Origin of the sequence: Actinomadura sp. BRA 177, from assembly GCF_013372625.1 — a bacterium.
Classification (GTDB): domain Bacteria; phylum Actinomycetota; class Actinomycetes; order Streptosporangiales; family Streptosporangiaceae; genus Spirillospora.
Genome location: NZ_JABXFD010000355.1, coordinates 1 through 55,908, shown reverse-complemented (window position 1 = coordinate 55,908; position 55,908 = coordinate 1). Strand labels below are relative to the sequence as shown.

Annotated in this window: 57 protein-coding genes (1 of these 57 only partly in view); 34 read left to right on the top strand and 23 right to left on the bottom strand. The window is 71.6% G+C overall.

What is annotated here, in order from left to right; genetic code table 11:
* Positions 1-100 carry the final stretch of a cytidine deaminase gene (locus HUX53_RS19900; protein WP_176404715.1) on the top strand. Its footprint begins 305 nt before the window's first position, so the window shows 100 of its 405 coding nt (coding positions 306-405); its start codon lies off the left edge, out of view; the stop codon is at positions 98-100.
* A 3-nt stretch (positions 101-103) separates the two neighbouring features.
* The gene (locus tag HUX53_RS19895; RefSeq protein WP_176404714.1) at positions 104-1,375 is read left to right on the top strand and encodes a thymidine phosphorylase; all 1,272 of its coding nucleotides are present in this window, start codon (positions 104-106) and stop codon (positions 1,373-1,375) included.
* A 16-nt stretch (positions 1,376-1,391) separates the two neighbouring features.
* On the opposite strand, the gene HUX53_RS19890 is transcribed toward HUX53_RS19895, so the two are convergent.
* The 3 genes from HUX53_RS19890 to HUX53_RS19880 all read right to left on the bottom strand — a co-directional run bounded on the left by HUX53_RS19890 (position 1,392) and on the right by HUX53_RS19880 (position 3,896).
* On the bottom strand, positions 1,392-2,414 hold the full coding sequence (locus HUX53_RS19890) for a zinc-dependent alcohol dehydrogenase family protein (RefSeq protein ID WP_176404713.1): 1,023 nt from the start codon (positions 2,412-2,414) through the stop codon (positions 1,392-1,394).
* A 164-nt stretch (positions 2,415-2,578) separates the two neighbouring features.
* Positions 2,579-3,082 (bottom strand): hypothetical protein, encoded by a 504-nt coding sequence (locus tag HUX53_RS19885; RefSeq protein WP_176404712.1) that lies wholly within the window; start codon positions 3,080-3,082, stop codon positions 2,579-2,581.
* Between the two features lie 10 nt (positions 3,083-3,092).
* The gene (locus HUX53_RS19880; RefSeq protein ID WP_309237326.1) at positions 3,093-3,896 is read right to left on the bottom strand and encodes a metalloregulator ArsR/SmtB family transcription factor; all 804 of its coding nucleotides are present in this window, start codon (positions 3,894-3,896) and stop codon (positions 3,093-3,095) included.
* A gap of 245 nt (positions 3,897-4,141) precedes the next feature.
* On the opposite strand from HUX53_RS19880, the gene HUX53_RS19875 reads away from it, so the two are divergent.
* The 3 genes from HUX53_RS19875 to HUX53_RS19865 all read left to right on the top strand — a co-directional run bounded on the left by HUX53_RS19875 (position 4,142) and on the right by HUX53_RS19865 (position 7,542).
* A complete protein-coding gene (locus HUX53_RS19875) occupies positions 4,142-4,726 on the top strand; it encodes a TetR/AcrR family transcriptional regulator (RefSeq protein ID WP_176404711.1) in 585 nt (194 codons plus the stop codon).
* A gap of 4 nt (positions 4,727-4,730) precedes the next feature.
* Entirely contained in the window at positions 4,731-5,186 is a 456-nt protein-coding gene (locus HUX53_RS19870) for a TIGR03618 family F420-dependent PPOX class oxidoreductase (protein ID WP_176404710.1), read from the top strand.
* Positions 5,187-6,030: 844 nt separating this feature from the next.
* Entirely contained in the window at positions 6,031-7,542 is a 1,512-nt protein-coding gene (locus HUX53_RS19865) for an acyl-CoA dehydrogenase family protein (RefSeq protein ID WP_176404709.1), read from the top strand.
* A 6-nt stretch (positions 7,543-7,548) separates the two neighbouring features.
* Here HUX53_RS19865 and HUX53_RS19860 read toward each other — a convergent pair whose 3' ends face one another.
* The 6 genes from HUX53_RS19860 to HUX53_RS19835 form a co-directional block, all read right to left on the bottom strand.
* On the bottom strand, positions 7,549-8,130 hold the full coding sequence (locus HUX53_RS19860; RefSeq protein WP_309237325.1) for a GAF domain-containing protein: 582 nt from the start codon (positions 8,128-8,130) through the stop codon (positions 7,549-7,551).
* A gap of 26 nt (positions 8,131-8,156) precedes the next feature.
* The gene (locus HUX53_RS19855) at positions 8,157-8,741 is read right to left on the bottom strand and encodes an ATP/GTP-binding protein (protein ID WP_176404708.1); all 585 of its coding nucleotides are present in this window, start codon (positions 8,739-8,741) and stop codon (positions 8,157-8,159) included.
* Positions 8,722-9,087 (bottom strand): DUF742 domain-containing protein, encoded by a 366-nt coding sequence (locus HUX53_RS19850; protein WP_176404707.1) that lies wholly within the window; start codon positions 9,085-9,087, stop codon positions 8,722-8,724. The genes HUX53_RS19855 and HUX53_RS19850 overlap by 20 nt, the downstream gene beginning before the upstream one ends.
* Positions 9,084-9,518 carry a roadblock/LC7 domain-containing protein gene (locus HUX53_RS19845; protein WP_176404706.1) on the bottom strand — a complete coding sequence of 145 codons (435 nt, stop codon included), beginning with the start codon at positions 9,516-9,518 and terminating at the stop codon, positions 9,084-9,086. The genes HUX53_RS19850 and HUX53_RS19845 overlap by 4 nt, the downstream gene beginning before the upstream one ends.
* A gap of 30 nt (positions 9,519-9,548) precedes the next feature.
* Entirely contained in the window at positions 9,549-11,114 is a 1,566-nt protein-coding gene (locus HUX53_RS42580) for a sensor histidine kinase KdpD (RefSeq protein WP_176404705.1), read from the bottom strand.
* A 495-nt stretch (positions 11,115-11,609) separates the two neighbouring features.
* Positions 11,610-12,377 (bottom strand): TetR/AcrR family transcriptional regulator, encoded by a 768-nt coding sequence (locus tag HUX53_RS19835; RefSeq protein WP_176404704.1) that lies wholly within the window; start codon positions 12,375-12,377, stop codon positions 11,610-11,612.
* A gap of 131 nt (positions 12,378-12,508) precedes the next feature.
* Here HUX53_RS19835 and HUX53_RS19830 point away from each other — a divergent pair, with 131 nt between their 5' ends.
* From HUX53_RS19830 to HUX53_RS19790, 8 genes are all read left to right on the top strand, one after another.
* On the top strand, positions 12,509-13,474 hold the full coding sequence (locus HUX53_RS19830; protein ID WP_176404703.1) for an ATP-binding cassette domain-containing protein: 966 nt from the start codon (positions 12,509-12,511) through the stop codon (positions 13,472-13,474).
* Entirely contained in the window at positions 13,471-14,265 is a 795-nt protein-coding gene (locus tag HUX53_RS19825) for an ABC transporter permease (protein WP_176404702.1), read from the top strand. The genes HUX53_RS19830 and HUX53_RS19825 overlap by 4 nt, the downstream gene beginning before the upstream one ends.
* A 186-nt stretch (positions 14,266-14,451) precedes the next feature.
* Positions 14,452-15,024: a hypothetical protein gene (locus tag HUX53_RS19820; protein ID WP_176404701.1), complete on the top strand. Its 573-nt coding sequence runs from the start codon at positions 14,452-14,454 to the stop codon at positions 15,022-15,024.
* Between the two features lie 57 nt (positions 15,025-15,081).
* Positions 15,082-15,696, top strand: a complete 615-nt coding sequence (locus HUX53_RS19815; protein WP_176404700.1) for a class F sortase — start codon at positions 15,082-15,084, stop codon at positions 15,694-15,696.
* A gap of 80 nt (positions 15,697-15,776) precedes the next feature.
* On the top strand, positions 15,777-16,922 hold the full coding sequence (locus HUX53_RS19805) for an SAM-dependent methyltransferase (protein ID WP_255205429.1): 1,146 nt from the start codon (positions 15,777-15,779) through the stop codon (positions 16,920-16,922).
* 77 nt (positions 16,923-16,999) lie between these two features.
* On the top strand, positions 17,000-17,356 hold the full coding sequence (locus HUX53_RS19800; RefSeq protein WP_176404699.1) for a cupin domain-containing protein: 357 nt from the start codon (positions 17,000-17,002) through the stop codon (positions 17,354-17,356).
* A gap of 99 nt (positions 17,357-17,455) precedes the next feature.
* Positions 17,456-18,547, top strand: a complete 1,092-nt coding sequence (locus HUX53_RS19795; RefSeq protein WP_176404698.1) for an adenosine deaminase — start codon at positions 17,456-17,458, stop codon at positions 18,545-18,547.
* A 7-nt stretch (positions 18,548-18,554) separates the two neighbouring features.
* Positions 18,555-19,199: a PH domain-containing protein gene (locus HUX53_RS19790; protein ID WP_176404697.1), complete on the top strand. Its 645-nt coding sequence runs from the start codon at positions 18,555-18,557 to the stop codon at positions 19,197-19,199.
* A gap of 255 nt (positions 19,200-19,454) precedes the next feature.
* Here the strand turns inward: HUX53_RS19790 and HUX53_RS19785 are convergent, their stop codons facing one another.
* From HUX53_RS19785 to HUX53_RS19775, 3 genes are all read right to left on the bottom strand, one after another.
* Positions 19,455-21,077, bottom strand: a complete 1,623-nt coding sequence (locus HUX53_RS19785; RefSeq protein WP_176404696.1) for a phospho-sugar mutase — start codon at positions 21,075-21,077, stop codon at positions 19,455-19,457.
* Positions 21,078-21,138: 61 nt separating this feature from the next.
* The gene (locus tag HUX53_RS19780; RefSeq protein WP_176404695.1) at positions 21,139-21,939 is read right to left on the bottom strand and encodes a purine-nucleoside phosphorylase; all 801 of its coding nucleotides are present in this window, start codon (positions 21,937-21,939) and stop codon (positions 21,139-21,141) included.
* Between the two features lie 36 nt (positions 21,940-21,975).
* Positions 21,976-22,428, bottom strand: coding sequence for a gamma-glutamylcyclotransferase (locus HUX53_RS19775; RefSeq protein WP_176404694.1), 453 nt, complete (start codon positions 22,426-22,428; stop codon positions 21,976-21,978).
* Positions 22,429-22,509: 81 nt separating this feature from the next.
* Here HUX53_RS19775 and HUX53_RS19770 point away from each other — a divergent pair, with 81 nt between their 5' ends.
* A complete protein-coding gene (locus HUX53_RS19770; RefSeq protein WP_176404724.1) occupies positions 22,510-23,895 on the top strand; it encodes an NAD(P)H-quinone dehydrogenase in 1,386 nt (461 codons plus the stop codon).
* Positions 23,896-23,919: 24 nt separating this feature from the next.
* Here the strand turns inward: HUX53_RS19770 and HUX53_RS19765 are convergent, their stop codons facing one another.
* Together HUX53_RS19765 and HUX53_RS19760 are read right to left on the bottom strand one after the other, a co-directional pair.
* Positions 23,920-25,203 carry an SLC13 family permease gene (locus HUX53_RS19765; RefSeq protein ID WP_176404693.1) on the bottom strand — a complete coding sequence of 428 codons (1,284 nt, stop codon included), beginning with the start codon at positions 25,201-25,203 and terminating at the stop codon, positions 23,920-23,922.
* Positions 25,204-25,270: 67 nt separating this feature from the next.
* Positions 25,271-25,729 carry a CBS domain-containing protein gene (locus tag HUX53_RS19760; protein WP_176404692.1) on the bottom strand — a complete coding sequence of 153 codons (459 nt, stop codon included), beginning with the start codon at positions 25,727-25,729 and terminating at the stop codon, positions 25,271-25,273.
* Between the two features lie 305 nt (positions 25,730-26,034).
* Between HUX53_RS19760 and HUX53_RS19755 the strand changes: the two genes are divergently transcribed.
* Positions 26,035-26,694: a response regulator transcription factor gene (locus HUX53_RS19755; RefSeq protein WP_176404691.1), complete on the top strand. Its 660-nt coding sequence runs from the start codon at positions 26,035-26,037 to the stop codon at positions 26,692-26,694.
* Here HUX53_RS19755 and HUX53_RS19750 read toward each other — a convergent pair.
* On the bottom strand, positions 26,669-27,709 hold the full coding sequence (locus tag HUX53_RS19750) for a sensor histidine kinase (RefSeq protein ID WP_176404690.1): 1,041 nt from the start codon (positions 27,707-27,709) through the stop codon (positions 26,669-26,671). The two genes, HUX53_RS19755 and HUX53_RS19750, sit on opposite strands and share 26 nt — an antisense overlap.
* Positions 27,710-27,864: 155 nt before the next feature.
* Here HUX53_RS19750 and HUX53_RS19745 point away from each other — a divergent pair, with 155 nt between their 5' ends.
* Positions 27,865-28,527 (top strand): SPFH domain-containing protein, encoded by a 663-nt coding sequence (locus HUX53_RS19745; protein WP_176404689.1) that lies wholly within the window; start codon positions 27,865-27,867, stop codon positions 28,525-28,527.
* Here the strand turns inward: HUX53_RS19745 and HUX53_RS19740 are convergent.
* Positions 28,419-29,801 carry a hypothetical protein gene (locus tag HUX53_RS19740; protein WP_176404688.1) on the bottom strand — a complete coding sequence of 461 codons (1,383 nt, stop codon included), beginning with the start codon at positions 29,799-29,801 and terminating at the stop codon, positions 28,419-28,421. The genes HUX53_RS19745 and HUX53_RS19740 overlap by 109 nt on opposite strands.
* Before the next feature lie 129 nt (positions 29,802-29,930).
* Positions 29,931-31,694, bottom strand: coding sequence for a biotin carboxylase N-terminal domain-containing protein (locus tag HUX53_RS19735; protein WP_176404687.1), 1,764 nt, complete (start codon positions 31,692-31,694; stop codon positions 29,931-29,933).
* A gap of 207 nt (positions 31,695-31,901) precedes the next feature.
* On the opposite strand from HUX53_RS19735, the gene HUX53_RS19730 reads away from it, so the two are divergent.
* From HUX53_RS19730 to HUX53_RS19705, 6 genes are all read left to right on the top strand, one after another.
* Positions 31,902-32,957 (top strand): SPFH domain-containing protein, encoded by a 1,056-nt coding sequence (locus tag HUX53_RS19730; protein WP_309237324.1) that lies wholly within the window; start codon positions 31,902-31,904, stop codon positions 32,955-32,957.
* A gap of 12 nt (positions 32,958-32,969) precedes the next feature.
* A complete protein-coding gene (locus HUX53_RS19725; protein ID WP_176404686.1) occupies positions 32,970-33,296 on the top strand; it encodes a hypothetical protein in 327 nt (108 codons plus the stop codon).
* 135 nt (positions 33,297-33,431) lie between these two features.
* A complete protein-coding gene (locus HUX53_RS19720; RefSeq protein WP_176404685.1) occupies positions 33,432-33,974 on the top strand; it encodes a hypothetical protein in 543 nt (180 codons plus the stop codon).
* 207 nt (positions 33,975-34,181) lie between these two features.
* The gene (locus HUX53_RS19715) at positions 34,182-34,451 is read left to right on the top strand and encodes a WXG100 family type VII secretion target (protein ID WP_176404684.1); all 270 of its coding nucleotides are present in this window, start codon (positions 34,182-34,184) and stop codon (positions 34,449-34,451) included.
* Positions 34,452-34,554: 103 nt separating this feature from the next.
* Entirely contained in the window at positions 34,555-34,803 is a 249-nt protein-coding gene (locus HUX53_RS19710) for a hypothetical protein (protein ID WP_176404683.1), read from the top strand.
* Positions 34,790-35,167: a hypothetical protein gene (locus HUX53_RS19705; protein ID WP_176404682.1), complete on the top strand. Its 378-nt coding sequence runs from the start codon at positions 34,790-34,792 to the stop codon at positions 35,165-35,167. Before HUX53_RS19710 ends, HUX53_RS19705 begins: the two co-directional genes overlap by 14 nt.
* On the opposite strand, the gene HUX53_RS19700 is transcribed toward HUX53_RS19705, so the two are convergent.
* A complete protein-coding gene (locus tag HUX53_RS19700) occupies positions 35,164-36,321 on the bottom strand; it encodes a transposase (protein WP_309237323.1) in 1,158 nt (385 codons plus the stop codon). The two genes, HUX53_RS19705 and HUX53_RS19700, sit on opposite strands and share 4 nt — an antisense overlap.
* Positions 36,322-36,371: 50 nt before the next feature.
* Here HUX53_RS19700 and HUX53_RS19695 point away from each other — a divergent pair, with 50 nt between their 5' ends.
* On the top strand, positions 36,372-36,611 hold the full coding sequence (locus HUX53_RS19695) for a hypothetical protein (RefSeq protein WP_176404681.1): 240 nt from the start codon (positions 36,372-36,374) through the stop codon (positions 36,609-36,611).
* Here HUX53_RS19695 and HUX53_RS19690 read toward each other — a convergent pair whose 3' ends face one another.
* The 3 genes from HUX53_RS19690 to HUX53_RS19680 all read right to left on the bottom strand — a co-directional run bounded on the left by HUX53_RS19690 (position 36,612) and on the right by HUX53_RS19680 (position 42,691).
* Entirely contained in the window at positions 36,612-41,072 is a 4,461-nt protein-coding gene (locus HUX53_RS19690) for an FtsK/SpoIIIE domain-containing protein (RefSeq protein ID WP_176404680.1), read from the bottom strand.
* A 35-nt stretch (positions 41,073-41,107) separates the two neighbouring features.
* Positions 41,108-42,049: an NAD-dependent epimerase/dehydratase family protein gene (locus tag HUX53_RS19685; protein WP_176404679.1), complete on the bottom strand. Its 942-nt coding sequence runs from the start codon at positions 42,047-42,049 to the stop codon at positions 41,108-41,110.
* 168 nt (positions 42,050-42,217) lie between these two features.
* A complete protein-coding gene (locus HUX53_RS19680; protein ID WP_176404678.1) occupies positions 42,218-42,691 on the bottom strand; it encodes an SRPBCC family protein in 474 nt (157 codons plus the stop codon).
* Between the two features lie 112 nt (positions 42,692-42,803).
* Between HUX53_RS19680 and HUX53_RS19675 the strand changes: the two genes are divergently transcribed.
* The 11 genes from HUX53_RS19675 (at position 42,804) to HUX53_RS19625 (ending at position 53,316) form a co-directional block, all read left to right on the top strand.
* On the top strand, positions 42,804-43,505 hold the full coding sequence (locus tag HUX53_RS19675; RefSeq protein ID WP_176404677.1) for a TetR/AcrR family transcriptional regulator: 702 nt from the start codon (positions 42,804-42,806) through the stop codon (positions 43,503-43,505).
* A 227-nt stretch (positions 43,506-43,732) separates the two neighbouring features.
* Positions 43,733-44,578 carry a hypothetical protein gene (locus HUX53_RS19670; RefSeq protein ID WP_309237322.1) on the top strand — a complete coding sequence of 282 codons (846 nt, stop codon included), beginning with the start codon at positions 43,733-43,735 and terminating at the stop codon, positions 44,576-44,578.
* A 2-nt stretch (positions 44,579-44,580) separates the two neighbouring features.
* Positions 44,581-45,486 carry a hypothetical protein gene (locus tag HUX53_RS19665; RefSeq protein WP_255205427.1) on the top strand — a complete coding sequence of 302 codons (906 nt, stop codon included), beginning with the start codon at positions 44,581-44,583 and terminating at the stop codon, positions 45,484-45,486.
* Positions 45,487-46,788 carry a CpaF family protein gene (locus tag HUX53_RS19660; protein WP_176404676.1) on the top strand — a complete coding sequence of 434 codons (1,302 nt, stop codon included), beginning with the start codon at positions 45,487-45,489 and terminating at the stop codon, positions 46,786-46,788. It begins immediately after the preceding gene.
* Entirely contained in the window at positions 46,788-47,756 is a 969-nt protein-coding gene (locus HUX53_RS19655; RefSeq protein WP_176404675.1) for a type II secretion system F family protein, read from the top strand. The genes HUX53_RS19660 and HUX53_RS19655 overlap by 1 nt, the downstream gene beginning before the upstream one ends.
* Positions 47,753-48,670 carry a type II secretion system F family protein gene (locus HUX53_RS19650; RefSeq protein WP_176404674.1) on the top strand — a complete coding sequence of 306 codons (918 nt, stop codon included), beginning with the start codon at positions 47,753-47,755 and terminating at the stop codon, positions 48,668-48,670. The genes HUX53_RS19655 and HUX53_RS19650 overlap by 4 nt, the downstream gene beginning before the upstream one ends.
* 38 nt (positions 48,671-48,708) lie before the next feature.
* On the top strand, positions 48,709-48,930 hold the full coding sequence (locus HUX53_RS19645) for a Flp family type IVb pilin (RefSeq protein WP_176404673.1): 222 nt from the start codon (positions 48,709-48,711) through the stop codon (positions 48,928-48,930).
* Between the two features lie 7 nt (positions 48,931-48,937).
* Complete coding sequence (locus HUX53_RS19640; RefSeq protein ID WP_176404672.1) at positions 48,938-49,375, top strand: TadE family protein; 438 nt, start codon at positions 48,938-48,940, stop codon at positions 49,373-49,375.
* The gene (locus HUX53_RS19635; RefSeq protein ID WP_309237321.1) at positions 49,372-49,797 is read left to right on the top strand and encodes a pilus assembly protein; all 426 of its coding nucleotides are present in this window, start codon (positions 49,372-49,374) and stop codon (positions 49,795-49,797) included. The genes HUX53_RS19640 and HUX53_RS19635 overlap by 4 nt, the downstream gene beginning before the upstream one ends.
* Positions 49,794-50,216: a pilus assembly protein TadG-related protein gene (locus HUX53_RS19630; protein WP_255205426.1), complete on the top strand. Its 423-nt coding sequence runs from the start codon at positions 49,794-49,796 to the stop codon at positions 50,214-50,216. Before HUX53_RS19635 ends, HUX53_RS19630 begins: the two co-directional genes overlap by 4 nt.
* Positions 50,206-53,316 carry a BTAD domain-containing putative transcriptional regulator gene (locus tag HUX53_RS19625; RefSeq protein ID WP_255205425.1) on the top strand — a complete coding sequence of 1,037 codons (3,111 nt, stop codon included), beginning with the start codon at positions 50,206-50,208 and terminating at the stop codon, positions 53,314-53,316. The genes HUX53_RS19630 and HUX53_RS19625 overlap by 11 nt, the downstream gene beginning before the upstream one ends.
* A 37-nt stretch (positions 53,317-53,353) precedes the next feature.
* On the opposite strand, the gene HUX53_RS19620 is transcribed toward HUX53_RS19625, so the two are convergent.
* Both HUX53_RS19620 and HUX53_RS19615 read right to left on the bottom strand, forming a co-directional pair.
* Positions 53,354-54,574 carry a YncE family protein gene (locus HUX53_RS19620; RefSeq protein WP_176404671.1) on the bottom strand — a complete coding sequence of 407 codons (1,221 nt, stop codon included), beginning with the start codon at positions 54,572-54,574 and terminating at the stop codon, positions 53,354-53,356.
* 54 nt (positions 54,575-54,628) lie between these two features.
* The gene (locus HUX53_RS19615) at positions 54,629-55,678 is read right to left on the bottom strand and encodes an NYN domain-containing protein (protein ID WP_176404670.1); all 1,050 of its coding nucleotides are present in this window, start codon (positions 55,676-55,678) and stop codon (positions 54,629-54,631) included.
* Positions 55,679-55,908 lie beyond the last annotated feature (230 nt).

The window sequence follows — 55,908 nt, the reverse complement described above, 5'->3', positions numbered from 1 at the left end:
CGGCGCCCCGATGCTGCTGGAGACCGTCCGCGGCATCCTGCCCATGTCGGACGTCCTGCCGGACGCGTTCGGCCCCGACGACCTGATCGAGAGAGCGTGATCCGTGGACGCCATCGACGTCATCCGCGCCAAGCGCGACGGGGGCGAGCTGACCCCCGCGCAGATCGACTGGGCCGTGGACGCCTACACGCGGGGCGCGATTGCCGAGGAGCAGATGTCGGCGCTGGCCATGGCGATCCTGCTGAACGGCATGACCCGTCCCGAGGTGGCGCGGTGGACGGAGGCGATGATCCGCTCGGGTGAGCGGATGGACTGGTCGGCCCTGGACCGTCCGACGACCGACAAGCACTCGACGGGCGGCGTGGGCGACAAGATCACCCTGCCGCTGGCGCCCTTGGTGGCGGCATGCGGCGCGGCCGTCCCCCAGCTGTCGGGCCGTGGCCTGGGCCACACGGGCGGCACCCTGGACAAACTGGAATCGATCCCGGGCTGGAAGGCGTCCCTCTCCAACGCGGAGATGCTGGACGTCCTGCGTTCCGCCGGCGCGGTGATCTGCGCGGCGGGCAGCGGCCTGGCCCCCGCCGACCGCAAGCTGTACGCCCTCCGCGACGTGACGGGCACGGTGGAGTCGATCCCGTTGATCGCCTCCTCGATCATGTCGAAGAAGATCGCCGAGGGCACCGGCGCACTCGTCCTGGACGTGAAGGTCGGCTCCGGCGCCTTCATGAAGACCGTGGACAACGCCCGCGAACTGGCCGAAACCATGGTCGCGATAGGCACCGACCACGGCCTGCGCACGATCGCCCTGTTGACCGCCATGGATCGCCCATTGGGCAACGCGGTGGGCAACGCCGTCGAAGTAGCGGAGTCGGTCGAGGTCCTGTCCGGCGGCGGCCCGTCCGACGTGGTCGAACTGACCCTGACCCTGGCCCGCGAAATGCTGGCCGCCGCCGGCCTCACGTCGAAGGACCCGGCCGACGCCCTGAAGGACGGCTCCGCCATGGACGTCTGGCGCCGCATGATCACCGCCCAGGGCGGCGACCCCGACGCGGCTTTGCCGTCCGCCCGCGAAACCCACACGATCAAGGCCCCGTCCTCCGGCGTCCTGACGACCTTGGACGCCTACGGAGTCGGCGTGGCGGCCTGGCGCCTGGGCGCCGGCCGAGCCCGCAAGGAAGACCCGGTCTCCTTCGGCGCCGGCGTGATCTGCCACGCCAAGCCGGGCGACCCGGTGCAGGAGGGCCAGCCCCTCCTGACCCTCCACACCGACGACGAATCCCGCTTCCCCCGCGCCCTGGAGTCTCTGGACGGCGCCTACGAGATCGCGGAGTCCGGCCCTTCCCTCCACCCCTTGATCATCGACCGCATCTCCTGACGCCTCGGCTCGCGGCTCAGGGGCGCAGGAGGGCCTTGATGGAGCGGCGTTCGTCCATGGCCTTGTAAGCCTCGGCGGCGTCCGCCAGCGGGAGTTCGAGGTCGAAGACCCTGCCCGGATTGATCTCGCGCCGCCAGATCAGGTCGATCAGTTCGGGCAGGAACCGGCGCACCGGAGCGGGTCCGCCGTGCAGGTGGACCTGGGAGTTGAACAGCGCGCCGCCGCTGAGCTTGACGCCGTGGGCGACCCCCACGAAGCCGACGTGGCCGCCCGGACGGGTGGACCGGATGGCCTGCCGCATCGACTCGTCCGTGCCGACCGCCTCGATGACCGAGTGCGCGCCCAGTCCGCCGGCGAGGTCCTTGAGCGCCGCGACGCCGTCGTCACCGCGCTCGGCGATGATGTCGGTGGCGCCGAACTCGGTGGCCAGCTTCTGCCGGTCGGCGTGCCGGCTGAAGATCACGATCCGTTCGGCGCCGAGCCGCCGGGCGGCCAGCACGCCGAGCAGGCCGACCGCGCCGTCACCGACGACCGCGACGGTCTTCCCGGGACCGGCCTCGGCGGCGACCGCGGCGAACCAGCCGGTGCCCAGCACGTCCGAAGCGGCCAGCAGGTCGGGGATCAGGTCGGCGTCCGGATCGCCCGGCGTGGCCACCAGCGTGCCGTCCGCCCAAGGGATCCGGGCCCGCTCCGACTGGGTGCCGACCTGAGACATGAACACCCGGTGGACGCAGGACGAGGGATAGCCGGAGCGGCAGATCTCGCAGGTGCCGTCAGAGGCCACGAACGAGCCCACGACGAACTGGCCGGGCCTGACGGTCTTCACCTCGCTGCCGACCTCCTCGACCACGCCGACGTACTCGTGCCCCATCGGCATGGGCCGATCGACGGGCTCGGCGCCGCGGTAGGGCCACAGGTCCGACCCGCACACACAGGCCGCCGTCAGCCGGATGACCGCATCGGTCGGCTCGATGACCTCGGCGTCGGCGATCTCCTCAACCCGAACGTCCCCCGGAGCGTGCAGCACAGCAGCGCGCATGAAAATCCTTCTCCCTCGCCATCACAGTCACCCAGGTAAGCACTACCCATCAAACCGCCCCAGCCGACCGGCCCCTATGCCGGTCCCCGTTCGGGATGTGCGCCCCGACCGCGTGAGCGGGCCAGGGCAGCTGCACTGGCTTGCGTCGGTGGACGCCGGAGAGGTCACATCGCGGGTTCGGTCGGGGTGTGTGCTGGTAGGAGGGCCAGGAGTTGTTGGGTGTGGCCGGGGAGTTCCAGTTCTGCGATGCCGTTGAGGATGTCGCGGAGCGACGTGGGCTGGTCGAGTCCGACTTTGCCGTTCGACAGCAGCAGGGTGGGCAGCGATGTGTTGAGTTCGGTTTCGCTGAGCATTGCTCCCAAGGCGCACAAGGCTTCTGCTTGAAGGGTGATGCGCTCCCGGAGCCCCGTGTTGCCGCCGGCGAGCGTGATGACTCGGTCGAGGGTCCAGGGGTCCTGCGCCAGGCGGTTGTCGTAGGTGGTGACCATGCTCGTGGCGGCGGAGGAGACGGCCGCGATGGTGGCGGTGTTGATGAGGACGACGTGCGCCAGGTTCTGGTCGGCGTTCCATTCGCCGGGCGGCGGGACGGGGTCGCCGGAGTCGGCCACGGTGGCGGCGGCGTCCAGTAACGTCCCGTAGGCGTTCCGGAGTGGTGTGGTGTCCAGCATGACTTCCTCCTCAGGTGTGCGCTTCGGACATTTCCCAGGGCGCCTGCGGAAGGACGTCGCCGGTCTCCAGCAGCGACTTGAGGTTCGCCAGAACGGCCGGCCAGCCCTGCGAGATGCCGTTGAGCATCTCCTGGTTGGCGAGCTTCTCGTGCGTCACCGTGAGCCGGACGATGTCCTGGTGCGGCTCCACGAGGAAGGTGACGACCGACGGCTCGCGCGGCGGGTCGAGGTCGAGGCTGTCCTCGAAGGTGATGACGAGGCTGGTCGGGGGCTCGGCCTTGAGCACCCGGCCGACGACGTCGACGGCGCCTGACCCGTCGACGCGCTGGTGCTCCCAGGTCGAGCCCGGCTGCCAGTCCGAGACGTTGGCGTGGCCCCAGAAGCGGGCGGTCAGGTCCGCGTCCGTCAGGGCGTGCCACACCTGCTCCGCGCTCGCGCGGATGTAGGTGACGTAGACGTAGGTCGGCACGGATGTGGATTCGCTGGTCATGGCGTACTCCTCTGCCTGGTGCTTGATGGCGCTGAGCGCTTGCAGGCGGGGCTTGTCGAACACGGAGATCCAGCGCTCCTCGATCTCGTGGATCGGCGCCGGATTCAGGTAGTGCAGTCGTTCTCGTCCACGCCGCACGACGGTCACGAGGCCGGCCCGCACGAGGATGTCGAGATGCTGCGTCGCCGACTGGCGCGCCATGTCCAGGCGTTCGCACAGTTCGCGCAGCGTCTGTCCGTTGTGCTCGCGCAAGCGGTCGAGCAGCAGGCGCCGCGTGGGATCCGCCAGCGCCTTGAAGACCGAGTCCATCGCTTCACCGCTCACCCGCCCATTATGCAGGCATCTGCCTGCCTATTGTCAATGCCGAGCCCCCGGCCCGGCCAGGCCGGCGTCTTAGCGGGACGTCCGGACGGTGGCGAAGGAGGCCCGTGCCTCGCCTCCAGGCGCCTGCCAGGTGCAGGTGACCTGGTCGGCCGGCGCCGCATGCGAGCCCGGACGCAGGACGTGCGCACGTCCCTGCAGGAGGGCCCCTCTGGCAGGCCTGGAGGTGGGCGGCTAGAGTTAGTTAGGTGTCCAACTTAGTGCGGCGGGGCAAGCGGGAGCGGCTGGTGGGGGCCGCGGCCGAGCTGGTGTACCGCAAAGGGGTGCAGCGGACCACGCTGGCGGACATCGCGCAGGCGGCGGACGTCCCGTTGGGCAACGTCTACTACTACTTCAAGACAAAAGACGAGATCATCGCCGCCGTCGTCCAGGCGCGCGTTGACGACCTTGAGGCCGCCTTCGCCGCGCTGGAGCGTGCGCATCGCGGCCCGGCGTCCCGGCTGAAGGCGCTCGCCGGGGTCGTGGCCGGGCAGGGCGACTCGATCGCCCGGTCCGGCTGCCCGTACGGGACGTTGTGCTCCGACCTCGTCAAGCGGGCCGAAGGTGTGGAACCGCTGGCGGCCCGGCTCATGCGGGTACTGCTCGGCTGGGCCGAACAGCAGTTCCGCTCCATGGGACGCCCCGACGCGCACGACCTGGCGGTGGATTTCGTCGCGGCCTACCAGGGCGGCGCCGTGCTCGCCAGCGCGCTGGGCGAACCGGAGCTCATCGCCCGCCAGGCCGGACGGCTCGAACGATGGATCGACGCGCTCGCAACACCAGAGGAAGGCTGAACCAATGGTGACCGATCTTGCCGGCTTCGCGGAGTTGGTACCGCTCGACCACGGCCTGTGCGTGGTCAGCACGCTGCGGGGCGATGGCGGCGTCCAGTCGTCGGTGGTCAACGCCGGGGTCCTGGACCATCCGCTGCGGGACGGACGGGTCGTCGGGCTCGTCGCCACCGGCGGCTCGCGGAAGCTGCACCATCTGCGGGCCGACCCGCGGGCCACGATCGTCGTCCGGGCCGGCTGGCGATGGGCGACCGTCGAGGGGGACGCCGAGATCATCGGCCCGGACGACCCGCACCCCGACGTCGACGGCGAAGCGCTGCGGCTGCTGCTGCGGGACATCTTCCGTGCCGCCGGCGGTACGCATGACGACTGGGACACCTACGACCGGGTGATGGCGGACGAGCGACGGGCCGCCGTGCTCATCGTTCCGCGCCGCGCCTACACCAACCAGCAGACTTCATGACCCGTCCCTGAAGCCACGGGACGGCGACCGTCCCGGAAGTCTGCAGTGCGAACGGCAGTGACAGGCGCGATATTGGACGATTTTGTTGGTGGGAGCGGATTTTGCTTTGGTAACGGGGGGCGGCGCTACCGGTCACTTGCTTCTGGAAGCAGAGCCGGAGAGGCTGACCGGGTTCCTTACCGGGCCGCCGAAAACCGTTACTCGGTGGGTATGAATCTCGGGAAGATGTCCGCAATAACGGTGCGGCTAGGGATTTGTATCGGGTGAGGGAGCCCTGCGTCCGGCTCGGTGGCGGGGGCTCTCCTAGATCGAATCATTCGTGATCCAGCATTCCGGACAGGAACTTTGCGCGGGTGGTCGCGTTGCTGTCAAGTACCCGTGCCGGAGGGGCGCCGGTGAGCTGGGTGCCGGTGAGGTTGGCGGGGCTGAGCTGCACATTCGTTGTGCTGCGGGTGCGGCCTCGGGGGCGGTTCGCCCGGCGTGCGGCGGCGGGCGGGCAAGCGGGGAGGGTATCCGCATGGGGGAGAGATCGTTTCCCACATGTCACACGCATAGCTAGTTGCACATTAAACTCTTCAATCCCAAGCCGATCATCACGGCACTGCGGGCACGGCCGGAACATGGCTTCCAGTCCCGAATCGTCTGTGGCTGATTACGGTCAGGCAGAGACGCCTTGCGTCTGGTGATCGTTCGTTTCAGTATGGCGTGAGAGTTTCACGCGAGCGATCGACGAGGAGGTTCGCGCGGTCGGCTTAGGTCGATCGGGCAGCAGCGTGTTTTCTGATCACCCGGAATCTCGCGACTTCCCCCTGCACCGACATGCCCACCCGTGAGAGCGGACACCATGACGAATGCCCAGCTGTACCTGTCGACCAACGATTTCATCGCCGGTATCAAGGCCGTCGCCTCCCGGTTCGACACCGCGAGCTACCCCCAGCAGAACCTTCCGGCGGACGACTGGACGCTGCTGACCCGGGCCGGCGTGCTGCTCCCGACGCTGCCGCGGGAGTACGGCGGCCGTGACAGCCATGTCGAGATGTGCCGGGTCGTGGAGGCGATCTCCGAGTACAACCTGCCGCTCGGCATGTACGTCACGGTCATCACGGGGGTCGCGCTGCGGCCCATCGCGCTGTGGGCGAGTGACGAGGCGAAGCGCGAGGTCCTGCCGCAGTACGCGGGCGGCGATCCCATGGTCGCCGGGTTCGCCTCGACCGAGCCCGGCTGCGGCTCGGCCATGTCCGGCATGACCACCACGTTCGAGGAGGCCGGGGACGGCTTCCGGATCCGCGGCCGCAAGCACTGGCAGGCGTTCAGCTCCAGCGCGCACTGGTGGCTGGTCAGCGCGAAGAACGACGACCGCGGCCGCGAGTACGGCTATTTCATCGTCAAGCGCAGTGAGGGCTTCCGCACCCTGCAGCCGTACGAGCCGCTCGGCCTGAAGGTGATCGACTACGGGCTCAACGAGATCGACGCGGTCGTCCCCCGGCACCGGCGCATCCAGGCGGACGGGCGCAACCTGAAGCCCATGGTCGAGATGCTCATGGCGTCCCGGGCGATGATGGCGGCGATGGGCTGCGGGTTCCTGCGCCGCCTCAGCCGCGAGGCGCACGCCTACGCCGACCGGCGCCGGATCGGCCCGGGGCCGCAGTCGGCGATCCGGTTCGTCCGGTACCGGCTGGCGGCGATCGACACGTCCTACACGATCTGCGCGGCGCTCAACGACTTCCTGCAGACCGAGCTGGACATGAAGTCCGACATGCTCGGCGCGTTCCCCGCCGTCCAGGCGATCAAGACGGTCGCCACCGAGCGGATGCTCAGCGCGGCGCACCACTACCAGCAACTCGCCGGCGGCGAGGGCTACCGCTGCGGGTCGCCGACCAACATCTCCGCCCAGGCGTTCCTGGACGCCCGCGTCTACACCATCTTCGACGGCACCAACGACCTGCTCAGCCAGCAGCTCACCGAGTACTGCCTCGCCCGGACGGACGGCCTGCCGCTCAGCAAGTTCCTGGCCGAGTGGCCGCTCACCGCGTCCGCGATCACCGCGCAGGGGCTCGACCTGGGCTTCCTCGACCGCGATCTCCGGCAGGAGCACCTCGTCCTCGCGGGCCGCGCCATCGGGTACGCGTTCGCGATCGGCCAGGTCATGCGGTGGGCGGGCCGGCCGGGCGCCGACGCCGGGCGGGCCCGGGCGGCGATCGAGTTCCTCAAGGCCGACATCGCCGGTGTCGCCACGGAGTTCGGGCTACTGTCGTCCGGGGTGCTCGGCATCGAGGACGGCGCCGTCCCGCCCCCGGCCGGGGCGCGGTTCTCGCGGTCCGTGCCGGTGCCCGCGACCGCCCCGGCCGAGGCGTGACCGGCGTCAGCCCAGCCGTTCCTCGCGCCGCCGGATCAGCTGGACGAGTTCCGCGGCCCGCTCCTTGATGAGGTTCAGCCCCGGGTGACCCCACGGGCGCGGCTCCTGGTCGATGATGCAGATCGTGCCGAGGGCCGTGCCCGTGCGGTCGATGAGCGGGGCCCCGACGTACGTCCGGATGCCGAGCTTGTCGACGACCGGGTTGCCGGCGAAGCGCGGGTAGTCGCACACGTCGTCCAGGACGAGGGCCTTGCGCCGGACGACGACGTGCGGGCAGTAGCCGTGGTCGAGCGGCACCTCCCGGCCCAGCTGGACGGCGCCTCCCGCACCGGCGCCCGGGTCTTCCGGGGCGTACAGCCCGGCGAGGAACTGGTGGTCGGTGACGAAGTTGACCATCGCGAACGGCGGGACGCCGGTGCCGACGAGGCGCCGGGCGGTCTCGGCGAGGTCGCGGGCGAACGCGTCGAACTCGGGATCGGGCGCCTGCCCCAGGCCGAGCTCGCGCAGGCGCGCGACGCGCTTGGGGACGTCGTGGTCGACGGGGGTCAGGAGGTGGCCGGCGGGCTCGTACAGGGGCTCGTGCGTCACGGGAATCTCCAAAACAGGCGGCGGGGTCAGGCGGACGGGGCGGGGACGGCGGCGATGAGGTGCCGGATCAGGGCGCGCAGCACCGCGGTGGCGGACCGGCCGTCCCGGGCGTCGCACAGCACGATCGGCACGCGCGGATCGAGTTCGAGGGCGGCCCGCACCTCGTCGGCCGTGTAGCGGAACGCGCCGTCGAACTCGTTCACCGCGATGAGGAACGACGTCCCCCGGTTCTCGAAGAAGTCGACGGCCTCGAAGCAGGCGTCCAGGCGGCGGGTGTCGGCGAGGACGACGGCGCCGAGCGCCCCGGCGCACAGCTCGTCCCACATGAACCAGAAGCGCTGCTGGCCGGGCGTGCCGAACAGGTACAGGACGATGCCGTGCTGCTCGATCGTGATCCGGCCGAAGTCGAGCGCGACGGTCGTCGTGGTCTTCTGCTCCACCCCGCCGAGGTTGTCGATGCCGACGCTCGCCGTGGTGATGAGCTCCTCGGTGCTCAGCGGCTCGATCTCGCTCGCCGCGCCGACGAACGTCGTCTTCCCCACGCCGAAACCACCCGCGATGAGGATCTTGACCTGGGTCGGGAACACCTCATCAGGCTCGTTGTAGGCCATCGAGCAGCTTCTCCAATAGGTCTCGGTCGGTGAGGTCGGCCACGGGACGCGGCGCTCGGGTGGTCATCGCCCGCCAGTGCACGAGGTCGGCGAGGATCACCTTGGTGACCGCCACCGGTAACCGCAGATGCGCCGCGACCTCGGCGACGGACGTCGGCGTGCGGCACAGCTCCAGCGCCGCGGCGTGCTCGGGGTCCAGCGACGCGGGGGTGGGGCCGGAGGCCACCACCAGGGACAGCAGGTCGAGGTCGACGACCGGGCGGGTACGGCCGGCGATCACCGCGTACGGGCGCACCAGCGGCCCCGCGTCGTCGTCGAGCCAGAACTCGTCCTCGCCGACGGTCATAGCGACGCGTTCGGGTTGCTCGCCGTGGGCGCCGTCCGCGCCGCGGTGCCCAGGAACGGCCGGACGGACTTGATCAGCCGGGCCATCTCGAACCCGACGACGGCCGGGTCGGCCTCCCCCTTCGCCAGCACCGCCAGGACGGAGTTGTAACCGGCCCACGAAATGAACAGCTGGCTCGACTTGAGTTCCGTCACCACCTGCCGGACCTCGTTGCTGCCGTCGAATCTCGTTCCCGCGCTGCGCGCGATGGAGAAAAGGCCGGAGGCGAGCGCGGCGAACTGTTCCGCGGTGGCGCGGTCGAATCCGTGGGCGGCCTTCAGCATCCCGTCGGAGGACAGCAGCACGCTGCCGCGGATGACCGGAACCTCCTCGCCCAGCCCCCGCAGCAGCCAAGCAAGATCCTGAGCCTGGTTAGGGGAGACAGCACTCAATGGACGCTCCTTATCGCTCGTGAAGTTTCGTCAGCCCGCGCTATCGGCGCCATCCGCGACGTCATCCTCCTCGGCGCCGCGCACACCCCGCTGGAATGCCGCCATGAGACCGGGATCGTGTTCGATTTCGTCATCGTCCTGCTGCTGCGGCTCGGGTGGATTGACCAGTTCGGGCGCCAGGTTCGCCTGGACGCGGCGGCGCGGCAGCGACGGCCGCTCCCCGCTCTCCTCCGGGCCGGCGCCGGGATCCCGCTCGCCGGACCGCGCGGGCAGCACCCGACGCTCCGCACCTGCGGCGGTCGGCTGCGGAGCCGCGTGCTGCGCCGCGTGGGCGGGGACGGCATCGCGCTCGCTCGGACCCCAGCCGGCGTCGTCGCCGGACCCGAAGCCGGAAAGGGCCGCCGAGGGCGGCGGTGGCGCGGCGGCGGCGACCGCCACCGGAACGCGCTCGGCCTGCGCCGGCTGCTCCTGCGGCCGGGCCTCGGCTTCTTCCTCTTCCTCCGAACCGACTATCGCCGTCGGCACGATCACGACGGCCTGGGTGCCGCCGTAGAGATTGTCCTGGAGCTGGACGCGGACGCCGTGCCGCCGGGCGAGCGCGGCGACGACGAGCAGCCCGATGCGCCCCTCCTGCAGCAGCTCGCCGGTGCCGGCCCGGTCGGGGTCGGTGAGCACCTCGTTCAGCCGCCGCTGGGTCTCGCGCGGGACGCCGAGGCCGCGGTCCTCGACCTCGATGGCCAGGCCCGCGCTGACGGCGTCCACCCGGATCAGCACCTGGGTGTGCGGCGGCGCGAACTTGGTGGCGTTCTCGATGAGCTCGGCGAGCAGGTGGATGACGTCGGCGACCGCGCGGCCGTCCAGCGTCCCCTCGACGGGCGGCACCACCTTGACGCGGTTGTAGTGCTCGACCTCGGCGATGGCCGAGCGCAGCACCTCGTACACCGTCACCGGCCGGCTCCACTGGCGGCGCGACGCGGCGCCGCCGATCACCGCGAGGCTCTCGGCCTGGCGGCGCATGCGGGTGCTGAGGTGGTCGACCCGGAACAGCCCCTTGAGCAGGTCCGGATCCTCGACCTGGTTCTCCAGCTCGTCGAGCCCCTGGATGGCGCGGTGGGCGAGCGACTGCATCCGCCGCGCGAGGTTCACGAAGACGTCGACCCGCTGGTCGGTGCCGCCCGCGGACTCGCGTTCCGCCATGTCGAGCACGGCGTTCCACGCCTCGCCCTGCGCCTGCCGCAGCTCGTACGCGAGCCGGACGAAGGGGTCGCTGGAGTCGGTGGCCGGGACGTCCTCGCTGCGCGGCGCGGTCTCCCCGGCGCCGACCCGCTCCACCAGCTCCTGCAGGCCCCGCCGGCCGCGCGCGATCGAGAACCACAGCTCGCCGAGCCGCCGCTGGACGTCCTCGTGGCCGCGAACGGACACCCGCGACTGCTGCCGGTCCACCCGGCGGGTCGCCGCGTCCGCCGCGAACACAGCCGCGCCCAGGGTGAGCACGACTCCCACGGCGAGAGCGGCCAGCACGAGATTCGTCCGGCGCGTCGCGACGTCGCCGCTGTAGAGCGCCGCCACCGCGGCGACGCCGAGAACCACCGCCACCGCCGCGGGAAGGACGGAAATGCACAGGTGAAAGGACCGAATGTTGCTCTGGCGGCGGGTACCGCGCGCCGGATGCCTGCCGTGTCGCCGGAAATCCTGGCGCTCGGCGTCGGCAGCAGGTTCGGAGAAAACAGACATCGGCGTCCTCAGCACGGTCGACGGCACGGCAGGGGTCACATTACTGAGTAAGACGTACTGATACGGGTACAGTGCGTATCTAGGCTGACACAACGCAGGATCGGGCAAGCGGGGATTGCCGAGATTCCGGAGAATCCCGGACCGATTTCAGCAGACCCATCCCGCCATGCCCATTTCGCCCGAATTCGACCAAATGTACGACCGTATTACGAACGCCCGGCTCTACCCCCGCGGTGCCCGGCGTCGGCCATTCCCCTTCACCCCCGGTCGCGGCACCTCGCGCGCGTAGGCGGGCCTTGTCCACTGCGCACGTCGTGGACGCGGTCGCCCGCCAGGCCGTTCAGCGCGGCCGCGACGCTATTCGCCGGCCTGCCGGGCGTCGATGAAGGTGGCGAAGCCGTCGTGGAGGCGGGTCAGGCCGAACTCGAAGACCTGCTCGTAGGAGAAGTCGAACGTGTTGTCGGCGAGGTCGGCCATGGTGGGGAAGTCGCCGCTGTTCAGGGCGGTGACGATGGTCGGTTCCTGGGCGGACCAGAACTCCTCGTTGCTCACGCCCGTGCGCGCCTCGGCCCGGATCTCGTTGATGTACCGGCGGGCGACGCCCTCCACGTAGTCGCTCTGGGTGCTGATCATCATGAGCAGGGTCCGGTCGTCCACCCCGATGGGGCGCAGTTTGGCGATGAGCACGTCCAGGCCGCGCATGGCGTTGGGGCCGAGGAGCGGACGGCTCTGGTCGACGAACGGGTACCAGGGGTGGTCCAGGCACAGCCGCCAGTGGCGGTGGGCCTCCGCCGCGAAGATCTCACGCCAGCCGCCTTCCGCGTCCTCGTCCTCGTCCGGGACGCCGATGACGTGGTCGAGCATGAGGTCCAGGAGTTCGCTCTTGCCGGGGACGTAGCGGTAGAGCGACATGGTGCCGACGCCCAGGCGGGTCGCGATCGAGCGCATCGACAGGGCATCGAGGCCCTCCGTCCGGGCCAGCTCGTCGGCGACCTCGACGGCGGCGGTGATGACCCGGTCGAGGCTGAGCGCGGGCGGCCGGCCGCGGGGAGGCCGCGTCGTGTCGCCCCACAGCAGCTTCAGGCTCCGCCCGAGGTCGCGGCCGTCGCCGTGCTCCGTCGTCATCGTCCGTCCTGGTCGTCGGTGCCCCCTGCGTACGGGACATGACGCTACCGCCCCGCGCCGCGGTCCACTCCAGCCACTTTGGGTATGGTGTACGCTAATTTGCGTATGGCATACGCGAAAAGGGAGGCGGCATGCCGGAGAACGCGATCCTCGCCGCGGGGGTCCGCAAGAGCTACGGGACGAAACGGGCGCTCGACGGCTTCGACCTCGCGGTCCCGCCGGGCATGGTCTACGGCCTGCTCGGCCCGAACGGCGCGGGGAAGACGACCGCCGTGCGCATCCTCGCCACGCTCGTCCGGCCGGACGGCGGCCGGGCCGAGGTCGCCGGGCTGGACGTCGCCGCGCGGCCCCGGCAGGTGCGCCGGCGGATCGGCCTCGCCGGGCAGCACGCCGCGCTCGACGAGGTCCTGACGGGACGGCAGAACCTGCGCATGTTCGGCCGCCTCTTCCACCTGGGCCGGCGGCGCGCGGCCGCCCGCGCCGATGAGCTGCTGGAGCAGTTCGGCCTGGTGGAGGCCGCCGACAAGGGAGTCAAGGAGTACAGCGGCGGGATGCGCCGCCGGCTCGACCTCGCGGCCTGCATGATCCTCGCCCCGGACGTGCTGTTCCTGGACGAACCGACGACCGGGCTCGACCCGCGCGGCCGGAACGAGGTGTGGCGCGCCGTCCGATCGCTCGTCGCGCGCGGCACGACCGTCCTGCTGACGACGCAGTACCTGGACGAGGCCGACCAGCTCGCCGGGCGTATCGCCGTCCTCGACCAGGGCCGCGTCATCGCGGACGGCACGCCGCGGTCGCTCAAGCGGCTGATCGGCGGGGACCGGGTCGAGGTCGTGCTGCGCGACCCGGCGGACCTGCCCGCGGCGGCGGCGGTGGTCGCCCGGGTCGCGTCCGCCGAACCGCGGATCGACGCGGCGGCGGCACGGGTGCACGCGCCGGTCGCCGACCGGGTGGCCGCGCTGACCGAGGTCGCCCGCACCCTCCAGGACGACGCCATCGCCGTCGAGGACATCGGCCTGCGCCGTCCCACACTGGACGAGGTGTTCCTGCGGCTCACCGGCCACCGCACCGACGACGAAGAGAAGGTGACGGCATGACCGCGCGGCTCTACTGGGCCGTCGCGGACTCCTGGACGATCGTCCTGCGCGGCCTGCTGCACTACGTCCGGCAGCCGGGCAACATCGCCTGGCAGCTCGGCTTCCCCATCGTCTCGGTGCTGCTGTTCGGGTACGTCTTCGGCAGCGCGATGTCGGTTCCCGGCGGCGGCGACTACCGCGAGTTCCTGATGCCCGGAATGTTCGGCATGACGATGGCGATGGGCTTCATGAACACCGCCTACGCCGTCGTCTACGACAGCGGGCGCGGCGTCACCGACCGGTTCAGGTCGATGCCGATGGCGCCGTCGGCCGTCGTGACGGGGCGCGGCGTCGGCGACCTGATCGGCGCGACGCTCGACCTGCTCGTCCTGGCGCTGACGGCGCTGGCGATCGGCTGGCGCTCGAACGGGGGCCTGCTCGGCACGCTCGCCGCCTTCGGGCTGTTCCTGCTGCTGCGTTTCGCGCTGATCTGGATCGGCGTGCTGCTGGGCCTGCTAGTGCCGAACGAGGAGGCGGCGGGAAGCCTCTTCGCGGTGGCGTTCCCGTTCGCGATGATCTCCAGCGCGTTCGTGGCGCCGTCCCTGATGCCGGACTGGCTGGGCGCGATCGCCCGGTGGAACCCGGTGTCGTCGACGGTGACGGCGTCCCGCGAGCTGTTCGGCAACCCGGCCGCGACCGGCGGCACCTGGATCGAGCAGCACGCCCTGCTGATGGCGGTCGTCTGGCCGCTCGCCATCACGGCCGTCTTCCTGCCGCTCGCCGTCCGCCGCTACCACCGCCTGAGCCGCTGACGCCCGCAAGAAGGTGACGACTATCACATCAACTTTCGGCGGGGAGATTCTGATCTTGGGTGCCGTCGCCATTGAATGGAAAAGGTCCGAACCAACCCGGTGGACGCCTCATCGTATGAGGGCATAAGGGCACGGTGCCAGGGCCGAAAGTCGAGTAAGCCGCCGTGTCGTATACGGGGAGAAAAGATGCGACGTGGAAAGGCGGCCGTTTTCGGCCTCGTCCTCGGCGGCATGACGCTCGGACTGGCCGCGCCGGCGATGGCGGACGGCGGTGACGTGCTCTTGCAGCCGGGCCAGGCCCACCCCGGCGACAAGATCACCGTGGTCGGCAAGAAGTGCGACGTGGACGGCGAGGCCGGCTCGCTGGCCTTCGTGGGCGGGGCCGTCCCGCTGAACGGCGCCGAGGAGGTCGACGGCCGGGCGGGGCTCGCGACCATCAAGCCGGACACCGACCCCGGCGAGTACACGGTGCAGGTGCGCTGCGGGAACCACCGGTCGATCGGGTACCTGAAGGTGCTGGAGGCCAAGAAGCCGCAGCCCACGCCCACCACCACGGCGCACCCGACGCCGACGGGCAGCGCGCATCCGACGCCCATGGGCAGCGCGCACCCGACCCCCAGCGGCGGGGCCAAGACCGGCTTCGGCGGCGGGTCCGATGGCGCGAACATCGTGCTGCTGGCCGGCGGCGGGGTGCTGCTGCTGGGCGCGGTCGGCGCCGGCGGCATGGCCGCCCGCCGGCGGAGCGGCACCGACGCCTGACATCGGCGGCCGCCTTTCCCGGAGGCGGCCGCCGGCAATTTCGAGCGGAGAATGAGAATGGTGCGAAAGGCCGGTCTGTGGACGCTGGCAATCGTCCTGCTGACGGCCGGCCTGACGTTTGTCGGTTTGGGGCTGCGCGGCCCGGGCGGCCCACCGCAACCGCCCGCCTGGGCGGCGACCACCCGGCCGGTCGATCACCGCACGCCGGTGCTGCCCCGCTCGGTGCCCGTCCGGGTCGGCATCCCGTCGATCGGAGTCCGCGCCCCGCTGACCGGGGTGGGCCTGGACGCCGACGGCTCGGTCCAGGTCCCGCCGGCCGACCGTCCGGGCGAGGCGGGCTGGTACGACCGCGGGCCCACCCCGGGAGAGCGCGGCGCGGCCGTCCTCCTCGGCCACGTCGACTCCGCGAAGGGCGCCGCGGTCTTCTACGACCTCGGCCGCCTGCGCCCCGGAAACCGCGTCGAGGTGACCCGCGCGGACGGCCGGGTCGCCGTGTTCACCGTCGAGTCCGTGGAACGGGTCGCGAAAGACCGGTTCCCCACCCGCCGCGTCTACGGCCCGCTCGACCACGCCGGACTGCGGCTCGTCACCTGCGGCGGCGCGTTCGACCGGACGAAACGCAGCTACCGCGACAACATCATCGTCTACGCCGCCCTCACGTCCGTCCGGTAGTAGCCCGGTGCGCCGCCGCAGGACGAGCCGGATCCGGCCGAGGCCCCGACACGACGCCTGCCGGGAACTAACGTGGCCGAATGGACGAGTATGCGGTTCCGATCCTGCCAAGTCGCGACCTCAACGAAACACTCGACTTCTACGCCCGACTCGGCTTCGAACTACGCGGTGCACCACCGGACCAATACGACTACCTCATCATCGGGCGCGGGGGCGTGGAACTGCAGTTCTTCCACGATCCCAAGGTGGACCCATTGACCACCTCGGCCGGCTGCTATGTCCGCGTCCAGGACGCGGCCGCCCTCCATGCCGCATGGGCCGACATCGGCGTCCCGTCCGACCGGGCCACGGGCAGCCGGCTCCAGCCGCCCGAAGACCGCGAGTACGGGATGCGCGAATTCGCGCTCGTCGACCGCAGCGGCAACCTGCTCCGCATCGGCTCCCCGATCCCGCCGCATTTCGACACCTCCGTCGCGCACCCCGCCCGGGTGTACGACTACTGGCTCGGCGGGACCGACAACTTCCCGGCCGACCGCGAACTCGGGGACGCGATGATCCGTGCCATCCCCACCCTGCCGGCGATGGCGCGCGCCAACCGGTCCTTCATGGAGCGCGCGACCCGGTACCTGGTCGAGTCGGGCGTCACCCAGTTCCTCGACATCGGCAGCGGCATCCCCACGTCCCCGAACCTGCACGAGATCGCGCAGCGGATCGACCCGTCCGCCCGCGTCGTGTACGTCGACAACGACCCGCTGGTCACCGACCAGGCGCGGGAGATCATCGCGGACGTTCCGGGCGTCGCCTACCTGCACGGCGACCTCACCGACGCGTCGACGATCCTGGCCGACCCGCTCCTGGCCGGGACGCTCGACCTCACCCGCCCGGTCGCGCTGATGGTCGTCGCGCTGCTGATGTACTTCCCGGACGAGCGCCGTCCGGAGCGGTGGGTCGCGACGCTCCTCGACGCGCTGCCGTCCGGCAGCACGGTGGCGATCTCGCACCCGACCGCCGACTTCGACCCGGAGGCCGTCGCCGCCGCCAACGCCGCGGCGAACGCGGCGGGAATCCCGCTGGTCTCCCGCACGCGCGACGAATTCACCGCCCTGTTCGGCACGGCGGAACTCCTCGCCCCGGGCGCGGTGCCGATCGCGGCCTGGCGTCCCGCAACGCCCCCGTCCGACCCGCACGAGTCCTACTATTACGCCGGCGTGGCACGCCGGGCCTGATCCCTTCGCCGGACGTCTTGACGCAGGTCAGAGGCGGTGCAAGCGTGAGAGGTGATGGTGGATAAGGGGGGACCATCATGACCGAGATCAAGAGCATCGAGAAGCCGGACGACCGGCGCGACTTCCCCAGGGGGCACCTGGAAGTCGTCAACCTCACCGGCCTCGTCTTCGGGAAGGCGACGTTCGAGCCCGGCTGGCGCTGGACGGAGTCCGTCAAGGACATCGCGGGCACCGACCTGTGCGAAGTGCATCACAACGGCTACGTCGTCCAGGGACGCATGCGCGTCCAGACCAGGGACGGATCCGAAGGCGAGGTCGGCCCCGGCGACGTGTTCGTCCTCGAACCGGGCCATGACGCATGGGTCGTCGGCGACGAGCCCTGCATCATGTTCGACTTCGCCGGCGGCATCGGCGACTACGCGAAAGCCGGTTGACCGGGAGGCCGCGGCCGGTGGGCGGAGCGCCCACCGGCCGAGGACGGTATGGCGACTGTTGACGACGTGGGAGAGTGCACGGCCGGGTAGGTTCGAGAGATGAACGAGCGGCCGACTCTTGAGGACATCCGGCGGGCGCCGAAGGTGCTGCTGCACGACCATCTGGACGGCGGTGTGCGGCCCGCGACCATCATCGATCTGGCGCGCGAGACCGGGTACGCGGACCTGCCAGCCACCGACGCGGACAACCTGCGGACGTGGTTCGAGGAAGCGTCCAACTCGGGGTCGCTGGAACGGTACCTGGAGACGTTCTCGCACACCGTCGGCGTGATGCAGACCGTCGACGCGCTCACGCGGGTCGCCTACGAGTGCGCGGAGGACCTCGCGAACGACGGGGTCGTCTACGCGGAGGTCCGGTACGCGCCCGAACAGCACCTCAGCATGGGGCTGACGCTGGAGCAGGTCGTCGAGGCCGTCCTGGACGGTTTCGCGCGGGCCCGCAAGGACTTCGGCATCCGGGTCGGAACGCTGGTCACCGCGATGCGGCACGCCGCGCGCAGCATGGAGATCGCCGAGCTGGCGGTCCGGTACCGGGACCTCGGTGTCGTCGGGTTCGACATCGCGGGCGCCGAGGCCGGGTACCCGCCGACCCGGCACCTGGACGCGTTCGAGTACCTGCAGCGGGAGAACGCGCACTTCACCATCCACGCCGGCGAGGGGTTCGGGCTGCCGTCGATCTGGCAGGCGATCCAGTGGTGCGGCGCCGACCGGCTCGGGCACGGCGTCCGCATCATCGACGACATCGAGGTGGACGGCGACGACGCGCGGCTCGGCCGGCTCGCCGGATACGTCCGGGACAAGCGGATCCCGCTGGAGATGTGCCCGACGTCCAACATCCAGACGGGCGCGGCGAAGTCGATCGCGGAGCACCCCATCGGGCTGCTGCGCCGCCTCAGCTTCCGCGTCACCGTCAACACCGACAACCGGCTGATGAGCGGCACGACGCTGTCGCAGGAGTTCGCGAAGCTCAGCGAGGCGTTCGGCTACGGGTGGGACGACCTGCAGTGGTTCACGGTGAACGCGATGAAGTCGGCGTTCGTCCCGTTCAACGAGCGGCTCGAACTGATCAACGGGGTGATCAAGCCCGGGTTCGCTCAGCTCAAGTGGAGCGGCGCCCGGCCGCTGGCATGATCGAGCCATGACCATTCGCTCCACCGGCGGGCGCGTCGCCGCTTACGCGTGGCTCGCGTTCGCCGTGCTGAACCTCGTGGACCTGTTCGTCGGCATCACCGGTGACCCCGACTACTCGCTGACGACGGTCACGATCGCGTTCGTGCTGCTGCTCGGCTGCGGCATCGCCTACACGATCGGCCTGCGCCCGGCGATCATCGGCGACGACGAGGCGCTGACCGTCCGCAACCCACTAAGGGACGTCCGTGCCCCCTGGGCGGCGATCCACAGCATCGAGGGCAAGAACGCGGTGACGGTGCGCTTCACCGGCCCCGAGGGCACGGACCTGGAAACACGCGCCTGGGTCCACCAGACCTCCCCCCGCGCCCAGGCCAAGGCGGAGGCGCGCGCGCAGAAGCAGGCGCGCAAGAACAAGGGCTCGGACCTGGACATCCGAGGCCGCACACCAACGGGCTTCGCCGCCCAGCAACTCAACGAAATGCGCGACCGCCACCGCCCGAAGACAAAATCCGGCGCCCCCGACAAGGCCGCCGCCGCCAAGACCGAAACCCCTGCCAGGGCAACGGTCACCTGGTCCCTCCCAGCAATCGCCTCCCTGACCGTCCCCTTCACAGCCCTGATCGCCTGCCTAATCACCTCCCTCCTCAACTAACCACAACCCCGACCAGCCGCCTGGTGTCAACGGCCGCCCGGTGTCAAGGGCCGCTTGGTGCGGAGGGCCGCCCGGTGGCAGCGGCTGCTGGTTGTCACGGCCGCTGCGTGTCAACGGCCGCTGGCTGTCGACGGCCGCTTGCTGTGGAGGGCCATGTGGTGTGGAGGGCCGTTGGGTGTCAATGGCCGCTTGGTGTCGATGGCCGTCTGGTGTTGGTAGCGGGGTGGTTGCGATGGGCCGGGTGTGGGGGCGGGGTTAAGTGAGGGTGGTGGAGAGGGCTTGGTGTAGGGCTTCTAGTTCCGTTCTGGCGCGGGCTCGTGCCTTGGTGATGTCCCCGTTGACGGGGAGGACGGCCTCTAGGTAGCACTTGAGTTTTGGTTCTGTGCCTGAGGGGCGGATTACTACGCGGGAGCCGTTGGCCAGGCGGAATCTCAGGCCATTGGTGGGTGGGAGGGCATCGGTGGGGTGGGCCAGGTCCTCGAATGACTCGACTGGGTGGCCGGCCAGTTCTTGTGGGGGAGCGGCGCGGAGGCGGGTCATGGCGGCGGTGATCAGGGAGAGGTCGTCCACTCTGATCGAGAGCTGGGACGTGGCGTGCAGGCCGTACTTGCGGGCCTGGGCGTCCAGGAGGTCGAGCAGGGTGCGGCCGTCGCGTTTCGCGTCGGCGGCGAGGGCGGCGATGGCGAGTGCGGCACCGATGCCGTCCTTGTCGTTGACGAGGACGCCGCGGTCGTCGCCGACGCTGTAGCCGAGCGCCTCCTCGTAGCCGAAGACGAGGCGGTCGGACGGGGTGCCCGCCTTCATGATCCACTTGAAGCCGGTGAGCGACTCGGCGGACCGGACGCGGTGCGCGGCGGCGATCGCGCGGAGCAGGGACGACGACACGATCGTGGTGACGACCAGGCGGTCGTCGCCGGTGGTGTGCCGCAGGACGTGCTCGGCGAGCAGCCCGCCGACCTCGTCCCCGGTCAGCGTCCGCCAGCCGGACGGGGCGGGGACGGCGACGGCGCAGCGGTCCGCGTCCGGGTCGTTCGCGATCACCAGGTCGGCGCCGCGGGCCTCGGCGAGCGCGAGCGCCAGGTCGAGTGCGCCCGGTTCCTCCGGGTTCGGGAAGGCGACGGTCGGGAAGTCGGGGTCCGGGTCGGCCTGCTCGGGGACGACCACGGGCGCCGGGAACCCGGCCCGGTCGAACGCCGCCAGGAGGGTGTCGCGGCCGACGCCGTGCATCGGCGTGTAGACGATCGAGATGTCGCGGTCGCCGCCCAGGCGGAGTGAGGAGACCGCGTCCAGGTACAGGTCTGTGCCGGTGTGGACCGGCCAGCCGGAGCCGAGCGGGAGTTCGTCCACGCGGCCGACGGCGTCGATCGCGGCGGAGATCTCGGTGTCGGTCGGCGGGACGATCTGCGCCCCGTCCGACCAGTACACCTTGTAGCCGTTGTCGCGCGGCGGGTTGTGGCTGGCCGTCACCATGACGCCCGCCACGACGTCGTCGAACGTCCGGGTGAAGTGGGCCAGGACCGGCGTCGGAACCGGGTCGGCGAACACCTCGGGACGCAGGCCCGCACCGCTGAGCACGGCCGCCGTGTCGTCGGCGAACTGCCGGGAGCCGTGGCGCGCGTCGAAGCCGATGATCACGCGGCCGCCGGGCGGGAGGCACGCGGCGAGGCCGGCGGCGGCGCGCATGACGGTCACCCGGTTCATCCGGTTCGGGCCTGCGCCCAGCTCGCCGCGCAGGCCGGCCGTCCCGAACTCAAGACGGGAACCGAACCGGGCGGCGAGTGCTTCGTCGTCGGAAAGGATCGCCCGGAGCTCGTCCCGCGTCGCCGCGTCCGGGTCCTGCGCCAGCCACTCCTCGGCCTGTGCCCGCAGATCGCTCATTCCTCGACCAACCTCATGTCCGGTAGGTGCTCATGGCCGGCGCTTCCACACGTCGAGGGCGTCACAGCTTCGCCAGGACGGTCGCGAGGAGCGTGCCCATGCGGCCCGCGGACGCGCGTCCCGCCGCGAGGACCTCCTCGTGGTCGAGCGGCTCGTCCGACAGCCCGGCGGCGATGTTGGTGACGAGGGAGATCCCGAGGACGTCCGCGCCGCCCCGCCGGGCCGCGATCGTCTCCAGGACGGTCGACATGCCGATCATGTCGGCGCCCAGCGTGCGCAGCATGCGGATCTCGGCGGGCGTCTCGTAGGTCGGGCCGCGGAACGCCGCGTACACGCCTTCCTGGAGGGTCGGGTCGATCTCCTTGGCGAGGGCCCGCAGCCGTTTCGAGTACGCCTCGGTGAGGTCCAGGAACGTCGGGCCGGTGAGCGGGTTCGCGCCGGACAGGTTCAGGTGGTCGGAGATCAGCACCGGGTCGCCGACGCTCTGGTGTTCGGGCCGCAGCCCGCCCGCCGCGTTCGTCAGCACCATCGTGGTCACCCCGGCGGCCAGCGCCGTCCGGACGGGATGCACGACGGCGTCGACGCCGCGTCCCTCGTACAGGTGCGTCCGGCCGAGGAACACCAGCGCGCGGTGCCCGCCGATCTCGACGACCCGGATCTTCCCGGCGTGCCCCTCGACGGCGGGGGGCGCGAAGCCGGGCAGGTCGGTGACGGTCAGTTCGGCGGCGGGCTCGCCGAGCCTGTCGGCCGCCGGCACCCAGCCGGAACCCATCACGAGGGCGACGTCGAAGGAGTCGATGGACGTGCGGTCGCGCAGCGCGTCCGCGGCCTCCTGCGCCAGTGCAAAAGCGTCGTTGCTCACAAGCCCGACACTACCGCCGGGTCAAGGTGCTCCCGATCAGTCGCCGAGCGACTTGCACGGACGTGTCCGCAGGTCCTTGACGTAGTCGTCGGGCGCGCCGGCCTTCTCCGCCGCGTCGGCGAGGATGCCGAGGTAGCGCGCGGACGGCAGCCCGCCCTCGTAGTCGTCCAGGACGTACATCCAGCACAGGACGTCGCCGTCCAGCGTCTGCACGCGGACCCGGAACTTGCGGTAGACGTCGAGCGCGGCCCCCTCCCAGGCGTCGAGTTCCTTCTCGTCCCAGGCGGGCACGTCGTACATGACGACGAAGACCTGCTCGGACTGCTCCTCGACGACCGTCGCGAGGGCCCCGTCCCAGCTCTTGTCCTGCCCCCCGAAGGTCAGCCGCCAGCCGGCCAGCCAGCCGGTGCCGCGCATCGGGGAATGCGGAGCCCGGCTCGCCATCTGCTCGGGGTCCATGTTGGAGGCGTACGCCGCGTACAGTGCCACGTTGGCCAAGGCTACGCCACATGCGTCTGCAGGGTGGGGGACGGGACTTTTCACTGTCGGGAGTAGGGAAGGATGGAGGATGTGACCCGGATCGTGATCATTGGAGGAGGGCCGGGGGGTTATGAGGCCGCGCTCGTCGCGGCTCAGCTCGGCGCGGACGTGACCGTCATCGAACGGGACGGTCCCGGCGGCGCGTGCGTGCTCACCGACTGCGTGCCCTCCAAGACGCTCATCGCCACCTCGACGCGGATGGCGGTCATGTCGGAGTCGGCGGGGCTCGGCCTGCACTTCAACGGCGGCCCGGACGGCGTCGTCGGCGCGCTGGAGGCCGACATGGCCGAGGTCAACAAGCGCGTGAAGGACCTCGCGCGGGCGCAGTCGTTCGACGTCGCGGAGCGGCTCGCCTACGAGGAGGTCAAGATCGTCCGGGGCGAGGCGCGGCTGGTGGAGCCGCACATCGTCGCGGTCGGCGACCGGCACATCCGGGCCGACATCGTGCTCATCGCGACCGGCGCGACCCCGCGCGTGCTGCCCGGCGCGGAGCCGGACGGCGAGCGCATCCTGAACTGGCGCCAGCTCTACGACCTGCCCGAGCTGCCGGAGGACCTGATCGTGGTCGGGTCCGGTGTGACGGGCGCGGAGCTGGCCGGGGCCTACCTGTCGCTCGGGTCCAAGGTCACGCTGGTGTCGTCGCGCGACCGGATCCTCCCGACCGAGGACGCCGACGCCGCCGCCGTCCTGCAGGAGGTGTTCCTGCGGCGCGGGATGAACGTCATGTCCCGGTCGCGGGCGGCGGGCGTGGAGCGCTCGGGCGACGGCGTGATCGTCACGCTGGTGGACGGGACGAAGATCGAGGGCTCGCACTGCCTGATGACGGTCGGGATGGTGCCGAACACCACGGGCATCGGCCTGGAGGAGATCGGCGTGCGGTGCGACGAGCGCGGCTTCGTGGAGGTCGACAAGGTGTCGCGGACGTCCGTCCCGCACATCTACGCGTCCGGGGACTGCACGGGCGTGCTGATGCTCGCGTCCGTCGCGGGCATGCAGGGACGCATCGCCATGTGGCACGCGCTGGGGGAGGCCGTGCAGCCGCTCAAGCTCGGCTGGGTGTCGTCCAACATCTTCACCGACCCCGAGGTCGCGGCGGTGGGCGTGACGCAGCAGATGGTCGATTCGGGGGACGTCAACGCCCGGACGGTCATGCTGCCGCTGTTCACCAACGCGCGCGCCAAGATGCAGGGCTTCGAGGACGGTTTCGTCAAGCTTTTCTGCCGTCCGTCCACGGGCATCGTGCTCGGCGGCGTCATTGTGGCGCCCCGTGCGAGCGAGTTGATCCTGGGTGTGTCGATCGCCGTCCAGCAGCACCTGACCGTTGACCAGGTTGCGCAGACGTTCGCGGTGTACCCGTCGCTGTCGGGCAGCATCACCGAGGCGTCCCGCCGGCTGATGACCGAGCACGCCTACTAGAGGCGTGCCCGGCCAAGAAGAGCGCTAGAAGTAGCGCAACGCCACGTACACCCACGCCATCAAGGTGCTCAGCACCGTGACGACGATCCCGTAGCGGGTGAACTGCCAGAAACTGATCGGGTTCCCGGTGCGCGCCGCGATGCCGATCGCGACGACGTTGGCGCTGGCCGCGACGGCCGTGCCGTTGCCGCCGAAGTCGGCGCCCAGCGCGAACGACCACCAGAGCGCCTCCGCGGTCGTCGGGTCGGGCGCGCCCGCCGCCATCCCTTCCACGATCGGCGCCATCGTCGCCGCGTAGGGGATGTTGTCGAAGAACGCGCCGAGCACCGCGGACCCGAACAGCAGGCTGGTCGCGGCGACGAAGTAGTTGTCGCCGACCGTGTCCGCCGCCCACGTCCCGATCGTCTCGATGACGCCCGTGTGCCCGAGGCCGGCGACCATGACGAACAGGCCCATGAAGAAGACCAGTACGGGCCACTCGACCTCGGCGAGGACGTCGGAGACCTCGACGCGCGACACCAGCAGCATGACGCCCGCGCCGACGAGCGCCACGATCGACGGCTCCACGTGCAATATCGAGTGCAGCATGAACCCGACGATGACGAGGCCCAGCACGACCATGCACCGGACGAGCAGCTTCGGGTCCGTGATCGCTTTGCGCTCGTCCAGCGACATCACCTCGGCGACGTACCGCTCGTCGTACTTGAACGACTTGCGGAACAGCACCCGCGCCAGCAGCACGAACGCGATGAAGACGATCACCACGATCGGCGCCATGTGGACGAGGAAGTCGTTGAACGTCAGCCCCGCCCGGCTGGCGATGATGATGTTCGGCGGGTCCCCGATGAGCGTCGAGGCACCGCCGATGTTGGACGCCAGCACCTCGGCGATCAGGTACGGGTGCGCCGGGATGCGCAGCCGGTTGCAGACCACCACCGTCACCGGCGCCACCAGCATGATCGTGGTGACGTTGTCCAGGAACGGGGACGCGACCGCGGTGATGGCCATGAGCATCACCATCAGCCGGTACGGCCGGCCCTTCGAGCGTTTGGCCGCCCAGATCGCCAGGAAGTCGAACAGCCCGGTGCCCTTGATGATCCCAACGATGATCATCATGCCGAGCAGCAGGAAGATGACGTTCCAGTCGATCCCGTCGTGCTCGGAGAAGAACACGCCGGCGCCGGGGGTGAGCCCGAGCACCGTCATCAGGCCGGCCGCGATCAGGACGACCTTGACCTTGTCGATCTTCTCCGTGGCGATGAAGAAGAACGCGACGACGAAGATGGCGAGTGCCGCCACCGCCGTCATCGCACGACCCCTGCCGCGACGGTCCTGCGGGTTGCGACGTGCCTACGGGCCGCGGCGGGCCCGCGGGTCAGTCGTCGGGCCTGGTCAGCGCCAGTGCCGACAGCAGCCGGTCGAGGATGACCGCGCCGGTGAGGAGTCCGGCGTCGTCCACCACTGCGACGAGGGGGCTGCGCTGGCGCGCCATGAGGGTGGCGAGTTCCAGCAGGGTCGCGGACGATTTCACGATGACCGGGCGGGGAGTGTGCGTGCCGAGGCAGTCGCCCACTTTCATATCGCGGATCTCGTGCCAGAAGACGTCCGCATGGGCCTCGTCCACGGTCCGGGTCAGTGCCTGGTCCTCCTGGTAGGCGACGGGCACCGCCAGTCGCAGCACCTGCGTCCCGGGCAGCACGAGGCGGGGGCGGTCCGCCTCGTCCACGACGATCAGTCCGGGCAGGCGGCCGAGGGCCATGACCTGTATCGCGTGCGCGATCGAGTCGTCCCGCGTCACGGTCGGCACCTTTATGGCGATGTCCCGCGCTTGCATGTCGTCCTTTCGGCTTCCGGAAAGCCAGGCCCTTCGAGTTGATGGATTCCTCCTTCTAACGCCGGGGGCGGTCCCGTCGCAAGACGGCCTCCGCGGCGCCGTGGGCGGGTGGCGATGCCCGCCGCTCATTCGCTGTGCCATGCGTCCGCCCCTTTCGCATACCGTGTCCAGTCTTTGCGGCGGGGGCCCCGCGCCTATATAGGGGACGTCCCCCATATCGGCGCTGTGGATCATGTATCCGCGCGTGAAGGAGAGTGCTTTCCGGTGCCCGAGCCTAGGATGGACGGGAGACCGGAGGTGATCGGGTGCACACTCGGGAGTCCGCCACCCGGATACTGCTGGCCGACGATCACGCGCTGGTGCGCCGCGGGCTGCGGCTGATCCTGGACGCCGAGCCCGACATGACCGTGGCCGCGGAGGCCTCCGACGGGGCGGAGGCGATCGACGCGCTCGCCGCCGGCGGCGTCGACCTGGCGATCCTCGACATCGCGATGCCGCGGATGACCGGGCTGCAGGCCGCGCGGGAGATCTCCCGGCGCTTCCCCACCGTCCGGATGCTGATCCTGTCGATGTACGACAACGAGCAGTACCTGTTCGAGGCGCTGAAGGCGGGTGCGTCCGGCTACGTGCTCAAGTCCGTCGCCGACCGCGACCTGCTGCACGCCGTCCGCGCCGCGATGCGCGGCGAGCCGTTCCTCTACCCGGGGGCCGTGACGGCGCTGATCCGCGAGTACCTCGGCCGGGACCGGGACGGCGACGGCCCCGACAGCATCCTCACCCCGCGCGAGGAGGAGGTCATCAAGCTGATCGCGGAGGGGTACTCGTCCAAGCAGATCGCGGAGACGCTGACGATCAGCGTGAAGACCGTCGACCGGCACCGCGCCAACATCCTCGCCAAGCTCGGCATGCGGGACCGGCTGGAGCTGACGAAGTACGCGATCAGAGTCGGGCTCGTCGAGCCCTAGCCTCCGGCCACCGGACGGAGCCCCAGCCCCCGGCCACCGGACGCGAGCCCTCCGGCGGGACCTCCAGCTTCACCTCCGTGCCGCCGCCGTCGGCCGGGCCTATCGTCAGCAGCGCGCCGATGAGTATCGCGCGTTCCCGCATGCCGTGGATGCCGGAACCGACCGCGGACTCGGCCGGCGGCCCGGAACCGTCGTCGACGACCCGCAGGACGACGCCGCCGTCCGCGTCCTGCGTGAGCGACAGTTCCGCGCTGCGGGCGCCCGAATGCCGCCACACGTTGGTGAGGCCCTCCTGCGCGATCCGGTAGATGACCAGTTCGGCGTCCGGGCCGAGGCCTTCCAGCCCCGGCTGGACGCGGCGGGTCACGCGCGGCCCGTCGCCCGTCCCGGAGAACTCCCCGGCGAGTTCGGTGAGCGCGCTGGTCAGGCCCAGATCGTCGAGGACGCCGGGACGCAGCCGCCGGGCGACGTGGCCCACCTCGTCCAGGCTGGACCGGACGAGTTCCTGGATGCCCCGCAGGTCCTCCGCCACCTCCGCGGGCGCCCGGTTCACCACCGACTTCAGCTCCAGCAGCACCACGGTCAGCGACTGCCCGATCTCGTCGTGCAGCTCCTGCGCGATGCGGCGCCGCTCGGCCTCCTGCGCGTCCAGCACCACGGCGGTGCTGGTGCTGCGGTCGGCCTCCAGCCGGTCCAGCATCGAGTTGAACTGGTCGATGAGATGGAACAGGTCGCCGTTGCCGGTGTTGGAGAGCCGGTCGCGGGAGCGCAGCGAGTCCAGCCGCGCCATCAGCGCGGTGAGCCGCTCCAGCGGCGACAGGCTGGCGCGCAGCAGCAGCGCGTTGGCCGCCATCATCACCACCAGCCCGATCACCAGGACGGGCACCTCCCGCAGCAGGACCGGCGAGGAGATGGTGACGGGCGCGACGGCCAGCAGCGCGGTGCCGACCGCGAAGATCAGCCCGTTGATGCCGAGGATGCGCCAGTACAATGCCGACGCGGCTGTCCTGCTCATGACACCACGTCATCGCATGAGGCGGCCTCTTGTCCATGCGGGACACCCCCGTCTTCCGCCTGCATGACGCGCCCCCTCCCTTATGGGCACCACACCCGATGGTGCCTTCGCGTCCCATCGCCCATGGTGGACGGTGAACAGGTGGAGGAGGTCAGATGGTCCCGCTCGCCGCGCTCGCCGCACGAGAGAGCCCCCTGGCCGCCTCCACCGCACTGCTCATCGTCCTCGGGCTGGTGGTCGCCGCGGTCGCGGTGTCCGGGCTGCGGCGCGTCGAGGCGTCCGAACGGCTCGTCGTCCGCCGCTTCGGCCGGACGCGCGGGGTCCGCGGACCCGGGCTGCGCTACCTGCTGCCGCTCGCCGACACCGGCGTGCGCGTCCCGATGGGCGCGCGGCCGCACGAGATCTGGCTGCGGGCGATGACCAGGGACGGCGTGTCCGTGCGCGTCAAGGCGCACGCCCTGATGGGAGCCGACGACCCCGTCAGATACGCCGAGTCCGCGGACTCGCCGTCCTCCGCCGCGCAGGCGAGCACCGAGCTCGTGCTGCGCGGCCTGATAGCGGACCGGGACCTGGCGGACCTTCCGTCCCTGCTGGCGGACGGGGACGATCCGGAGATGGTCCGGCGCGTCAACGAGGCGGTCCGGCCATGGGGAGTGGCCGCGAGCCTCGTTTCCATCACCGACGCGACGGTCCCGGTCCGCTCCGCCGCTCAGAACCCGCCGAAGTCGCCGCCCCCGCCGAAGTCGCCGCCGCCGAAGTCCCAGCCGCCGCCGATGTCGCCGCCGCCGTCGCCGAACCCGTCCATGCCGCCGCCGTAGCCCATGCCGCCCCAGCCGAGGCCGGGCCCCATCATCGAGCCGAGCATGGTGCCGACCATCAGGCCGCCGAGCAGGTCGAACCCGCCGTAGCCGTAGTAGTAGCCGCCGGCGTAGGGCGCGTACCCGGGGCCCGCGTTCCAGTACGGCTGCCGGCCGCCCCGGTACGGGACCATCCGGACGTCCGGGTCCGTCCCGTGCTTGACGGCCGCGGCATCGGCCTCGCACGCCGGGACGGAACGGGCGCTACCGCCGGGCGGCGCCCAGTTGACGTCCTCGACGGACGGCCCGTGCTGCGGGTTGAAGAAGCAGGGCGCGCGCCGTTCCGGCACGGGTTCGCCGGCGAGCCGGGCGCGGGTGGCGGTCATGAAGTAGCGGCCGTCCTCCAGCGCGGTCGTCACGGACTGCATGTCCTGCGGCCTGGCGGCGCGCTCCGTCGCCTGCTTGGCCTGGTCGTAGGAGTTGAGCGCGCGCTCGTAGTCGGCGCGGGTCGCGGGGTCGAGGCCCTTGTCCATGACGTCGAGGTCGAGGCGGGCGATGTCCTCGCCGAGCCGGGTGACGTCCTCCTGCACGCCTTCCTTGAGGTCCTCCATCTCCGCGGCCTCGCGCGCCTGGCGCCGCTTGCGGGCGGTGAGGAACACGCCCACGGCGGCCGCCGCCAGCAGCACGATCAGCCCGATGACGACGTACCCGACGACCGCGCCGGACTGGGCGTTGTCGTCGACCTTGTGCTCGGCCCGGTTCCCGAAGTCGATCAGCCGCTGCTTCAGCGGCTGCCCGTTGGTGCGGGTGACGATCTGGTTGATCTCGCCGCTGTCGAGCTTCTTGGAGACCGCCGCCATCCGGCTGCCGTCGGCGGTGACGGCGACGAACGTCTCACCCTTCCCGACCCGCTGCGCGACGGCCGGAAGCAACTGCCTGACCTGGCTCCCCGTGACGTCATTACTGATGACCATGGCCCGGACGTCGGCGTCCTGATCCCCGGCGAAAGACTGCTTGATCTGGCTCTGATCAGCCGGAGACAGCACGTTCCCGGCCTCACTGGTCACATAGAGCCGCGAATCAACAAGCCCCTTCGCAATCTGCCCCACCGTGTCCCGCGCCGCCGCCGCAGGCAGGGCCGTGACATGCGATGACGCGGACCGGAGTTCGACGGTCTGGGTTGGCGCGGGGTGGACTGGGGCGGTGAGGGCGAACGCCGGCACGGCCGCGGCGCCGATGATCGCCGAGACGGCGCCCCGGCGTGCCGCCCGGATGGCCCGCTTCTCGGTGCTCATATCTACTATCTGCCCATGTGGACGGCCTAATGCCTCGTTCCTGAGACGGATTTGCGGTCGTCCTGAATGGGGGCTGGCACCCATGCCGGGGTGCCGCCCCGCCCGGGGGACGGGCGGGGCGGTCCGCGGTCAGCTGTCCTTGATCTCGCAGATCACGGCGCCGGCGGAGACGGTCTGGCCGACCTCGGCGGCCAGGCCGGTGAGCGTCCCGGCCTTGTGCGCGGTGAGCGGCTGCTCCATCTTCATGGCCTCCAGGACCACGATGGTGTCGCCGGCCGCCACGGTCGCGCCGTCCTCGACGACGATCTTGACGATGGTGCCCTGCATCGGGCTGACCAGGGAGTCGCCGGACGCCTGCGCGCCGCCGCCCTTCTTGCCGCCGCGCCGCTTGGCGGGCTGCGCCTTGCCGGCGGGCGCCGCCGAGGCGCCGAACCCGGCGGGCAGGACGACCTCGATGCGCTTGCCGCCGACCTCGACGGTGACGTGCTCCCGCTCGCCGTCCTCCGCCTCATCGGCCGGCACGTGCTCGAAGGGCGGGATCTGGTTGTCGAACTCGGTCTCGATCCACCGGGTGTGGACGGAGAACGGCGTCTCGTCGTCCGCCGGGACGAACGCCGGGTCGTCCAGCACCGCCTGGTGGAACGGCAGCACCGTCGGCATGCCGTCGATGACGAACTCGGCGAGCGCGCGGCGGGACCGCTCGACGGCCTGCCGCCGCGTCGCGCCCGTCACGATCAGCTTGGCGATCAGCGAGTCGAACGCCTGCGGGACGGTGTGGCCGGCCTCGTAGCCCGCGTCCAGCCGGACGCCCGGGCCGGTCGGCGGCTGCCACGCGGTCAGCGTGCCGACGGCCGGCAGGAACCCGCGGCCCGCGTCCTCGGCGTTCAGCCGGAACTCGATCGAGTGGCCGCGCAGCTCCGGGTCGCCGTAGCCGAGCTCCTCGCCGTCGGCGATGCGGAACATCTCGCGGACGAGGTCGACGCCCGCGACCTCCTCGGTGACCGGGTGCTCGACCTGGAGGCGGGTGTTGACCTCAAGGAAGGAGATCGTGCCGTCCTGGCCGACGAGGAACTCGCACGTCCCCGCGCCGACGTACCCGGCCTCCTTCAGGATGGCCTTGGACGAGGTGTACAGCAGTTCGAGCTGCTCGTCCGACAGGTACGGCGCCGGGGCCTCCTCGACGAGCTTCTGGTGCCGGCGCTGCAGCGAGCAGTCGCGGGTGGAGACGACGACCACGTTGCCGTGCTTGTCGGCCAGGCACTGGGTCTCGACGTGCCGGGGCTTGTCGAGGTACCGCTCGACGAAGCACTCGCCGCGGCCGAACGCGCCCACGGCCTCGCGGACGGCGGAGTCGTACAGCTCGGCGACCTCGTCCAGCTCGCGGGCGACCTTCAGGCCGCGCCCGCCGCCGCCGAACGCCGCCTTGATCGCGATGGGCAGGCCGTTCTCCTCGGCGAACGCGATGACCTCGTCCGCGCCCGAGACCGGGTCCTTGGTGCCGGCCACGAGGGGCGCGCCGACCTTCTGCGCGATGTGCCGGGCCTGCACCTTGTCGCCCAGCGCGGTGATCGCGGCGGGCGGCGGGCCGATCCAGGTCAGCCCGGCGTTCTCGACGGCGGCCGCGAAGTCGGCGTTCTCGGCCAGGAACCCGTACCCGGGGTGGACGGCGTCCGCGCCGGCCTCCTCGGCGATCTTCAGCAGCTTCTCGATGTTCAGATAGCTCTCGGCGGCCGTCTGCCCGTCCAGGGCGAACGCCTCGTCGGCGACCCGAACGTGCAGCGCCTCCAGATCGGGCTCGGCGTAGACAGCCACACTGGCCAGACCGGCGTCGCGGCAGGCACGGGCTATGCGGACCGCGATCTCACCGCGGTTGGCGATCAGGACCTTGCGCACGTGGGTCTCCTCCTTCAACCTCGCAGGCAGTCTAGATAACGGCCGAACCAGGATTTCGTAAGCCCCTCCTTATCGGGTCCCAAGTCCCGGATAGCGGGAGGTCTCGCCGGATAACGGTCTGGTGACCGGGGGAGCCCGGACGGACCTTCCGCCGTCTCATCCACCGACCCGCGAGCCGAGTGGCGCGGGGGTGTGAGAGGAGTGGTCGTGGCCAACAAGGAGTCGTCCGCGTCGTCCGCCGGCAGGATCCGGTCTGCGGGGAAGAACCGGGTCTCGGGGCTGAGCAAGCCCCGCCGGCGCACCGCCATCGTCGCCGCCGTCCTGCTGGTCGTCGTCGGCTGGCCGGTGCTCAGCGCCCTGTTCGGCGGATTCGAGCGGACGAGCGGCGGCGAGATCGCCGTCGTCCGCAACGGCGGGTTCTTCGACAACAACAGGATCCGGCAGGTCATCGACCCGGGCTCCGGCCGGGTCTGGATCGGGCTCTACTCCCAGGTGCACAAGTACCCCGCCCAGCAGCGCTTCTACACGATCACCTCGGACGCGCGGAAGGGCGACGAGACCGGCGTCGACGTCGTCACCGTGCCCAGCGCGGACGGCGTCAACATGGGCATCGAGGGGACCCTGTACTTCACCCTCAACCAGGACCACAAGGCGCTCAGGGATTTCGACGACAAGTACGGCACCCGCAAGTTCCGCAGCGCCGGCGGTGAGATGTACAACGTGTACGACGGCGACAGGGGCTGGTCCGCGTTCCTCGACCAGATCGTCCGGCCGGTGATCGACAACGACCTGCGCAGCCAGATCAACAGCTTCCGCTGCGCCGAGCTGGTCTCGTCCTGCGCCCTCGTGCAGAACTCCTCCGCGCAGCCGAAGAACGCCCAGGCCGTCGGGCAGAAGGCGCAGAGCAACAACGCCAACATCGCCAAGGTGCAGAACGCGATCAACACGAGCCTGGCCGCCGACCTGGAGCAGACCCTCGGCGGCAAGTTCGTCACCAACATCCACTTCAACCTCGTCCGGATCACCCTGCCGTCCAAGGTGCAGGACGCCGTGGACCGCGCCCAGGCCGCGTTCGCCCAGGTCAGCGAGGCGCAGGCGAAGGTCGCCACGGCCAAGGCGGAGGCCGCGGCCAACAAGGCCCGGCAGAACGGCTACAACAAGTGCCCGACCTGCGCGAGGATCGAGGAACTGAAGGCGCTCCCGCAGGGCATCACGGTCTACGCGCCCGGCAACCCGAACGGCTCGCTCCTGCGGGGCAAGTGACGGAGGCCGATCGTGCGGTTCCTGATCGTTCTGGTGGCGCTGGCGGTCGTCGCCGTGGTGGTCGTCCTGCTGATGTACGCGTTCGCCGACCGCTCGTCCGGTAGGACGGCGCTGGAGCGCGGTGCCCGGTGGGAGGCGCACACCGAGTCGTCCGGCGGCGTCACCACGGTCGTCGTCCGGCAGGTGTCGCGGGACGACGCCGGCGACCTGCGCGCCGAGCTCGGACGGCAGACGGTCGCGGCCATCCCGGACGGCGACCCGGAATGGGAGGAGCGCTATCACGAGGCGATGGCGCAGGCCCGTTCCCGCGTCGCCGCACTGGAGAGCGAAGCGAACTGACCTGCCATTTCCCGAAAAGGCCCGCGCCCCCTTCCACCGGGGCGCGGGCCTTCGCGGGAAAGCGCGCCCTGCGCACCGCGCCCGCCGGTGTACCCTCGGCTCGAATCTGCTGCCCATGATCAGCTGGAGAAGCCGATGGTGCGCCCGTGGCCCCGGGCCGGCCTGGCGGTCATGCTGGCATGCTGCCTGGCGGCGCCCTCGTCCGGCGTCCGGCGGGAGAGCCCGGCCGTGGAGGACTACGTCACCGAGCAGCTCACGGTCGTCGCGAGCGCCTTCCTGGAACGCCGCTCGCAGGCCCTCGTCCCGAAACACGACCGGGACCGCCGCGACATGCCGACCGAGGTCCTCGGCGTGCGGATCTCCCCGAAGCTGGCGCGCTCGCAGGAGCGGGCCGTCCGGGAACTGGAGACCCGCAACCGCGCGCCCGTCGCGGGCGGCCCCGCCTACACCGGCGCCCGCACCCGACTCGACCCGGCGCGCGCCGTCCGGAACGGCGACCGCATCACCCTCGAAGCGGTCGAGCACACCGAGGTCAAGTACGGCGGCGGCAAGGTCGTCCAGTCGGTCCGGCGCCGCTTCGTGTTCCGGACGCGCGGCGAGCAGATCACCCTGGTCGCCGAACGCGTCCTGGACCCGGACGCCCACCCGGTCAACGACCCGGTCACCCCCGACCGCTGACCGCGCTTTCTGAAATTCCCTTGACGGACAGTAAGTAAGGACGTCATAACCCGTCCGTGGCCACATCCGGACATCCCGAGATGGCGGGATTATGGGCGTTTCGGTAGAGGACGTGCGAGGCACACCTGGATTGACGTGAGAGATGGGGCGTAAGCTGACGCCATTCTTTCAAAACGTTCGGCGAGCTGCGACGAAAGGGCCGGAGCCATGGGCGACAAGCGCGGAGCCAACCTGGGCGAGCTCGAGGAACTGTCCCGCATCTTCAGCAAGCACTCCCGCAACCTCGACGCACTGATCAAGGACCTGAACGGCCGCACGGTGAGCAGCAGCGCCGCCTGGTGGGGCCCCGGCGCCGACCGCTTCCGCTCCGCCTGGGCCGAGGCCAAGACCGCCTTCGACAAGATGGCCGTCGCCCTGGAGCAGGGCAGCCAGGACATCCGCAAGTCCCAGCAGAACATCGAGGCCGCCACCCGCTGACCCCCCTGAGCCGCGGGTCCCGGCCCATCCCCCCGAGGCCGGGACCCGCATTCAGCTTCCACCCCCGGCGTCCCCGCGACCGGGCCACGCCAGCGGGACCCCCGTGAGCAAGCCGTCACCGCTGCAACTGCAATTCCTCCTGGGCGCGATCCAAGTGCTGTCCGACGAGCACTGGCACCTGTTCACCGCCTCCCGCCACGCCATGGACGACCACGCCTGGGTCGGCGGCACCGCCTCCCGCACTTTCGCGCGCAAGCTCGACGCGAACGACGCCGCCCTGCACGCCGAACTGCGCAAGGCCCTGCAACTCGTCCGGGACGAACTGGACCGAGGCTCACATGGGCTGGCTTGACCCCGGCACCTGCGGCGTGAAACTCGCCGAGTTCGAGCACATGACCCAGCAGCTCACGCAGGCCGCCCCGAAACTGGCCGGACTCGCCGACAAGCTGTGGCAGGCCCTCAACACCGCCCAGGTCAGCACGGCGCCCGCGATGGAGATCAAACGCATCGCCGCCTGGGCCGACGAGGCCGCCTCCGACATGGAACCGTCAGAAGCTCGCCCTCATCATCTGTCGCCAAGACGGCGACTACGTCAACTACTCGCCCCTGACCGGGACCGGGCTTGTCTGTTCGGTCCTTTGGGGGTTTTGTTTACGCTCCCGACTGCCCGTTACGGTGGGGCGGTCACGGGTCGCATCCACCGGCCCTCACGCTAGGTGGGGGCGGGTTGGGGCATGTTGACGAATACCCACGCCGAGCGTGCGCGGTCGCGCACGTTGACCCCGGCGACGACGTCGGCGGGCCCAGCGAGACCGCACCGGCGACATGCAAAGTGGTCCCGGGCGGGTCGGTTGGCCCGCTCGGTGTGGCCGCAGCGCGGGCAGCGCTGCGAGGTGTAGGCCGGATCCACCTCGATGAACGGCACGCCTTGGCGGCGGGCCTTGTAGGCGATGAACTGCCCGAGTTGGTGGAAAGGCCAACAGGACAGGCGTGCCCGCTGGTCGCGAGGAACCGTGACCCGTGCGCGGATCCCACTCAGTTCTTCGAGTGCGATGCCGCGTCCGGTGCGTGCCGCGACGGCAACGACCTGCTTGGAAATCTTGTGGTTGACATGTGTGGCGTGCCGCCTCTCGCGGCGGGCCCGCTTCTTCAGCAGCCGGGCCGCCGACCGGGTGCGTTTGGCTTGGAGTTCGGCGCGTTTGCGGGCCTGCCAGCGCCGGTACCGGTCGAGGCGGCGGCCCTGGTGGTTGTCGCCGTCGCTGGTGGTGGCCAGGTTGACGATGCCGCGGTCCACGCCCACCCAGTCGGCCGGCTCGTACACCTCGGACTCGGGGACATCGCACGTGGCGATCAGGAACCACTTGCCGTCCCGGTGCACCAGGTCCGATTCGCCCTTGCGGTACGCGGCCAGCGTCTTGGCCTGGTCGGGCGAGCAGGCGAACTTCAGGTTCTTGCACCGCCCCGCCGTGGTCCAGATGCTGACGGTGCCCGCGTCCAGTTGCCATGACAGGTTGCGGTCGTCGAAGGCGTGCGCGGCGTCGGCGCGGAAGACGATGGGTTTGGACTCGGCCTTGCGGCGCCGCGCGGATGCCGGGCCGCCGAGGTTGCCGTTGCGGATGTTGGCCCGGAGGGTGGTGTAGGCGTCCACGACCCGTTTGATCACGTGCTGGGCGGCTTGGGCGCCGAGTCCATCGGCTTTGAGGTCTCCGTAGCATAGGGTCCGCAACGGCAGTTCGCGGCCGCGGAGCCCGAGGGCGAACGCGATGGCCGCCACCTGGTTGGCGGCGGTGTTGACTCGATGCAGGGTGTGCTCCAGTGCCGACGCCTGCTCGGGCGTCGGCAGCAGCTTCACCTGCACCACCAATTTCACAGTCCGTGACTGTATCATTACATCACCTCCGGTCGTCCGGTGATCTATGTGTGACGTGGTTGGTCGGCTGCGTCACCGCTGTCTCGCCCTTCGCGTTCTCCTTCGATCCGGGTGAGAAGCACGACCTCGGATACGGGGCCATTTATGCGGTGACCCTGTCCGTGGCGTTTGTGGTGGTGTTCTTTTGCGTGTGGCGGTCGGCTAAAGGGAAGCCAGCGCCGGAGAAGGTTGCCGAGTGGATGGATCCGTCGTTCGGCACCGTTGATGAGCGGCGGTTTCGGCGGCGTTGATCAGTCGGTGGTGGGTGGGGGGAGGGCTACTTGGATTTGGGTTGTCATGCCCGTTGCCACGAAGAGGCCGCGGCCGGTTGGGCCGGTTAGGGGGGCGTTGCGGGGGAGGCGGAGGCCGAAGAGGTCGCCGTCGTCGGGGGAGTCGATGGAGAGCAGGACGCCGGAGCGGGAGCGGCGGGTGTCGGAGAGGAAGCCGCGGTAGCCGCGGCCCAGGTCGGCGGTGGTGCCGCCGATGACGACGGCGTGTTCGCCGTCGCGGGCGGTGCGGAGGACGTCGCGGAGGGCGTCGTCCAGGTCGGTTTCGTCGAGGAGCTCGGCGTCGTCCACGATCACGGCGTAGCGGTGCTCGTCGCCTATGGCTTCGGTTAGGTCGTCGGGGTCGGCGTCGGAAGTGAGGACGCCTAGGACGCCCGGGTGGCTGGAGAGCAGGCGGAGGGGGGAGCGGCGGGGGGTTACCAGGACGACGGGTATGAGGCCGCCGCCTACTGCGGGGTCCAGGAGGGAGTGGACGATCGTGCGGAGGGTGGTGGAGCGGCCTGAGCGGGGCGGGCCGGCGACGGCGAAGCCTGGGCCCTCGTTGAGGAGGTCGATGCCGATGGGGGCGAGGGTGTCGCCGCCTACGCCGACCAGGGCCCAGAGGGGTGATGGGGCTGTGAATTCCGGGTCGAGTGACATTGCTTCGCGGTAGGTGACGCGGACGGGGAGTTCGTCCACGTGGAGGGGGCGTTGGCGGCGGGGCAGGCGTCCGTAGCGGGAGACGCAGGTGCGGGCTATTTCCTGGAGGACGGCGACTTGGAACGTGCCTGAGGGGTCGTCCCCTAGGAGGCCGATCTGGGATTCGTGTGGCGGTGCGCCTGGGGTTGTCGGTTCCAGGGCGCGGCCGGGGGGCATTGCGGCGGGGACCTGTTTGTCCTGGAGGCCGCCGTAGCCGTAGTCGTTCGGGTCGGCCATGCGCAGGAGTAGGCGGCGGTCGAAGACGGTGGAGATCTGGCCGCCGAGGCCGGAGCGGTCGCCGGTGAAGACGGCGCGGAGGCCGACGGCGGCGCCCTCGCGGAGGAGGCGGATGGCCTGGTCGACGAGGCGGCCGTAGTCGTAGTGCTCGAACGCGCCGAGGAAGCCCTCCCAGCGGTCGAGGAGCAGCACCATCCAGGGGAGGCGGTCGGTGGCGGCGACGGCGGCGCGCTGCTCGGCGAGGGACGCGAAGCCGGCCTCGGCGAGGAGTTGCTGGCGGCGGGCGACCTCGGCGGTGAGGGCGGTGAGGAGCCGTTCGCAACGGTCGAGCTGGTCGCGGGTGACGACGGCTCCGCAGTGCGGCAGGGAGATCAGCGGGAGCAGCGCGTTCGCGCCGCAGTCGATCGCGTACAGGTGGGCGTCGTAAGGGGAGCAGGAGACGGCGAGGGAGCCGGCGATGGTGCGCAGCGCGGTGGAGCGGCCCGACTGGGCGGAGCCGGCGAGGTAGAGGTGGCCGCCGGTGGTCAGGTCGAGCGTCAGTTCCTCGCGGGACTGGACGGCGGGCAGGTCGGTGATGCCGAACGGGATCGGCGGGACGTCCACGACGGAGCCGCCGGCGGCGGTGCGGGGCGCCAGCCTGACCTGTTCGGGCAGCGGGTTCAGCCACGGGGACGGCTGGCGGGCGATGCCGGCACGGCGGGCGGCCTCGTCGATCGCCTGGACGAGGACGCCCAGGTCGGTGGCCAGGGTGGTGTCGTCGGCGGCCTCGCGGGGCGCGGGCAGCGGGTGGCCGAGGCCCTGCCAGGGGAGCGGGAGGATCATCGGGCCGGTGGTCGCGGCGGTGCCGGGGCGGCGGCCCCCGATCCGCGCGGACTGGACGGCCTGCGGTGACGACACCCCGGAGCGGACGTAGCAGCGGCCTGGCGTGGACTTGGAGATCTGCGCGGCGTCCGGTGAGTCGAGGACGTCGGTGGATTCGTCCGGGTCCGTGACGCGCAGCGCGATCCGCAGGTTGGTGTTGGCGCGGATGTCGGCGGTGACGACCCCGGCGGGACGCTGCGTCGCGAGGATCAGGTGGACGCCGAGGGACCGGCCGCGGCGTCCGATGTCGACCAGGCCGGTGACGAAGTCGGGCAGTTCGGTCACCATGGCGGCGAACTCGTCGATGACGAGGACGAGGCGCGGCATGGTCGGCAGTCCGGAGTCGGTGAGGCGGACGTCGTTGTAGTCGTCGATGTCCTTGGCGCCCGCTTCGAGCAGGATCTCCTCGCGGCGGCGCAGTTCGGCGGCGAGGGATTCGAGGGCGCGTTCGGTGGCGTGGCCGTCCAGGTCGGTGACCATGCCGACGGTGTGCGGGAGGCGGCCGCAGTCCTTGAACGCGGCGCCGCCCTTGTAGTCGATGAGGACGAACGTCATCTCGTCCGGACGGTTCGCCACGGCGAGGGACGCGATGAGCGTCTGCAGCAGCTCCGACTTGCCGGCACCGGTCGTTCCTGCGATGAGGCTGTGCGGGCCGTCCGTCCTGAGGTCGATTTCGTAGCGCTGCCCTGAACCGAGCCCTATGGGGACGCGGGTGGTCCGCCCACCCGTCCGGTCCCATGATTGAAGGATGTGCTCGGCCGTGGGGTCGGGCATGTCGAGGACGTCGAGAAGCCGAACATCGGCCGGAATCGAGTCTTCGGCGTCCTCGCGGGACACGTCCCGGACGGGGGCCAGCGCGCGCGCCACCCGATCGGACCAGGTCGCCGAAACCTGGTCGGCGACCACAGGACCGACGACTTCGAGCCCTTGCCCCTGGAGATGTATCAGGGAAGGCCATTGCGGCTCCCACGCGGCGACCGCCTGGCACTCCTCCGGTAGGAGACGTTCCTCGTCGTCGATGCAGATGGCGTAGAGGCCGTACTCGGCACCTCGCGACAGGAGCATCGGCATGCCGGGTATGCGACGCAACGCGCGCGCGCCGTCCAGCACGATCAGGATGTTGTACGGGACGGCCGGCGCCCCTCCCTGACCGAAGAACGACGATTCCGCCTGCGCGGCACGCCGCCGTTCCGTCACCCGGATGGCGAGTTCGGTGACGCGGTGCGCGGCCGACTCCGGGTCCGTCCCGACGAGGGCGACGCAGTCCTCGCCTTCGCGCGGCGCGCAGTGCGGCAGCCAGCGCACCCAGTTCCACTCGACCCCGCCCCGCTGGTCGGCGGACAGGACGACGATCGCCAGGTCGCGGGGGCTGTGCAGGACGGCCGCCTGCGCGACCAGCCACCGCGCCAGCCCGCGCGACGCGTGCCGCGGACCGGTCAGCCCGATGACGCCGAGGTCGGCGAGCGGCAGCGCCACCGGAACCTGCCGGGCGTCCGGGACCCGCACCTCGCCCGGCTCGCCGGTCAGCTCGATGCGGGCGGGCAGGTCGGCGAGGCCGACCCGCAGGTGCAGGGCGTCGGCGTCGTCGCGGCGCCGCTCCCACAGCCGCCGCCGCGGGCCGGTCGCGGTCAGCAGCACCTCCGCCGGATCGGGGTGCAGGGCGCGCCGCTCCGCCTCGTCCGCGCGCCGCAGCCGCTCCATCTCGCCGTCAAATTCGCCCGACTTGTGGTGGTACTCCTTCAGCGCCTTCTTGTACGACTTGCGGCCGTGCAGCCGGTCGCCGACCCACTCGCCGAGCGTCATCACCGGCCAGGCCAGCGCGAACAGCGCCCACCACCACTGGCCGAGCGCGAACGCCATGACGAGCCCGAACGCCGAGAACAGCAGCGCGCCGAACAGCCGCAGCCGCTCGCGCGGGTTCCGTTCGGGACGTTTCGGGACGTCCAGCGTCCGCCCCCGGTCTGCCGGACGCAGCCGGGGCGGCCGGTTGAACGCCAGCCCGCCCTCGGGCAGCGGCCCCAGATGGGTGTCGGGCGCGGCGCTCGGCGCGAGCGTCAGCACGCTGCCGCCGACCGACAGCATGCCGCCCACCGGCCAGATCGTCTTCGCGCCCAGCGGCGTGCCGTCCAGCGCGGCCGAGCTCTGCATCGTCATCGCGGACGGCTCGACCTCGACGGCGTCCCCCCCGACCGTGAGGCGCAGGGACCGGGCCGGGACGGACGGGTCGTCGAGCACCACGTCCACGTCCCGTCCGGACCCGATCGTGCTGGTCCCGAGGCCGAGCCGGTGCACCGACCCGGCCGCCGGGCCGCCGGCGACCCGCACCTCGACGAGGCCGGTCGGCTCGGTGAGCACGGTGGCGGCGGCGCCGCGCTGCTCGACCGCCACGACGGCGCCGTCCCGCAGTTCCTTGACGGCGAGGGCCTGCGGGTCGAGCATCCGGCCGTCCATCCACAGGGCCTTGCGCGGGCCGGGCCCGTCCTTGGCGAGGAGGGCGGCCTTGGAGAAGCGGGGGGTCAGGGCCGGTGCGGGGCCGTCCAGGGTGGCGGCGAGCGACTGCGCGACCCCGCCCACGGTGACCTCGGAATCGACATTTATCACGACATCGCGAGGTCCTCCGCCGGTCAGCGCCGTGAACGAGATCCGCATCCGAGCCTCCGACGTCTCTGGAATTCCCGCTCAGCTTAATTACCTACCGCCGCGGACTTCCGGTAGGCGGCGACGATCGTTTCGAGGGCGTCGTCGAGCGGTGTCGGAGCCATCCCGAACGTCGCCTGAAACGCGGAAGAGTCCAGAATGTACGGCTTGTCGAACTGGTAGCGGGTCTCCCGCAGCTCCTTCATCATCGGCGAGAACAGCCCGAGCGCGCGGAACGCGAAGCGCGGCAGCTCGGAGAGCCGCGGCGCCGGCGCGCCGGCGATCGCGCACAGCCGCTCCGCGACCTCGGTCGTCGACACCGCCGGGCCCGTCGGGACGTGCCACGGCCGGCCCCACGCCCGCTCGTCCGTCCCCGCGATGGCGAGGGCCTCGGCGACGTCCGGCAGGTACGTCCACGCGTGCGGGACGGACGGGTCGCTGAGGTAGGTCACCCGCTTCCCCGCCAGCAGCGGCTTCACGAACCGCGTCTCGCCGATGTACGCCTGGTCGGTGCTGCGCGGCCCGTAGTAGTCGGACGGGCGCAGCTCGGTCATCCGGATGCGGCCCGCCTCGTGCGCGGCGAACGCGTCGTCCCACATCTTCGCCCGCACCCGTCCCTTGATGCCGGTCGCGGCGAGCGGCAGGTCCTCGGTCATCGGCCCGTCCACCGGCCCGTACACATAGAGGTTGCTCAGCGTCACGAGCACGGCCCCGGTGTCCTCGGCGGCCCCGAGGAAGGACGCCGCCATCGGCGGCCAGTCCTGCACCCACCAGTGGTAGCGCGGGTTGACGCAGTTGTAGAGCGCGTCGGCCCCCTTGGTGACCTCGGTCAGCCGCGCCCGGTCCGCGACATCGGCCGCGACCCGCTCAACCCCCTCGGGCCCCGACCCGGACCGCGTCACGACGACGACGTCATGCCCCCGCTGGACGAGCCGCTCGGCCAGGTGCACCCCGACCTGCCCCGCCCCAACGATCACGTGCTTACCCATGGTTCTGTCTCCTTTTGCTGGTTCTAGCTGCTTCGTGCGTGCTGTCACTCGTGCTCGACCGGCTTCACCAGCCGGCTGATGTCCCCGGCCGAACGGCCGACCCTGGTCAGGGGCCCCGCTGATCGTCCGGACGTGGTCCGCGCAGCGGCCCGGACGGCTGGTCTGGCGTCAGGCGCGGGCTTCGATGTGGGCTTTCAGGGCGGCCAGGCGGGTTTCGTGGCCGGCGCGGAGTTTGTCCTGGCCGTAGATGAGGCGGACGAGGGGGCCGTCCAGGGATTCCTGGAGGGTGACGCGGGTGCGTCCGTTCTCCGGGGTCAGGACCATGCGGTCCACGGCTCGGTAAAGGCCGAGCATGCTGCCCGTCCAGCTCAGTTCGCGGCCCGGGTCGACCACGGCGAAGCGGGAGCGGAGCGGGGTGCCGTTCTGGGTCCAGCGGAACTCCCGGCCCGGTTCCACGGCGTCCAGAGCGCGGAGCTTGAAGCCGGGCGCCCACGTCTCCCAGCCGCGCAGGCCGGCGAGGACGTCCCAGACCCGGTCCGGTGACGCGTCGATCAGGACGCTGGACGTGTTGGTGACCGGCGCGGCCTCGTCGATCCGGCCGCGCAGTGCGTACTCGTCGTGCAGGGTCGCCAGGCTCGGCATGACCGTCTCCTCTGGTTCAGTGCTCCGCAACGAGAGCAATGCTCTCTCCAGAGAGCGGCGATGTCAAGAGCAGTGCTCTCGGTTCGGGTCGATGCTCTGCTAACCTCGGACCATGAGCGCAGGTCGTACGGCACGGGAACGGGTTCGGGCGGAGCTGATCCGGGAGATCACCGAGATCGCGCGGCGACAGCTGGCGACGGCGGGCGCGGCGGGGCTGTCGCTGCGCGCGGTCGCCCGCGAGATGGGCATGGTGTCGTCGGCGATCTACCGGTACTTCCCGAGTCGCGACGACCTGCTGACCGCGCTGATCATCGACGGCTACAACGCCGTGGGGGAGGCCGTCGAGCGAGCCGACGCCAAGGCCGGGGAGGGCGACTTCGCCGGACGGTGGCTCGCCGTGTGCCGGGCCGTCCGCGCGTGGGCGCTGGCGCATCCGCACGAGTACGCCCTGCTGTACGGGTCGCCCGTCCCCGGCTACAAGGCGCCGCAGGACACCGTCCCCGCGGCCATGCGCGACACGGTCGTCCTCGCGCGGATCATCACCGCGGCCCACGCCGCCGGCGCGCTCGAACCCGCAGGTCCGCGCCCTCCCGTACCGCCTTCACTCGCGGAGGACTTCGCCCGCGCGCGCACCATGCTGCCCATGGACGTCCCCGACGACGTGATCGCGCGGGCCTTCACCGCGTGGGCCGGTTTGTACGGAACGGTCAGCTTCGAATTGTTCGGGCAATTCAACAACGTGATCGAGGACCGGGCCGCGTACTTCGACCACTCGATGACCTTGCTCGGACGTCTCGTCGGCCTGAAAGCGTGACGCCGGGGGCGCCCCGGAGGTGTCCAGCATGTGGTCAGTGACGGATGTGACTGGTGGTAAGTAGCATTGTGATCAACGAATTCGCAGGTCACCGCGGTATGCCCGGATACGGAACGGCTTGACTCGACCGAATCCATTGACGTGACCTTGCCGCCCCCGCAAGCATGGATCGCTCGGTGTCGCGGAATCCCGCAGGACGGGGTCCGCGGGAGGGCGGGAAGGAGCGCGTGGGCAGCGCGATGAAGGCCAACCAGTCGACCGTCTCCGGCGGTGGCGCGGCGGGCCCGTCCGGTGGGACGGCGGGACTCGGCCGGTCGGGGCTCGGCACCTCGGGAGGGCAGCGGCTTCCCAGTTCGCCGCGCGAGCGCAAGCCGGCGCTGGCGGCGCTCGCCGTGCTGCTGATCCTCGGCGGCGCCCTCGCCAGCGCCTACCTCGTGATGGCGAGCGGCGAGCGGGTGTCGGCGATCCGCGTCGCGCAGCCGGTCGCGGCCGGGCAGCAGATCCCGGCGAGCGCCCTGGAAGAGGTACAGATCGGCGATACCGGGATCCTGTACCTGAACTGGTCGGAGCGGGAGAAGGTGACGCGGCACATCGCGGCCGTCCCGCTGGTGAAGGGCGCGCTGCTGACCAACGGCATGATCAGCCCGCAGACCGCGCCGGAGAACGGGCGCGTGATCGTCGGGCTCGCGCTCAAGGCGGGCCAGATGCCGTCCGACAAGGTGATCCAGAGCAGCCACGTCACGCTGTACGCGGTCGGCGGCGGGCAGAACGGCGGTCCGCGCGCCGGGACCGTCCTCGCCCAGGACGCCGTCGTGGTCGGCATCGGCGCCGCGGACGACGGCGGCCCGACCCGGCTGCGCTCCGACCAGACCAGCGTGGACGTCGCCGTTCTCCCGGCGGACGCGGCGCAGGTGACGCAGGCGGCCTCCGCCGGAGCGGTCGCGCTCGCGCTGATACCGCCCGGGACGAAGATGGCGGCGCCGCCCGAAAAGCCGGGCAACGGCGTCCAGCCCGTTCCCGGCGGCACGCCCAACCAGAACGGCGGGCAGGGTCAAGGCACGGGCGGTAACTGACGGTGGCACTCATCGCGCTCGCGGCCGACAAGGGGGCGCCGGGCGTCACGACCGCGGCGGTCGCGCTCGGCGCCGTATGGCCGCGTCCCGTGCTGGTCGCGGAGTGCGACCAGGCGGGCGGCGACCTCGTGTACCGGCTGCCCGCCGCCTCGCCGGACGGCGGCGACGGGGACGGCGGCATGCTCAACCCGTCCCGCGGGCTGCTCAGCCTCGCCGCGACGGCCCGCCGCGGCCTGCGCCCCGACCAGGTCGCCGAGCACTGCCAGCGGCTCGTCGGCGGCCTCGACGTGCTCGTCGGGCTCACCAACGCCGAGCAGGCGCAGGCGATGACGTGGCTGTGGGGGCCGCTCGGCCGCGCGTTCGCCGGCCTCGCCCCGGTGGACGTCCTCGCCGACTGCGGACGGCTCGGCGCCGGCACCCCGCTGACCGAGCTGATGCGGGAGGCCGACATGGTCGTTCTGCTCACCCGCGCCACCCTCGAACAGGTCGCCCACCTGCGTGAACGCGTCGCCGTGCTGACCGAGGAGCTGCGCGGCGGCCCGCCGGTCGGGGTGCTCGTGCTCGCCGACCCGCGCGACTTCCGCGGCTCGGTCGCCGAGGTCGACCGGATCATCGCGGGCGCGCGGAACCGGGGCCAGGCGGCGCCCGATCCGGCGCAGGGCCCGCCGCCGCCCGGCGTGACCGTCCTCGGCGGGCTGGCGCTCGATCCGAAGGGCGCCGACCTGCTGTCCGGCCAATGGGGCGGACGGCTGGACCGGTCGCTGCTGATCCGCTCGGCCCGCGAGGTCGCCGCCGACCTGGTCGGACGCCTCGCCACGGAGGCGCCCACCACGGAGACGCCCACCACGGGGCCCCCGCCTGGTGCGCCGCAGGTTCCGGTCGCCGTTCCGCAGGAGGGGAGGCTGTAGATGGACCACGGGCTGGTCAAACGCCTCCGCCAGGAGGTCGGCGACCGGCTGGCGCAGCAGCGCCGGCTGGACGCGGCGAACGGGCTGCCGCCGATGTCCGGGGAGGACGAGCGGCAGTTCGCCCGCGCCCTCATCGGCCAGGTGCTGGAGGAGTTCGCGCGCGGCGAGATCACCTCCGGGCGCCGCCCGCCGAACGCCGAGGAGGAGGAGGCGCTCGCCGCCGGCGTGCACGCCGCGCTGTTCGGCGTCGGCCGCCTCCAGCCGCTCCTCGAAGACCCCGAGATCGAGAACATCGACATCAACGGCTGCGACCGCGTGTTCATCGGCTACGCCGACGGACGCGAGGTGATGGGCGAGCCGGTCGCCGAGAGCGACGAGGAACTGGTCGAGCTGATCCAGATCCTCGCCGCCTACAGCGGGCTGTCGTCGCGCCCGTTCGACACCGCGAACCCGCAGCTCGACCTGCGCCTCCCGGACGGCTCGCGGCTGTCCGCCGTGATGGACGTGACCGTCCGCCCCGCGCTGTCGATCCGCCGCGCCCGCCTCGGCAAGGTGTTCCTCGCCGACCTGGTCGGCAACGGGACGTTCACGCAGGAGATCGGGCAGTTCTTCCGCGCCGCCGTCCTCGCCCGCAAGAACATCATGATCGCGGGCGCGACGAACGCGGGGAAGACGACGCTGCTGCGCGCGGTCGCCAACGAGATCCCGCCGACCGAGCGGCTCATCACCGTCGAGCGCGCCATGGAACTCGGCCTGGACGCCTTCCCGGAGCTGCATCCGAACTGCGTCGCGTTCGAGCAGCGGCTGCCGAACTCCGAGGGGCAGGGCGCGATCTCGATGGCGGAGCTGGTCCGCCGGTCGCTGCGCATGAACCCGTCCCGCGTGATCGTCGGCGAGGTGCTCGGCGACGAGATCGTCACGATGCTGAACGCGATGACGCAGGGCAACGACGGGTCGCTGTCCACGATCCACGCGAACTCGTCGGTGGAGGTCTTCAACCGCGTCGCCACGTACGCGATCCAGTCGGAGGAGCGGCTGCCGGTCGAGGCGACGCACATGCTGATCGCGGGCGCGATCGACTTCGTCGTGTTCATCGAGAAGCGCAACGACTACGCGGCGGGTGGGCGGCTGCGGCGGTTCGTGTCCAGCGTCCGGGAGGTCACCGGCGTGGACGGGCGGGTCCTGTCGTCGGAGGTGTTCGCGCTCGGGACGGGCGGGTACGCGGTCCCGTCCGCGCCCATCTCCTGCGTCGCCGAGCTGGCCGAGTACGGCTACGACCCGTCGGCCGGGGGTGGTTGGTGATGTACACGCCGGACGTCCTCCTCGCGATCGTCGCGGGCGCCCTGGTCGGCGGCGGGCTCCTGCTGCTGGTCGTCGCGCTGCGCGGGCTGCCCGCCCGCACGAAACCCGCCCGTGGACGCAGCCGCGAGGACCTGATCCGCACCCTCACCACCCGCACCGCCATGGCCGTCATCGTCGGCTTCGTCGTGCTGATCGTGACGCGGTGGCCGATCGCCGCCGCCGGCACGGGCGCGCTCGTCCTCGCCTGGAACGGCCTGGCGGGCGGCGCCGCCGAGGAGCGCAAGGGCATGGCACGGCTGGAGGGCCTCGCCGGCTGGACGGAGTCGCTCCGCGACACGATCGCCGGCGCCGTCGGCCTCGAACAGGCGATTCCCGCCTCGCAGCGCGCCGCCGCGCCCGCGCCCCAGCAGCCGCTCCGCAACCTCGTCGACCGGCTGCACACCCGCGTCCCGATGCCGGAGGCGCTGCGCCGCTTCGCCGACGACATCGACGACCCGTCCGCCGACCTGGTGATCGCCGCGCTGATCCTGAACGCCAAGCTGCGCGGGCCCGGCCTGCGCGACATGCTGAGCGCGCTCGCCACGTCCGCCCGCGCCGAGCTGGACATGCGCCGCCGCGTCGAGGCCGACCGGCGCGCGACCCGGCGCAGCGTCCGCATCGTCGTCGCCGTGTCCGTCGGGACGGCCCTCGCGCTCGCGGTCTTCAACCACTCCTACGTCGAGCCGTACGACGACTTCCTCGGGCAGCTCGTCCTGTGCATCGTCGTCGCCCTGTACGGGGCCGCGTTCCTGTGGCTGCGGCGTCTGTCGCGGTACGAGCTGCCGGGACGGTTCCTCAGCGAGCCGCGCCGGGCCGCCGAACCGGGCGTGCCCGGCGAGGTGCCGAGCACCGTCGCCGGCTGGCAGAACAAGGAGCCCCCGCTGCGCGGCCGGCACACGATGGACGCCGGAGGGGGTGGCGCGCCGTGAACGCCGCGATGATCGCGGGCGCCGTCGTCGGCCTCGGCCTCTACGTCCTCGTCTGGGCGCTGTTCCCGGCCCGTCCCGGCCTCGCCGCCCGGATGGCCGCGCTCGACGCCGCCCGCCGCCGCGACCTGGAGGAACAGCAGCTCGGCCGGATGTCGCCGACGCTGGAACGGGTCGGCGGGATGCGCGCCCGGATCGGACGCGAGCTGGCCAAGTTCTGCGAGGCGCGCGGCTGGCGGCTCCGCTCGATCCGCGCCGACCTCGCGATCACCGAGCGGTCGCTGGAGGCGTTCCTCGCCACGAAGTTCCTGCTGCCCGCCGCCGCGCTGCTGGTCATCCCGCTGATCGTCGCCTACTTCACGCTGCTCGGGCTCGGCTCGTCCGTCGCCGTCCCCGCCTGGATCTGCGTGCTGTTCGCCGTCCTGTTCTTCTTCTTTCCCGACATGCAGCTCCGGCAGGAGGCGCAGGCCCGGCGGCAGGACTTCCGGCACGTCGTCGGCGCGTTCCTCGACCTCGTCTCCATGAACCTGGCCGGTGGACGCGGCGTCCCCGAGGCGCTGCTGACCGCGTCCAACGTCGGCGAGGGCTGGGCGATGCACCGCATCCGGGACGCGCTGTCCAACGCCCGCATCACCGGGCAGACGCCGTGGCAGTCGCTCGGCCGGCTCGGCGAGGAACTCGACATCGCCGAGCTGCGCGACCTCGCCGGGGCGCTCGCGCTCGTCTCCGACGACGGCGCGCAGATCCGCAAGTCGCTCGCCGCGCGCGCCGCGTCCATGCGCAGCCGCGAGCTGTCGGAGCTGGAGGGCAAGGCCGGCGAGCGCTCCCAGTCGATGCTCGTCGCGCAGCTGTTCCTCTGCGCCGGATTCCTGATCTTCCTCGCCTACCCGGCCCTGATGCGGGTGCTCGCGTCATGAACCTCAGGGCCCGCCCCCGACCCCGTGGAGGTGTCCGAATGAATCCGCTCAACCCGTGGAACCATCCGTCCGTCATGTACTGGCGCGCCGTGCTCGGCGTCCGGATGGCGCGGCTGCGGTCGGAGGAGGAGCGCAGCCGCGGCGCGTCCGCCATCGAGTGGGCGATCATCACGGCGATCCTCGCGCTGATCGCGATCACCATCGGCGCGGTGATCCAGAAGAAGATCCAGGACAAGGCCAACAGCATCAACACGGGCTGACCCCCCGATGCGGCTCCGGGAACGCCTGCGCTCCGACGCGGGCGTGTCGTCGATGGAGTGGGCGCTGCTCACGCCGATCCTCATCCTGGTGATGCTCGTCGTCGTGCAGTTCGCCATGGTCTTCCACGCCCGGCACGTCGCGCTCGCCGCCGCGCAGGCGGGCGCCCGCGTCGCGCGGACGTCGCCGGTGGGCGGCGGCTGGGAGGGCGCCGCGACGCAGAAGGCGGCCGGGTCCGTCCGCGAGATCGGGCCGGACCTGCTGAGCGGACTCCAGGTGCGGGCGGGAGAGGAGAACGACGAGCGGTGGGTGGAGGTCAGCGGCGAGGCGGTCCAGGTCGTCCCGTTCATGACGTTCCACGTGTCGCAGCGCTCGCAGGGGCCGATCGAGTGCTTCCGTCCCGACGTCGGCGCGGGCACCGCCTGCGAGCGGGGAGCGGGCCCGTGAAAGACCGCGGATCGATGTCCTTGGAGATGGTGCTGGTCACGCCCATCTTCATCGCGTTCCTGCTGTTCCTCGCCGGTGCCGGACGGATGGTGGACGCGAAGAGCCAGGTCGACGGCGCCGCCCGGGACGCCGCCCGCGCCGCGTCCATCGCCCGCAGCGCCGGATCCGCGCAGAACCTCGCCGCCGACACCGCCGCCGCCGGGATGCGCGGCACCGACTGGTGCTCGGGCGGCCCCAGCGTCCAGACCGACGTGTCCGACTGGGGGCCGGGCGGACGCGTCGGCGTGACCGTCACCTGCGACGTCGACCTCGGCGACCTCGCGTTCATCGGGCTGCCCGGCACCAAGCGCCTGCAGGGCCACGCGATCGCGCCCGTCGACACGTTCACCAACCGGGGGACGGACACGGGAGCCGCGCCATGATCGGCAAGGACGATCGCGGCACGATCGCGATGTACACGGTGCTGTTCACGCCGGTCGTCCTGCTGCTCGCCGGGCTGCTGGTGGACGGCGGCCTCGCCATCCACGCCCGGCAGCGCGCCGCCGACATGGCCGAGCAGGCCGCCCGCGCCGGCGCAAACCAGATCGACACCGACGCCCTCCGCGAGACCGGCAAGCCCGTCCTCGATCCGGGCCGGGCGCAGGCGGCGGCGTGCGACCTGCTCGCCGCCTACCCGGACGAGGTCACCGCGTCCCAGTGCGAGGCCAACGACCAGGAGGTCGCGGTCACGGTGCGGATCAGCGTGCGGCCGCAGCTCCTCGGGATCATCCCCGGCTTCGGCGAGTTCCAGCTGACCTCCAGCGCGACCGCCCGCCCGGTCACCGGAGGAAATGGGCCGTGATCGAGCGGGAGAACGGATCTACGATGAGGGCGACGTCCGGGGAAACGGCAGGGACGCGATGGTGACGCGGCACGATCGGCGAACGCCCGTCCGGGTGAACGGGCGGCGCAGCGCGGGCGACATCCTGGCCGGAATCGGCGCGGTCATCGCGCTGGCGGCGCTGCTGGTCGGCGTCCCCTTCGCGCTGCTCACGCTGTTCGGGTCACCGCTGCCGGACCACCTGCCGTCCGCGTCCGACCTCACGCAGAAGGTCGGGCCGGGGTCGCTGATCACGATCCTGGTGGCGCTGGTGTGGCTCGCCTGGCTGCAGCTCGCCGCGTGCATCGTCGTCGAGGTGTACGCGGGGGTGCGCGGCGTCGGCGTCCCCGCGCGGGTGCCGCTCGCGGGCGGGACGCAGTCGCTCGTGCACCGGCTCGTCGTGGCCGCGCTGCTGCTGTTCACCGCCACCACCACGATCATGCCGGCGTTCGCCGCCGGCGGGCTGTCGCAGCGCCCGCCGGTACAGGTGCAGATGCAGCCGCAGTCGGCCACGTTCCACCAGGTCTTGGACGCGCCGGAGCATCCGGCCGCCGCCGACCGGGTCGCCGAGGACCTCACCGCGAACCCCATGGAGAAGTCCGCCACCACGAAGATCTACCGGGTGCAGCCGCCCGAGGGACGCCACCACGAGAGCCTCTGGGAGATCGCCGAGAAGTGCCTCGGTGAGGGCCGCCGCTACAAGGAGATCTACTCCCTCAACAAGGGCCACGTCCAGCCGGACGGGACGCGCCTGACGATTGCCAGCCTGATCCGTCCGGGCTGGATCCTGGAGATGCCGGCGGACGCCAAGGGCGCCAAGGTCATCCCGGCCCAGGACCTGCACGACTACTTCCGCTACGGCCACCCCGTCCAGGACGAGCCGGAGAAGCCCGCCCCGGCACCCGAGCAGCCGACCCAGCCCCCGGCATCGCAGACGCCGCCCGCCTCAGAAAGCCCAGCCCCCGAACACAGCCAGGCCCCCGAGCAGAGCCCCGCGCCCGAGCAGAGCAAGGCCCCAGAGACGCCCGAGCAGAGCCAGAGTCCTGCACCTGAGCAGAGCCACACTCCAGAACAGAGTGCGCCGCGCGAATCGGAGCCGGCGCATCCGCCCGCGCACGCGGACGGGCCGTCCAGTGAGATGGGCGGCGACGCGGGCAGTGGCGGTGCGGACGTCCCCGGCAAGGGCTCGGCGCAGCACGAGGACACCGGCGGGACGATCGACATCGGCTGGCCGCAGGGCCTCGCCGCGGCCTCGCTGATCGCCGCCGGACTCCTCGTCACGCTCGGCCGTCGCCGCCGCGCCCAGCTGTGGCGCCGCGCGTTCGGGCACATGGTCGTCCGGCCGGAGGGGGAGGCGGCCGAGGCCGAGCGCGCGCTGCGGATCGGCGCCGACGACGACGCCGCGCAGCTCCTCGACCTGGGCCTGCGGCACATGTCGAAGTCCATGGCGGCGGGCGGCCGGGCGCTCCCCACCGTCTACGGGGTGCATCTCGGGCGCGGCAGCCTCGACCTGTGGATCGCGCCCGCCGACCGGAACCCGCCCGCGCCCTGGCAGGCGTTCGACGACGGCCAAGTGTGGCGGCTGCGCGGCGACGCGCTGCCCATGCTGGAGGCAGCGGGCCTCGGCGACGTCCTCGCCCCCTATCCGGGCCTGGTCTCGATCGGCACGAACGACAACGGCCGCATCCTCGTCGATCTGGAGGCCGCGCACGGCCTGATCGCGATCCGCGGCCCCGAGGACACCCGCCGCGCCGCGCTGTCGGCGATCGCGCTGGAGCTCGCCACCAACCGCTGGTCCGACCACATGCGGATCACGCTCGTCGGGTTCGACGCGGAGCTGGGCGAGGGCCTCACCGAGATCGCCCCGGACCGCGTCCGGTCCGCCCCGACGCTCCGGGACGCGCTGCCCGAGCTGGAGGGACGCAGCGAGGAGGTGCGGCAGGCGCTCGCCGCGTCCGGCGTCGACTCCGTGCTCACCGGACGCTGCCGCGGCGTGTTCGGCGAGGCGTGGATGCCGCACTACCTGATCATGGCGGACCAGCCGGACGAGCAGGAGGCCGACCGCCTCGTCGCGCTCGCACGCACCGGCACCCGGATGGCCGCCGGGTACATCGTCCCCGGCGACGTGCAGGGCGCCACCTGGACGTGGGACGTCGACGCCGCCGGACGCCTCCAGGCCGGCGTGCTCGGCTTCGACGTCGACGCGCAGCTCGTCCGCGACGACGACTACCGCGGCGTGTTCGAGCTGTTCCGCACCGCCGGGCGGCTCGACTCGGTGCAGCTGCCCGGCCTGTCCGGCGGCGCGGAGCCGCCGACCGCGCAGCAGTCGTCGGTCGACATCCGGCTGCTCGGCCCGATCGAGGTCGAGGCGCCCGGTCCGATGGACGAGGAGCGCCGCGCGCTCTGCACCGAGCTGCTGGTGTTCCTCGCCGCGCACCCGGAGGGCGTCCACCCGACGGTGCTGTCCGGCGCGATCTGGCCGCGCGGCGCCAGCGCGGGCGTCCGCGACGCGACCGTCGCGCGCGTGTCGGACTGGCTCGGCCGGGACGCGCGGGGCCGCCTCAACCTGTACCACGACGAGCGCGGCCGGATCAGGCTCGGCTCGGAGGTGCGGGTCGACATCGCCGTGTTCCGCTGGCTGGTGTGGCGGTCGGCGGCCGAGCCCGCGTCGGAGACCGCCTACATGGCGTACGCGCTGGACCTCGTCCGCGGCCCGCTGCTCGCCGACCGGCCGCGCGGCCGGTACGCGTGGCTCGCCGACCACGAACTGGAGTACGAGACGCCCGCGCGGGTCATCGACGTCGCGCACCGCCTCGTCGTCCTGCGGCTGGAGGAGGGCGACCCGCGCGGCGCCGTCGGCGCGGCCCGCGCCGGGCTGCGCCTAGCCCCCGAGGACGAGGGCCTGTGGCGCGACCTGCTCCGTGCGACCCACGCCACCGGCGACGTCGCCCAGGTCCGAGTCGTCGTGGACGAACTCCGCTCCCGCATAGCCCGCGACCCGTACCTAGACCAACTCCAGCCCGAAACAGAAGCGTTGGTAGAGGAACTGGTCCCCGACTGGCACCGCGTCGGCTCCCGCTAGAACAACCCGCGCCAGATCGATCTGCGGCAGGACGGGGTTAGCGGTAGAGGCCGGTGCCGCCGAGGGAGTAGCGGCCCGGTTGCGGGTGGACGCATAGGCCCGTCGGGTGCCCGCCGACCCTGATCTTTCGCACTACGCGGCCCGTCCGGGTGGACACGGCGTAGACGAGGCCGGCGCGGTCGGCGAGCCACAGGGCCGTCCCGTCCGACGACACCCCGCCCGGGACGGAGTTGCCGGCGGGCAGCGGCCAGTCGGACACGACGCGCCGTGTCCGGAAGTCGACGGCGGTGAGCCTGCCGCCGCCCACGACGAACAGGCGGCGCGCGTCCCGGCTGATCGCCAGACCGCGTGCGCCGGGCGCGGTCGGCACGAACCCCAGCAGGGCGAAACGGCGGGCGTCGATCAGCCAGACGCCGCCCTTGGCCGCGTCCGCAACGTAGAACACGGTGCCGTCGGGCGACAGGCGCAGGTCGCCGGGCCGCGCCCCGTCCGGGAGCCGGAGCGTCCCGGCGACGCGGCGGGCGGTGAGGTCGACGCGGGCCAGCGCACCGGCGGCCGTGCACGTCGTCACCAGCGACGCGCCCCCGATGGAGAAGCCGGCGTGGCCCGCCGAGCACGGCATCGGCACCGTCGCCCGCAGCGCCATCGTGCGCGGGTCGCGGACGTCGATGCGCCGTGGCCGGCGCGCCGGGACGAGGGCGTCCCGCCCGTCCGGCGTGAAGTAGAGCCCGGCGGCCCCGGCGACCTTCACCGGGCGCCCGCGCCGCCCGCTGCGCGGTCCGACCGGGACGAGCAGGTCGTGCGCGCGGTCGGTGGCCCACAGCCTCCGCAGATCCCACGACGGCACGACCCGCGACGCCGCCGCCCCGGGGCGGAGCCGCCCGGCGATCCGGGCCGTGGCGGGGTCGATGACGTCGATGGCCCGGCCGTTGGCGACATAGATCCGCGGCGGTAGCCCGCGCGCGTTCGGCGCGATCATCCCGGGCCCGGTCGCGGCATAGACCCGCCCCCCGGCCGGCGCGACCGGCACCCCGCCGTCCGGGACGGCCGGATCGTTCGCCGCCGTCCCGCGCTTCGCGTCCGGCCGGACGCTCAGATACGGCGCGGGCCCGCCCAGCCCGACCACCGGGTCGTCCGGAGATCTCTCCCCGGGCCGGTGGAACGGCACGGGCGAGTCGCACCCGGCCAGCACGCCGGCCGCCATCGCGAGGGCCGCGGCGAACGGCAGCGCGGCGGCCCGTGGTCGTGCCCGAATCACGGCGGGGACCTTACCGGCAGGCGACGCTCAGTGTCCGCGCAATAGCAAAACGTGTCAGTCGGACTTGCCGATGCCTATGCCGAACTCGCGGTAGACGCGTTCCCAGAAGCCGTCCCGCAGCCAGGTGCGGGCCTCCTGGTAGGGGCGCAGGGAGCCGCCGAGCTCCTTCTCCGCCTCGATCAGCAGTTCCTTGTCGATGACGGGCGGCAGGATCGGGCCGGGCAGCAGGTCGCGGATGTTGTCCCGGCCCCGCTCGAAGATCCACTTCTGCGCGACGTGCTCGCCTATCTCCAGCATGTGGTCGCGGTCCGGGCCGAGCTTGCCGTCGGCCTGGGCGGTGTTCATGGACGCGGCCACCGTGGCGGGCGTCACGGTGCCGGTCACCGGGACGGCGGTGCGGACGGCGCCGGGCGCCGGCTTGACCGCCGGGGGCTTGCCCGCGAACACCTGGGACGGGGACGGGACGGGATTGGCGCGCTGCGCGGCGGCCGCGGCGTCCCGGACGGCGGCGGCGGTGCCGGGAGCGGGCACCGGCAGGACCTTGGCCTTGGTGAAGTACGGGCGGAGGAACTCGGCGGGCAGCACCTCGACGGTGTCGGACTCCCACACCAGCCATTCGGCCTGGTTGGAGCCGTGCGTCGGCTCGACGCCCCACAGGTGCACGCGGACGCCGTAGCGCTGCGCGGCCTCCACGGCGGGCAGCATGTCCTCGTCGCCGGCCAGCAGCACCGCGTCGGTGATCGCGCGGTGCCGGGCGAGGGCCTCCAGGTCGGCGCGCAACTGGGCATCCACGCCCTTCTGCTGGCCTTGCGCGTTCAGGTTGCCGAGCCGCAGCTTCACCAGCGGCAGGTTGGCGATCACCCGCTGGTCGACCGTGGGCTGCTTCTTCGGCGCCGCGTCGAACCAGTATACCCGCAGCAGCTCGCCGCGCCGCTGCTCGTCGGCGTGGCCGGTCAACGCCTTGATCAGCTTCTCCGCGGCGACCCGGTACTCGCGCCGGGAACCGCAGCCGAGCAGCAGCGCACCGGAGGCCGCGTAAAGGTATCCCGCGTCGACGAAGATCGCGTATCGCGCGGGCTGGGCAACGTACTCCGAGGTGGCCATGGCCTTCCACCTTATTCGTGCCGAGCCGCCCACTGGGCGCGAACCACGGTTAGATGTCGCACCGGACGTCCCGCCGGGTGTCCGCGCGCAAGGTCGCGGGGCACGTCGCGGGGCACGTCGCGCGCCAGGCCGCGGGGCGGGTCAGCGGGGGCAGGCCGCTGGCCCGCCAGGCGCCGGGCCCGCTGACCCCCGTCCCTTATACCGCACTGACCCCTCCCCCCACACAGCAC

Excerpts from the sequence above, each read along its gene's own strand:
- HUX53_RS19690 (WP_176404680.1), bottom strand. The coding sequence starts at position 41,072 with ATGCGGATCTCGTTCACGGCGCTGACCGGCGGAGGACCTCGCGATGTC.
- HUX53_RS19720 (WP_176404685.1), top strand. The coding sequence starts at position 33,432 with ATGGTGCGCCCGTGGCCCCGGGCCGGCCTGGCGGTCATGCTGGCATGC.
- HUX53_RS19685 (WP_176404679.1), bottom strand. The coding sequence starts at position 42,049 with ATGGGTAAGCACGTGATCGTTGGGGCGGGGCAGGTCGGGGTGCACCTG.
- HUX53_RS19800 (WP_176404699.1), top strand. The coding sequence starts at position 17,000 with ATGACCGAGATCAAGAGCATCGAGAAGCCGGACGACCGGCGCGACTTC.
- HUX53_RS19640 (WP_176404672.1), top strand. The coding sequence starts at position 48,938 with ATGCGGCTCCGGGAACGCCTGCGCTCCGACGCGGGCGTGTCGTCGATG.
- HUX53_RS19715 (WP_176404684.1), top strand. The coding sequence starts at position 34,182 with ATGGGCGACAAGCGCGGAGCCAACCTGGGCGAGCTCGAGGAACTGTCC.
- HUX53_RS19765 (WP_176404693.1), bottom strand. The coding sequence starts at position 25,203 with ATGACGGCGGTGGCGGCACTCGCCATCTTCGTCGTCGCGTTCTTCTTC.
- HUX53_RS19835 (WP_176404704.1), bottom strand. The coding sequence starts at position 12,377 with ATGACGACGGAGCACGGCGACGGCCGCGACCTCGGGCGGAGCCTGAAG.
- HUX53_RS19625 (WP_255205425.1), top strand. The coding sequence starts at position 50,206 with ATGGGCCGTGATCGAGCGGGAGAACGGATCTACGATGAGGGCGACGTC.
- HUX53_RS19630 (WP_255205426.1), top strand. The coding sequence starts at position 49,794 with ATGATCGGCAAGGACGATCGCGGCACGATCGCGATGTACACGGTGCTG.
- HUX53_RS19745 (WP_176404689.1), top strand. The coding sequence starts at position 27,865 with ATGGTCCCGCTCGCCGCGCTCGCCGCACGAGAGAGCCCCCTGGCCGCC.
- HUX53_RS19815 (WP_176404700.1), top strand. The coding sequence starts at position 15,082 with ATGGTGCGAAAGGCCGGTCTGTGGACGCTGGCAATCGTCCTGCTGACG.
- HUX53_RS19825 (WP_176404702.1), top strand. The coding sequence starts at position 13,471 with ATGACCGCGCGGCTCTACTGGGCCGTCGCGGACTCCTGGACGATCGTC.
- HUX53_RS19760 (WP_176404692.1), bottom strand. The coding sequence starts at position 25,729 with ATGCAAGCGCGGGACATCGCCATAAAGGTGCCGACCGTGACGCGGGAC.
- HUX53_RS19795 (WP_176404698.1), top strand. The coding sequence starts at position 17,456 with ATGAACGAGCGGCCGACTCTTGAGGACATCCGGCGGGCGCCGAAGGTG.
- HUX53_RS19680 (WP_176404678.1), bottom strand. The coding sequence starts at position 42,691 with ATGCCGAGCCTGGCGACCCTGCACGACGAGTACGCACTGCGCGGCCGG.
- HUX53_RS19645 (WP_176404673.1), top strand. The coding sequence starts at position 48,709 with ATGAATCCGCTCAACCCGTGGAACCATCCGTCCGTCATGTACTGGCGC.
- HUX53_RS19740 (WP_176404688.1), bottom strand. The coding sequence starts at position 29,801 with ATGAGCACCGAGAAGCGGGCCATCCGGGCGGCACGCCGGGGCGCCGTC.
- HUX53_RS19885 (WP_176404712.1), bottom strand. The coding sequence starts at position 3,082 with ATGCTGGACACCACACCACTCCGGAACGCCTACGGGACGTTACTGGAC.
- HUX53_RS19705 (WP_176404682.1), top strand. The coding sequence starts at position 34,790 with ATGGGCTGGCTTGACCCCGGCACCTGCGGCGTGAAACTCGCCGAGTTC.
- HUX53_RS19615 (WP_176404670.1), bottom strand. The coding sequence starts at position 55,678 with ATGGCCACCTCGGAGTACGTTGCCCAGCCCGCGCGATACGCGATCTTC.
- HUX53_RS19830 (WP_176404703.1), top strand. The coding sequence starts at position 12,509 with ATGCCGGAGAACGCGATCCTCGCCGCGGGGGTCCGCAAGAGCTACGGG.
- HUX53_RS19850 (WP_176404707.1), bottom strand. The coding sequence starts at position 9,087 with ATGACCGTCGGCGAGGACGAGTTCTGGCTCGACGACGACGCGGGGCCG.
- HUX53_RS19890 (WP_176404713.1), bottom strand. The coding sequence starts at position 2,414 with ATGCGCGCTGCTGTGCTGCACGCTCCGGGGGACGTTCGGGTTGAGGAG.
- HUX53_RS19790 (WP_176404697.1), top strand. The coding sequence starts at position 18,555 with ATGACCATTCGCTCCACCGGCGGGCGCGTCGCCGCTTACGCGTGGCTC.
- HUX53_RS19805 (WP_255205429.1), top strand. The coding sequence starts at position 15,777 with ATGGACGAGTATGCGGTTCCGATCCTGCCAAGTCGCGACCTCAACGAA.
- HUX53_RS19785 (WP_176404696.1), bottom strand. The coding sequence starts at position 21,077 with ATGAGCGATCTGCGGGCACAGGCCGAGGAGTGGCTGGCGCAGGACCCG.
- HUX53_RS19675 (WP_176404677.1), top strand. The coding sequence starts at position 42,804 with ATGAGCGCAGGTCGTACGGCACGGGAACGGGTTCGGGCGGAGCTGATC.
- HUX53_RS19750 (WP_176404690.1), bottom strand. The coding sequence starts at position 27,709 with ATGAGCAGGACAGCCGCGTCGGCATTGTACTGGCGCATCCTCGGCATC.
- HUX53_RS19820 (WP_176404701.1), top strand. The coding sequence starts at position 14,452 with ATGCGACGTGGAAAGGCGGCCGTTTTCGGCCTCGTCCTCGGCGGCATG.
- HUX53_RS19660 (WP_176404676.1), top strand. The coding sequence starts at position 45,487 with ATGGACCACGGGCTGGTCAAACGCCTCCGCCAGGAGGTCGGCGACCGG.
- HUX53_RS19870 (WP_176404710.1), top strand. The coding sequence starts at position 4,731 with ATGGTGACCGATCTTGCCGGCTTCGCGGAGTTGGTACCGCTCGACCAC.
- HUX53_RS19865 (WP_176404709.1), top strand. The coding sequence starts at position 6,031 with ATGACGAATGCCCAGCTGTACCTGTCGACCAACGATTTCATCGCCGGT.
- HUX53_RS19655 (WP_176404675.1), top strand. The coding sequence starts at position 46,788 with ATGTACACGCCGGACGTCCTCCTCGCGATCGTCGCGGGCGCCCTGGTC.
- HUX53_RS19855 (WP_176404708.1), bottom strand. The coding sequence starts at position 8,741 with ATGGCCTACAACGAGCCTGATGAGGTGTTCCCGACCCAGGTCAAGATC.